At 69.3% G+C, this 55,978-nt stretch carries 55 protein-coding genes, 1 tRNA gene and 1 riboswitch (2 of these 57 cut by a window edge); of the genes, 31 read left to right on the top strand and 25 right to left on the bottom strand.

What is annotated here, in order from left to right:
* Positions 1 to 3,320, bottom strand: partial view of a Pls/PosA family non-ribosomal peptide synthetase gene (locus tag ABZY89_RS02680; RefSeq protein WP_355224406.1) — the 5' portion only. It extends 547 nt beyond the left edge of the window; 3,320 of the gene's 3,867 nt are visible here — the first part of the coding sequence; its start codon is at positions 3,318 to 3,320; its stop codon lies off the left edge, out of view.
* Between the two features lie 128 nt (positions 3,321 to 3,448).
* On the opposite strand from ABZY89_RS02680, the gene ABZY89_RS02685 reads away from it, so the two are divergent.
* The 8 genes from ABZY89_RS02685 (at position 3,449) to ABZY89_RS02720 (ending at position 10,643) form a co-directional block, all read left to right on the top strand.
* On the top strand, positions 3,449 to 3,814 hold the full coding sequence (locus tag ABZY89_RS02685) for a YciI family protein (protein ID WP_355224408.1): 366 nt from the start codon (positions 3,449 to 3,451) through the stop codon (positions 3,812 to 3,814).
* Positions 3,811 to 4,158 (top strand): YciI family protein, encoded by a 348-nt coding sequence (locus ABZY89_RS02690; RefSeq protein ID WP_355224410.1) that lies wholly within the window; start codon positions 3,811 to 3,813, stop codon positions 4,156 to 4,158. The genes ABZY89_RS02685 and ABZY89_RS02690 overlap by 4 nt, the downstream gene beginning before the upstream one ends.
* A complete protein-coding gene (locus ABZY89_RS02695; RefSeq protein WP_355224412.1) occupies positions 4,155 to 4,490 on the top strand; it encodes a YciI family protein in 336 nt (111 codons plus the stop codon). Before ABZY89_RS02690 ends, ABZY89_RS02695 begins: the two co-directional genes overlap by 4 nt.
* Before the next feature lie 14 nt (positions 4,491 to 4,504).
* Positions 4,505 to 5,740 (top strand): DUF6596 domain-containing protein, encoded by a 1,236-nt coding sequence (locus ABZY89_RS02700; RefSeq protein WP_355224414.1) that lies wholly within the window; start codon positions 4,505 to 4,507, stop codon positions 5,738 to 5,740.
* Between the two features lie 17 nt (positions 5,741 to 5,757).
* Positions 5,758 to 7,326, top strand: a complete 1,569-nt coding sequence (locus tag ABZY89_RS02705) for an AMP-binding protein (protein ID WP_355224415.1) — start codon at positions 5,758 to 5,760, stop codon at positions 7,324 to 7,326.
* An 89-nt stretch (positions 7,327 to 7,415) separates the two neighbouring features.
* Positions 7,416 to 9,023 carry an AMP-binding protein gene (locus ABZY89_RS02710; RefSeq protein ID WP_355224417.1) on the top strand — a complete coding sequence of 536 codons (1,608 nt, stop codon included), beginning with the start codon at positions 7,416 to 7,418 and terminating at the stop codon, positions 9,021 to 9,023.
* A 91-nt stretch (positions 9,024 to 9,114) separates the two neighbouring features.
* Entirely contained in the window at positions 9,115 to 9,360 is a 246-nt protein-coding gene (locus ABZY89_RS02715; protein ID WP_355224419.1) for a helix-turn-helix transcriptional regulator, read from the top strand.
* Positions 9,360 to 10,643, top strand: coding sequence for a HipA domain-containing protein (locus ABZY89_RS02720; protein WP_355224421.1), 1,284 nt, complete (start codon positions 9,360 to 9,362; stop codon positions 10,641 to 10,643). Before ABZY89_RS02715 ends, ABZY89_RS02720 begins: the two co-directional genes overlap by 1 nt.
* 20 nt (positions 10,644 to 10,663) lie before the next feature.
* On the opposite strand, the gene ABZY89_RS02725 is transcribed toward ABZY89_RS02720, so the two are convergent.
* Positions 10,664 to 11,584, bottom strand: coding sequence for an SGNH/GDSL hydrolase family protein (locus tag ABZY89_RS02725; RefSeq protein ID WP_355224423.1), 921 nt, complete (start codon positions 11,582 to 11,584; stop codon positions 10,664 to 10,666).
* A 98-nt stretch (positions 11,585 to 11,682) separates the two neighbouring features.
* On the opposite strand from ABZY89_RS02725, the gene ABZY89_RS02730 reads away from it, so the two are divergent.
* Together ABZY89_RS02730 and ABZY89_RS02735 are read left to right on the top strand one after the other, a co-directional pair.
* Positions 11,683 to 11,877 carry a hypothetical protein gene (locus ABZY89_RS02730; protein ID WP_355224425.1) on the top strand — a complete coding sequence of 65 codons (195 nt, stop codon included), beginning with the start codon at positions 11,683 to 11,685 and terminating at the stop codon, positions 11,875 to 11,877.
* A gap of 12 nt (positions 11,878 to 11,889) precedes the next feature.
* Positions 11,890 to 13,053, top strand: a complete 1,164-nt coding sequence (locus tag ABZY89_RS02735; protein WP_355224427.1) for a hypothetical protein — start codon at positions 11,890 to 11,892, stop codon at positions 13,051 to 13,053.
* Between the two features lie 97 nt (positions 13,054 to 13,150).
* Here ABZY89_RS02735 and thrC read toward each other — a convergent pair whose 3' ends face one another.
* From thrC to ABZY89_RS02770, 7 genes are all read right to left on the bottom strand, one after another.
* Positions 13,151 to 14,422, bottom strand: coding sequence for a threonine synthase (gene thrC, locus ABZY89_RS02740; protein ID WP_355224428.1), 1,272 nt, complete (start codon positions 14,420 to 14,422; stop codon positions 13,151 to 13,153).
* Between the two features lie 11 nt (positions 14,423 to 14,433).
* A riboswitch (SAM riboswitch) is annotated at positions 14,434 to 14,573 on the bottom strand.
* Between the two features lie 87 nt (positions 14,574 to 14,660).
* Positions 14,661 to 15,572 (bottom strand): DJ-1/PfpI family protein, encoded by a 912-nt coding sequence (locus ABZY89_RS02745; RefSeq protein WP_355224430.1) that lies wholly within the window; start codon positions 15,570 to 15,572, stop codon positions 14,661 to 14,663.
* Entirely contained in the window at positions 15,569 to 16,120 is a 552-nt protein-coding gene (locus tag ABZY89_RS02750; RefSeq protein WP_355224432.1) for an isochorismatase family protein, read from the bottom strand. Before ABZY89_RS02750 ends, ABZY89_RS02745 begins: the two co-directional genes overlap by 4 nt.
* Positions 16,121 to 16,188: 68 nt before the next feature.
* Entirely contained in the window at positions 16,189 to 18,513 is a 2,325-nt protein-coding gene (lon, locus tag ABZY89_RS02755) for an endopeptidase La (RefSeq protein WP_355224434.1), read from the bottom strand.
* A gap of 85 nt (positions 18,514 to 18,598) precedes the next feature.
* Positions 18,599 to 19,450 carry a trehalose-phosphatase gene (otsB, locus tag ABZY89_RS02760; RefSeq protein WP_355224436.1) on the bottom strand — a complete coding sequence of 284 codons (852 nt, stop codon included), beginning with the start codon at positions 19,448 to 19,450 and terminating at the stop codon, positions 18,599 to 18,601.
* Between the two features lie 92 nt (positions 19,451 to 19,542).
* Entirely contained in the window at positions 19,543 to 20,061 is a 519-nt protein-coding gene (locus tag ABZY89_RS02765) for a LytR C-terminal domain-containing protein (RefSeq protein ID WP_355224438.1), read from the bottom strand.
* Positions 20,062 to 20,358: a DUF3263 domain-containing protein gene (locus tag ABZY89_RS02770; RefSeq protein ID WP_091046051.1), complete on the bottom strand. Its 297-nt coding sequence runs from the start codon at positions 20,356 to 20,358 to the stop codon at positions 20,062 to 20,064. It abuts the gene before it with no gap.
* A gap of 172 nt (positions 20,359 to 20,530) precedes the next feature.
* Between ABZY89_RS02770 and ABZY89_RS02775 the strand changes: the two genes are divergently transcribed.
* Entirely contained in the window at positions 20,531 to 21,958 is a 1,428-nt protein-coding gene (locus ABZY89_RS02775) for a trehalose-6-phosphate synthase (protein ID WP_355224440.1), read from the top strand.
* Positions 21,959 to 21,985: 27 nt separating this feature from the next.
* Positions 21,986 to 23,008, top strand: coding sequence for a Gfo/Idh/MocA family oxidoreductase (locus tag ABZY89_RS02780; protein ID WP_355224442.1), 1,023 nt, complete (start codon positions 21,986 to 21,988; stop codon positions 23,006 to 23,008).
* 34 nt (positions 23,009 to 23,042) lie between these two features.
* On the opposite strand, the gene ABZY89_RS02785 is transcribed toward ABZY89_RS02780, so the two are convergent.
* Both ABZY89_RS02785 and ABZY89_RS02790 read right to left on the bottom strand, forming a co-directional pair.
* Complete coding sequence (locus ABZY89_RS02785; RefSeq protein ID WP_355224443.1) at positions 23,043 to 24,593, bottom strand: FMN-binding glutamate synthase family protein; 1,551 nt, start codon at positions 24,591 to 24,593, stop codon at positions 23,043 to 23,045.
* Positions 24,594 to 24,657: 64 nt separating this feature from the next.
* Complete coding sequence (locus tag ABZY89_RS02790) at positions 24,658 to 25,656, bottom strand: LLM class F420-dependent oxidoreductase (RefSeq protein WP_355224445.1); 999 nt, start codon at positions 25,654 to 25,656, stop codon at positions 24,658 to 24,660.
* Positions 25,657 to 25,732: 76 nt separating this feature from the next.
* Here ABZY89_RS02790 and ABZY89_RS02795 point away from each other — a divergent pair, with 76 nt between their 5' ends.
* From ABZY89_RS02795 to pdxY, 4 genes are read left to right on the top strand one after another with little or no spacing between them, the layout of a single operon-like run.
* Entirely contained in the window at positions 25,733 to 26,422 is a 690-nt protein-coding gene (locus ABZY89_RS02795) for a uracil-DNA glycosylase (protein ID WP_355224447.1), read from the top strand.
* A 58-nt stretch (positions 26,423 to 26,480) separates the two neighbouring features.
* Positions 26,481 to 27,041 carry a hypothetical protein gene (locus ABZY89_RS02800; RefSeq protein WP_355224449.1) on the top strand — a complete coding sequence of 187 codons (561 nt, stop codon included), beginning with the start codon at positions 26,481 to 26,483 and terminating at the stop codon, positions 27,039 to 27,041.
* A gap of 14 nt (positions 27,042 to 27,055) precedes the next feature.
* Positions 27,056 to 27,661: a rhomboid family intramembrane serine protease gene (locus ABZY89_RS02805; RefSeq protein ID WP_355224451.1), complete on the top strand. Its 606-nt coding sequence runs from the start codon at positions 27,056 to 27,058 to the stop codon at positions 27,659 to 27,661.
* A 23-nt stretch (positions 27,662 to 27,684) separates the two neighbouring features.
* On the top strand, positions 27,685 to 28,533 hold the full coding sequence (gene pdxY / locus ABZY89_RS02810) for a pyridoxal kinase PdxY (protein WP_355224452.1): 849 nt from the start codon (positions 27,685 to 27,687) through the stop codon (positions 28,531 to 28,533).
* A 14-nt stretch (positions 28,534 to 28,547) separates the two neighbouring features.
* Here pdxY and ABZY89_RS02815 read toward each other — a convergent pair whose 3' ends face one another.
* The 7 genes from ABZY89_RS02815 to nirD all read right to left on the bottom strand — a co-directional run bounded on the left by ABZY89_RS02815 (position 28,548) and on the right by nirD (position 33,961).
* Positions 28,548 to 28,796 carry an HNH endonuclease gene (locus ABZY89_RS02815; RefSeq protein ID WP_355224453.1) on the bottom strand — a complete coding sequence of 83 codons (249 nt, stop codon included), beginning with the start codon at positions 28,794 to 28,796 and terminating at the stop codon, positions 28,548 to 28,550.
* A gap of 191 nt (positions 28,797 to 28,987) precedes the next feature.
* Positions 28,988 to 29,063: transfer RNA gene (locus ABZY89_RS02820), tRNA-Thr, on the bottom strand.
* Positions 29,064 to 29,130: 67 nt separating this feature from the next.
* The gene (locus ABZY89_RS02825) at positions 29,131 to 30,648 is read right to left on the bottom strand and encodes a metallophosphoesterase (protein WP_355224455.1); all 1,518 of its coding nucleotides are present in this window, start codon (positions 30,646 to 30,648) and stop codon (positions 29,131 to 29,133) included.
* A 50-nt stretch (positions 30,649 to 30,698) separates the two neighbouring features.
* Positions 30,699 to 31,652 carry a 23S rRNA (guanosine(2251)-2'-O)-methyltransferase RlmB gene (gene rlmB / locus ABZY89_RS02830; protein ID WP_355224456.1) on the bottom strand — a complete coding sequence of 318 codons (954 nt, stop codon included), beginning with the start codon at positions 31,650 to 31,652 and terminating at the stop codon, positions 30,699 to 30,701.
* Positions 31,652 to 33,061, bottom strand: a complete 1,410-nt coding sequence (cysS, locus tag ABZY89_RS02835; RefSeq protein WP_355224457.1) for a cysteine--tRNA ligase — start codon at positions 33,059 to 33,061, stop codon at positions 31,652 to 31,654. The genes rlmB and cysS overlap by 1 nt, the downstream gene beginning before the upstream one ends.
* A gap of 30 nt (positions 33,062 to 33,091) precedes the next feature.
* Positions 33,092 to 33,574 (bottom strand): 2-C-methyl-D-erythritol 2,4-cyclodiphosphate synthase, encoded by a 483-nt coding sequence (gene ispF, locus ABZY89_RS02840; protein WP_355224458.1) that lies wholly within the window; start codon positions 33,572 to 33,574, stop codon positions 33,092 to 33,094.
* A gap of 24 nt (positions 33,575 to 33,598) precedes the next feature.
* The gene (gene nirD, locus ABZY89_RS02845) at positions 33,599 to 33,961 is read right to left on the bottom strand and encodes a nitrite reductase small subunit NirD (RefSeq protein ID WP_355224460.1); all 363 of its coding nucleotides are present in this window, start codon (positions 33,959 to 33,961) and stop codon (positions 33,599 to 33,601) included.
* A 169-nt stretch (positions 33,962 to 34,130) separates the two neighbouring features.
* Between nirD and ABZY89_RS02850 the strand changes: the two genes are divergently transcribed.
* Positions 34,131 to 34,832 carry a 2-C-methyl-D-erythritol 4-phosphate cytidylyltransferase gene (locus tag ABZY89_RS02850; RefSeq protein WP_355224461.1) on the top strand — a complete coding sequence of 234 codons (702 nt, stop codon included), beginning with the start codon at positions 34,131 to 34,133 and terminating at the stop codon, positions 34,830 to 34,832.
* A 23-nt stretch (positions 34,833 to 34,855) separates the two neighbouring features.
* Here the strand turns inward: ABZY89_RS02850 and ABZY89_RS02855 are convergent, their stop codons facing one another.
* Positions 34,856 to 35,464, bottom strand: coding sequence for a hypothetical protein (locus tag ABZY89_RS02855; RefSeq protein WP_355224462.1), 609 nt, complete (start codon positions 35,462 to 35,464; stop codon positions 34,856 to 34,858).
* A 102-nt stretch (positions 35,465 to 35,566) separates the two neighbouring features.
* Positions 35,567 to 36,052 (bottom strand): CarD family transcriptional regulator, encoded by a 486-nt coding sequence (locus ABZY89_RS02860; protein WP_008360791.1) that lies wholly within the window; start codon positions 36,050 to 36,052, stop codon positions 35,567 to 35,569.
* 236 nt (positions 36,053 to 36,288) lie between these two features.
* Here ABZY89_RS02860 and ABZY89_RS02865 point away from each other — a divergent pair, with 236 nt between their 5' ends.
* Genes ABZY89_RS02865 through ABZY89_RS02875 form a run of 3 tightly spaced genes read left to right on the top strand, consistent with a single transcriptional unit; the run spans position 36,289 to position 38,709 of the window.
* Complete coding sequence (locus ABZY89_RS02865; protein WP_355224464.1) at positions 36,289 to 37,134, top strand: UbiA family prenyltransferase; 846 nt, start codon at positions 36,289 to 36,291, stop codon at positions 37,132 to 37,134.
* Between the two features lie 43 nt (positions 37,135 to 37,177).
* On the top strand, positions 37,178 to 37,969 hold the full coding sequence (locus tag ABZY89_RS02870) for a hypothetical protein (protein ID WP_355224465.1): 792 nt from the start codon (positions 37,178 to 37,180) through the stop codon (positions 37,967 to 37,969).
* Complete coding sequence (locus tag ABZY89_RS02875; RefSeq protein WP_355224466.1) at positions 37,969 to 38,709, top strand: phosphoglyceromutase; 741 nt, start codon at positions 37,969 to 37,971, stop codon at positions 38,707 to 38,709. Before ABZY89_RS02870 ends, ABZY89_RS02875 begins: the two co-directional genes overlap by 1 nt.
* 81 nt (positions 38,710 to 38,790) lie before the next feature.
* On the opposite strand, the gene phoU is transcribed toward ABZY89_RS02875, so the two are convergent.
* The gene (gene phoU, locus ABZY89_RS02880; RefSeq protein ID WP_350660896.1) at positions 38,791 to 39,441 is read right to left on the bottom strand and encodes a phosphate signaling complex protein PhoU; all 651 of its coding nucleotides are present in this window, start codon (positions 39,439 to 39,441) and stop codon (positions 38,791 to 38,793) included.
* 120 nt (positions 39,442 to 39,561) lie between these two features.
* On the opposite strand from phoU, the gene ABZY89_RS02885 reads away from it, so the two are divergent.
* From ABZY89_RS02885 to ABZY89_RS02895, 3 genes are all read left to right on the top strand, one after another.
* Complete coding sequence (locus ABZY89_RS02885) at positions 39,562 to 40,719, top strand: ATP-binding protein (protein ID WP_355224467.1); 1,158 nt, start codon at positions 39,562 to 39,564, stop codon at positions 40,717 to 40,719.
* Positions 40,716 to 41,393, top strand: coding sequence for a response regulator transcription factor (locus tag ABZY89_RS02890; protein ID WP_008360778.1), 678 nt, complete (start codon positions 40,716 to 40,718; stop codon positions 41,391 to 41,393). Before ABZY89_RS02885 ends, ABZY89_RS02890 begins: the two co-directional genes overlap by 4 nt.
* Positions 41,394 to 41,553: 160 nt before the next feature.
* Positions 41,554 to 42,537 (top strand): hypothetical protein, encoded by a 984-nt coding sequence (locus tag ABZY89_RS02895; RefSeq protein WP_355224469.1) that lies wholly within the window; start codon positions 41,554 to 41,556, stop codon positions 42,535 to 42,537.
* Positions 42,538 to 42,548: 11 nt separating this feature from the next.
* Here ABZY89_RS02895 and ABZY89_RS02900 read toward each other — a convergent pair whose 3' ends face one another.
* A complete protein-coding gene (locus ABZY89_RS02900; protein WP_355224470.1) occupies positions 42,549 to 43,862 on the bottom strand; it encodes an MFS transporter in 1,314 nt (437 codons plus the stop codon).
* A gap of 71 nt (positions 43,863 to 43,933) precedes the next feature.
* On the opposite strand from ABZY89_RS02900, the gene ABZY89_RS02905 reads away from it, so the two are divergent.
* Together ABZY89_RS02905 and ABZY89_RS02910 are read left to right on the top strand one after the other, a co-directional pair.
* Positions 43,934 to 44,917: a helix-turn-helix domain-containing protein gene (locus ABZY89_RS02905; RefSeq protein WP_355224471.1), complete on the top strand. Its 984-nt coding sequence runs from the start codon at positions 43,934 to 43,936 to the stop codon at positions 44,915 to 44,917.
* A gap of 190 nt (positions 44,918 to 45,107) precedes the next feature.
* Positions 45,108 to 46,010, top strand: coding sequence for a DMT family transporter (locus tag ABZY89_RS02910; protein WP_355224473.1), 903 nt, complete (start codon positions 45,108 to 45,110; stop codon positions 46,008 to 46,010).
* On the opposite strand, the gene ABZY89_RS02915 is transcribed toward ABZY89_RS02910, so the two are convergent.
* Both ABZY89_RS02915 and mshA read right to left on the bottom strand, forming a co-directional pair.
* Entirely contained in the window at positions 46,007 to 46,531 is a 525-nt protein-coding gene (locus tag ABZY89_RS02915) for a YbjN domain-containing protein (protein WP_355224475.1), read from the bottom strand. The two genes, ABZY89_RS02910 and ABZY89_RS02915, sit on opposite strands and share 4 nt — an antisense overlap.
* Positions 46,528 to 47,784, bottom strand: coding sequence for a D-inositol-3-phosphate glycosyltransferase (gene mshA, locus ABZY89_RS02920; RefSeq protein WP_355224476.1), 1,257 nt, complete (start codon positions 47,782 to 47,784; stop codon positions 46,528 to 46,530). The genes ABZY89_RS02915 and mshA overlap by 4 nt, the downstream gene beginning before the upstream one ends.
* A 146-nt stretch (positions 47,785 to 47,930) precedes the next feature.
* Between mshA and ABZY89_RS02925 the strand changes: the two genes are divergently transcribed.
* Both ABZY89_RS02925 and ABZY89_RS02930 read left to right on the top strand, forming a co-directional pair.
* The gene (locus ABZY89_RS02925; protein WP_355224478.1) at positions 47,931 to 48,674 is read left to right on the top strand and encodes an SDR family NAD(P)-dependent oxidoreductase; all 744 of its coding nucleotides are present in this window, start codon (positions 47,931 to 47,933) and stop codon (positions 48,672 to 48,674) included.
* Between the two features lie 93 nt (positions 48,675 to 48,767).
* Positions 48,768 to 49,457 (top strand): amino acid racemase, encoded by a 690-nt coding sequence (locus ABZY89_RS02930; protein WP_355224480.1) that lies wholly within the window; start codon positions 48,768 to 48,770, stop codon positions 49,455 to 49,457.
* Here the strand turns inward: ABZY89_RS02930 and ABZY89_RS02935 are convergent.
* A complete protein-coding gene (locus ABZY89_RS02935; RefSeq protein WP_355224482.1) occupies positions 49,454 to 50,749 on the bottom strand; it encodes a M4 family metallopeptidase in 1,296 nt (431 codons plus the stop codon). The two genes, ABZY89_RS02930 and ABZY89_RS02935, sit on opposite strands and share 4 nt — an antisense overlap.
* A 99-nt stretch (positions 50,750 to 50,848) precedes the next feature.
* Here ABZY89_RS02935 and typA point away from each other — a divergent pair, with 99 nt between their 5' ends.
* The 4 genes from typA to ABZY89_RS02955 form a co-directional block, all read left to right on the top strand.
* Positions 50,849 to 52,741, top strand: a complete 1,893-nt coding sequence (gene typA, locus ABZY89_RS02940) for a translational GTPase TypA (RefSeq protein WP_355224483.1) — start codon at positions 50,849 to 50,851, stop codon at positions 52,739 to 52,741.
* Between the two features lie 76 nt (positions 52,742 to 52,817).
* A complete protein-coding gene (locus ABZY89_RS02945; RefSeq protein WP_355224484.1) occupies positions 52,818 to 53,651 on the top strand; it encodes a class II fructose-bisphosphate aldolase in 834 nt (277 codons plus the stop codon).
* 160 nt (positions 53,652 to 53,811) lie between these two features.
* Positions 53,812 to 55,104 (top strand): extracellular solute-binding protein, encoded by a 1,293-nt coding sequence (locus ABZY89_RS02950; RefSeq protein ID WP_350660921.1) that lies wholly within the window; start codon positions 53,812 to 53,814, stop codon positions 55,102 to 55,104.
* Between the two features lie 3 nt (positions 55,105 to 55,107).
* On the top strand, positions 55,108 to 55,978 hold the 5' portion of the coding sequence (locus ABZY89_RS02955; protein WP_355020901.1) for a sugar ABC transporter permease. The gene runs 122 nt beyond the window's last position; 871 of the gene's 993 nt are visible here — the first part of the coding sequence; the start codon lies at positions 55,108 to 55,110; the stop codon falls past the right edge of the window.

Here is a 55,978-nt window from a genome sequence, read left to right on the forward strand (position 1 = left end):
ACCAGGATCGCGACGAGGAGGTCGGTCGCCTCCCAGACCCGCACGAGCACGTAGCCGACGCCTGCGTAGAGCAGCACCGCGAGCGTCTGCGGCACCAGCCGGGCCAGCTCGACGAGAGCCCTTGCGATCTTGAGCCCGGCCGGCGGGTCATAGGTACGTCCCGAGTCGGCCTCGCCGGCCGCCCGACGCAGCGGCGCCGGCGGCGAGCCGAGCCAGCTCTCCCCTTTCTGCGCGCGCTTGCGGCGCGGGGCCGCGCTGAGCACGGCGACCAGGGACGCCTTCGGCACCTTGCGGCCCGGGGCCGCCATGCCGGAGTTGCCGACGAAGGCGCGCTTGCCGATCTTCACCCGCTCGACCCGCAGCCAGCCGCCGCCGAGCTCGTAGCCACCGATCAGGGTGTCGTCGGCCAGGAAGCTCTGGTCGTTGACCTGCGTCAGCCCGGGGATCATCAGTACCGTCGAGGCCTCGACGTGCTTGCCGATCTTCGCGCCCAGCGCCCGCAGCCACAGCGGCGTCAGCGTCGAGGAGTAGAGCGGGAAGAGCCAGGTGCGGGCCTCGTCGAGCACCTGCATCGTCGACCAGACCGCGACACCGGCCAGGCTGCGTACGGGATGTACGCCGGGGGCGATCGCCAGACCGGCGAGCCGCACCACCGCCCAGATCAGCGCGGCCAGGGTGGCGAAGCCGGCCGCCACCGCGACCGGGCTCCAGGCCAGCAGCGCCCCGATGTCGGTGTAAGAGGTGGGCACGCCGGCGAGGGCGACGGCGACGAGCATCCCGACGCCGACGGCGACCGCGGGAAGCAGCGCGAGGACGGCGGCCGCGATGCCGTAGAGGAGCATCCACACCTGGGCTCGCGCCTCGGGTGGCTGCCACGGCCCGCGGGCCTCTCTGGCGGCGCGTACGGCCGGCGAACCCGACCAGAACTCGCCCGCCGGCACCACACCGAAGACAGCCGAACCCGGTCCGACCTCGGCGTCATCGCCGACCCGGGAGCCGGGCAGCAGCGTCGACCGCGCCCCGACGCGGGCCCGTTCGCCCACCTCGACCTCTCCGAGATGGAGCACGTCGCCCTCGATCCAGTGACCGGAGAGGTCGACCTCCTGCTCGATCGAGCAGCCCTTGCCGAGGGTGAGCATGCCGGTGACGGGCGGAAGGCTGTGCAGGTCGACGTTCTTGCCCATCCGCACGCCGAGCAGCCGGGCGTACCAGAGCATCCACGGTGCTCCGGCGAGACCGTGGGCGCCGAGCTCGTCGACGGCGTGCGTCGCCAGCCAGAGCCGGAGATGGACCTTGCCGCCGCGGGGGTGCTCCCCCGGACGTACGCCGCTCAGGATGAGCCGCGCCGCGCCCGCGGCGAGCAGCATCCGGCCCGGTGGGGTCAGGAAGGCGAGGACGGCCGGTACGAGGATCCACCAGCTGAGCGAGGGCAGCCAGGGCGCCCACGGCTGGGCGAGCGTCGTCCCGAGCCCGATCCAGGTCAGCCAGCGCGGCGCCGCGAGGCAGCGCAGCAGGATCGTCGCGACCACCTGCGCGACCTGGGTCTTGAGGCGTACGGCCGGCACCTCGTGCTCGGAGAGCGCGGCAGAGCTGCCCATCTCGTCGATGTAGGTGGCCAGCGCGCCGAGCTTCGGCTGGTCGTAGATGTCTCCGAGCGCGACCTCGGGGAAGCGCTCGCGGATCAGGCTGACCATCTGGGCCGCAGTCAGGCTGCCGCCGCCGAGGTCGAAGAAGTCCGCCGCCGGCCCGGTGACCTCGGCGCCCAGGACGTCGTTCCACAGGCCCGCCAGCCAGGCCTCGGTGTCGCTGAGCCCCTCCCCCGAACCCGCGGCCGAGGCGAGCGGCCACGGCAGTGCGTCGCGGTCGACCTTCCCGCTCGTACGCGTCGGGAGGCTGTCGACCACGGCCAGCCGCGGCACCAGGGCCGCCGGCATGTCGGCCCTGAGCCGGGCGACGGAGGTGGCCTGGTCGAAGGTGTCGTCGACGGTGACGTAGCCGACCAGCAGGCTGTTGCCCGCGGCGCTCCTCCGCACGGCCGCCGCGGCCCCGACGACGCCGTCCAGCTGCAGCAGGGCGCTGTCGATCTCGCCGAGCTCGATGCGCCGGCCGCCGAGCTTGATCTGGTCGTCGGCGCGCCCGCCGAAGAGCAGCCCGGCGGGGTCGTTGACGACCAGGTCGCCGGAGCGGTAGGCGCGCTCCCAGCCGAGGGTGGGCATGGGGGCGTACTTCTCGGCGTCCTTGGCGGCGTCGAGATAGCGCGCCAGGCCGACGCCGCCGATGATCAGCTCGCCGGTCTCGCCCTCGGGGACCGGGAGGCCCGTGGCGGGGTCGACGACGGCGAGGTCCCAGCCGTCGAGCGGGAGGCCGATCCGTACCGGCCCTTCTGCGGTCAGCTGGGCGCCGCAGGCCACCACCGTCGCCTCGGTCGGACCGTAGGTGTTCCACACCTCGCGGCCGGACGTGACCAGTCGGGCGGCGAGCTCGGGCGGGATCGCCTCGCCGCCGGTGATCAGCAGCCGGACCCGGTCGAGCGAGGACGGCGGCCACAGCGCGACCAGCGTGGGCACCGTCGAGACGATGGTGATCTGGTTGGCGACCAGCCACGGACCGACGTCGACCCCCGAACGCACCAGCGCCCGCGGGGCCGGGACCAGGCAGGCGCCGTAGCGCCACGCCAGCCAGATCTCCTCACAGCTCGCGTCGAAGGCCACCGAGAGACCCGCCATCACCCGGTCGCCGACCCCGATCGGGGCGTCCTGGAGGAAGAGGCGCGACTCGGCGTCGACGAACGCCGCAGCGTTGCGGTGGGTGACCGCGACGCCCTTCGGGGTGCCGGTCGACCCGGAGGTGAAGATCACCCACGCGTCGTCGTCGGTCGACGGCTCCTCCGGCTCGCGCGCCTCGCGTGCCTCTCCGGGATCGGCAAGCCCGACCATCGGAATCAGTGTGACCCGCAGGTCGTTGGTCACGACCGCGGCGACCTGGGCCTCACCGAAGACCAGCCGGGCCCGCTCCTCGGGGTCGTCGGCGTCGACCGGCACGTAGGCAGCACCCGCACAGAGGATCCCGAGGATCGCGACGTACAGGTCGGTGGTGCCGCTCGCGATCCGCAGCCCGACCTTGTCCCCCGGCCCGATCCCGGCGGCGTTGAGCTCGGCGGCCAGCCCGTCGGCGGCCTCCTCGAGCTCGGCGTACGTCAGCAGCCCGTTGCCCGCGTCGACCGCCGGCTCGTCGGGCACCTGGGCCGCAGTGGCCCGGAAGATGTCGACGAGCGTCCGGGGCTCGGGCGCGAGGTCGCCTCGCAGCAGGGGGTCGGTCACACGCGGAGCCTTCCGGTGAAAGTTGAACGGATGACGTACATCTTCGTTCCTTCCCGGTGTCGATTTGGCCTTGTCCCACCCGTCATCCCCGATGACAGACTCAATACGAGCGGACGAAAGGGATCACGATGACCAGATATATGGTGCTGCTGCCGACGAACGAGGCCTTCTGGGCCGAGTCGACGCCGGAGGCGAAGGCAGCCGGATACGAGGTGCACGGCAGGTTCGCCAAGCTGCTCGCCGAACGCGGCCACAAGGTCACCGGCGGCGCCGAGCTCCACCACTCCAGCAAGGCCAAGACGCTTCGCAAGACCGGTGACGGGGTGGTGATCACCGACGGCCCGTTCGCCGAGACTGTCGAGCACGTGACCGGCTTCTACACGATCGAGACCGACGACGCCGACGACATGCTCGAGTGCTGCAAGGTGCTCGCCGAGCTCGAGACGGCGCTCGAGATCCGCGAGATCGTCGAGCACGAGGGGATGTCAGCATGAGGTATCTCCTGCTGCTCGGTGGCCCCGACCACCACGCCCGCTGGGACGCCCTGCCGGAGGAGCAGACGCAGGCCGCGTACGCAGACTTCAGCGCCTTCGCGAAGGCGGTCGCGGAGCGGGGCGAGCTGATCGACGGCGACGCCCTGCAGCCGCCCACAACCTCGCTGACCGTCCACGAGGACGGTGCCGTGACCGACGGCCCGTTCGCGGAGTCGGTCGAGCAACTGGGTGGCTACTACGTGATCGACGTGCCCACGATCGACGACGCCGTCGCCCTCGCGAAGCTCCTTCCGAAGCACTTCGCCGTCGAGATCCGCCCGACGCAGGGGGTGCAGATCCGATGACTCGCTACTACCTGCTCATCCCCAACGTCGAGGCCGAGTGGCAGGCGAAGTCGGAGGACGACAGGAACGCGTTGTTCGCCGTGCACGAGAAGTTCGCGGCACTGCTCGCCGAGCGCGGCCACACCGACCTGCGGCACGGCGCCGCGCTCGACCTTCCGTCGACGGCCGTGACCGTGCGTGCCTCGGGCGTCACCGACGGCCCCTACACCGAGGCAGCCGAGCACCTCGCCGGACTCTACGTCGTGGAGTCCGAGGACCGCGACGACCTGGTCGAGTGCTGCAAGCTGCTCGCCACGGTCGAGTCGGCGATCGAGATCCGCGCGGCGGACTAGGGCGACCCACGGCGATGCTGGAGAAGCTGCTGCGCGAGGAGTGGGGCCGATTGCTGGCACTGCTCGTCGCGCAGTTCCGCCGTCTCGACCTGGCCGAGGACGGCCTGGCCGACGCCTTCGAGGCGGCCGCCCGGCGCTGGCCCGCCGACGGCGAACCCGACAACGGACCGGCGTGGCTGCTCACCACGGCGCGGCGGCGGATCGTGGACCGGATGCGCTCAGAGGAGGTGCTGGCTCGCAAGATGCCGCTGCTCGCCGTGGATGCGGCGGTGACCCAGGAGGCGCAGCGGCTGATGGTCGATTCCGGCGAGGAGGTCACCGACGAACGGCTGCGACTGGTGCTGCTCTGCGCCCACCCGACCCTGTCCCGCGAAGCCGCCGCGGCGCTCACCCTCCGTCTGGTTCTCGGCGTCTCCACCGAGGACATCGGGCGGTTGTTCCTGCAGTCGAAGACGACGATGGCGGCGCGGCTGACCCGAGCCCGGAAGCGGCTGGCGGGCGCCTCCTTCGAGGTTCCCGCGGATCTCGCCGGCCGGGTCGGGATCGTCGCCGAGGTCGCCTATCTCGCGTTCACGGCGGGCTACGCCCCCGGCACCGGTCCGGATGTCGTACGCACCGACCTGGCGGGTGAGGCGATCCGGCTGGTCCGCGTCCTTCGGTCGGTCCTTCCCGAGCCGGACCCGGAGATCGACGCGCTCCTCGCGCTGATGCTCCTGCAGCACTCGCGCCGAGCGGCCCGGATCGGGCCGGACGGCGCTCTCGTGCTGCTCCCGGACCAGGACCGCACCCGCTGGCGGACCGACGAGATCGCCGAGGCCCTCGCGATCCTCACCCCGCTCGCCCACGCGGCCCCTGCGCCTTATCTCCTCCAGGCGCTGATCGCCGCGGAGCACGCCCTCGCGCCCAGCTCCGAGACGACCGCCTGGAAGCGCATCATCGAGCGCTACGACGAGCTGCTGGCGCTCCAGGACACCCCGGTCGTACGTCTCAACCGGGCCGTCGCGGTGGCTGAGGCGAACGGCGCCGAGGCCGGCCTCGAGGCGCTGGACTCGGTCGCTCTCCCGGGGCACCGGCTGCCTGCCGTACGCGCCCAGTTGTTGGAGCGGTCGGGGCGTCACGACGACGCGATCGAGGCGTACGCGGAGGCCATCGCGCTCTGCACGCACGGGCCCGAGCGGGCCGACCTCGCCCGGCGGCAAAGGGCCTTGGAAGGTTTTCCACCCCAATCGCTAGACGAGAACACGTTCTAGTTGCCACACTCGGTGGTGTGACCCCGATCACTCTCCCCGACATCCTCGAGGCGATGGCCGACGCCATCCCCGACCGCACCGCCGTGTTCACCATGGAACACGCCTACAGCTTCGCCGAGGTCGACGAGCGCGCGACCAGGCTGGCCAACCACCTCCTCGGGCAGGGCATCAAACCCGGCGACCACGTCGCCATCCACTCCCGCAACCGGATCGAGTGGGTCGACGCGTTCTACGGGTGCATGAAGGCGCGGGCGGTGCCGATCAACATCAACCACAAGTACCTCCACGACGAGCTCGACCACCTCTACCGCAACTCCGACGCGGTCGCCGCGATCATCGGACCGGAGCACGTCGAGGCGGTCGCCGCGCTCGGCCTGGGCATCCCGACGCTGGTGATGGGCGAGGAGTACGACGCCGCGGTCGCTGCCGCGTCCAAGGAGCGCCCCGACATCGAGCGCAGCCCCGACGACCGCTACGTCATCTACACCGGCGGCACCACCGGGATGCCGAAGGGCGTCGTGTGGCGCCAGGAGGACATCATCCGCGCCGCGATGAACGCGAGCCGGTTCGGAGCCCCCTTCGACACCGTCGAGCAGCTCGCCCAGGAGGCCGCGGCACAGGAGTCGCCGATGGTGCTGCTGGCCTGCGGTCCGATGATGCACGGCGGCAGCCAGTGGATCATGGGCAACGGCCATGTCGCCGGCTGCACGGTCTCGCTCTACACCGAGCCGGCCTGGTCGCCCGAGACGATCCTGGACCTGGTCCAGGCCGCCGGGGTCAACTCGCTCACCTTCCTGGGCGACGCGATGGGCCGCCCGGTCGCCGAGGCGATCCTGCGCGAGCCGGAGCGCTGGGACCTGAGCAGCCTGTTCGCCGTATCCAACGGCGCCGCCCCGCTCTCCGCGGGGGTCCGCACCCAGCTCCGGGAGGCGCTGCCGGGCCGCTACATCCTCGACTCCTACGGCGCCTCGGAGTCCGGGGCGGCCGGCATGCAGGTCGATGACGGCAACGAGGGCGCGCAGGCCGCGCCGAAGTTCCAGGTCGGGATGGACGTACAGGTCTTCGACACCGACATGAAGCCGTGCGCGCCGGGTGAGACCGGGATGCTCGCGCGCACCGGGTCGATCCCGCTGGGCTACTACAACGACCCGGTCAAGACCGCGGCGACGTTCAAGGAGGTCGACGGGCAGCGTTGGTCGATCCCGGGCGACTTCGCGCGGCGCGAGGAGGACGGCTCGATCACCGTCCTCGGCCGCGGGTCGGGCTGCATCAACACCGGTGGCGAGAAGGTCTTCCCCGAGGAGGTCGAGTCGGTCCTGCTGCGTCACGCGGACGTCTTCGACACGGCGGTCGTCGGCACCCCGCACGAGCGCTGGGGCCAGCAGGTCACCGCTCTCGTGCAGCTCCGCGAGGGCGCCGCGACCTCGACCGATGCGCTCCGCGAGCACTGCCGCAGCCTCATCTCCGCCTACAAGGTGCCCAAGGACATCCTGCTCGTGGAGCGAGTCCCCCGCACGCCCGTGAGCAAGGTGGACTATCGTGCGAGCGCTACGGTCGCCGCCGAGCTGCTCGAGGCGCGTACGTGACGACCGGCTGATCCGACGTACGGTTCGGTGCCGTACGGCCCTACCCCTGGCTCTATGAATTGGAAGGCACGTACGTCTCTGTGTCCGCCGTGATCCCCCTCACACTGCCCGACATCCTGGAGGCGATGGCCGATGCGATCCCCGATCGCACGGCCGTCGTCACCTCCGACCGCGCCTACTCGTACGCCGAGATCGACGAGCGTGCCACGCGCCTGGCCAACCACCTGCTGAGCGTCGGCCTCGAGCCGGGTGCCCAGGTCGCCGTCCACGCGACCAACCGGATCGAGTGGGTCGACGCCCTCTACGGGTGCCTCAAGGCCCGCACGATCCCGGTCAACATCAACCACGCCTACCGGCGCGACGAGCTCGCCCGGACGTACGCCGCCACCGACTGCGTCGCGGCCATCGTCTCCCCCGAGTTCACCGATGACCTCGACGAGCTCGACCTGAAGCTGGACCACCGGGTCGTCCTCGGTCCCGACTACGACGCCAAGGTCGCCGCGGCGTCCAAGGAGCGGCCGACGGTCGGACGTACGCCCGGCGACTGGCACATCATCTTCACCACCGGCACCACGGGCACCCCGAAGGGTGCGGTCTGGCGCCAGGAGGACCTGATCTGGGCCGCGCTGAACACGGTCCGCCGCAACGCCCCGATCCCGTCGGTCGAGGGGCTCGCCGCGGAGGCGGCCGCTCGCGACTCGGGTGTCGTCCTGCTCGCCGGCGGTCCGCTGCTGCACGGGCAGAGCCAGCTGCTGCTCCTGCGGGCGCTGGTCGCCGGTGGCACCGCGGTGCTCGACACCTCTCCCACCTTCTCCGCCGAGGCCTTCCTCGACCTCGCCGAGCAGGCCGGCGCAACCGCGATCACGCTGCTGGGCGACGCCCAGGCGCGACCGGTGGCCAAGGCCCGGCTGACCGGCAAGAAGCGCTGGCCGCTGCACTCGCTCGCCGGGGTCTCCAACACCGCGGCACCGCTCTCCGACGGCGTCCTCGGAGTCCTGCGCAACGCCTTCGCCCGCCGGGTCATCGTCGACTCCTACGGCACCCTGGAGACCGGCGTCACCGGCTCCCGCGCCGACGACGGCTCGGCGCTAGTGCCCGGCGAGGCGCGCTTCATGGTGGGCCCGGAGGTGGAGGTCTTCAACCCCGACCTCACCCCGGCGGCTCCCGGCGTCGAGGGCCTGCTGGCCCGCTCCGGCCCCTCGGCCCTCGGCTACTACAAGGACAACGCCCGCTCGGCCACCGCGATCAAGCTGATCGACAACCGGCGCTGGACCTTCCCCGGCGACCTCGCCCGCCGCGAGCATGACGGCTCGATCACCCTGCTCGGCCGGGCCGCCACCCTCGTACGCACCGGTGACCTCGAGATCCACCCCGAGACCATCGAGGGCGTGCTCCTCGCCCACGAGGACGTCGTCGACGCCGCCGTCTTCGGCATGCCCCACCCGCGCTGGGGCCAGCAGGTCGCGGCGCTGGTGCAGCTCGCCCCGTCGACCGAGACCACGGCTGCCGACCTGCGCAAGCACGCCCGCGACCGGCTCGGGGAGTCGCACGAGCCCAAGCTCGTCCTGCTGGTCGAGTCGGTGCCGCGTACACCTGCGGGGACCGTCGACTACCGCGCCGCCACCGGCCTCACCGCCGACATGCTCAGCACCGGCGGCAAGACCCCGGACGAGACGGGCACCGACGTCGACAACTAGGCGCCGCATGGGCTGATATCCGCCCGCCGCGCCTATGGGCTGATATCCTCGCATTTATCGAACGAGTCGATATCAGCCCATAGGAGGCGCCGTGGCGGACTATCAGCTCACCGCACGGTCACCTGAAGCGCTCGGTCAAGCCCTCGCACGCCTTCGGGCGAAGCGCGGCGTGACTCAGGACGAGCTCGCAGAGTCACTCGGCATCTCCCGGCGATACATCTATGAGCTCGAGGCCGGGAAGCCGAACCTGTACGCCACGCGCATCTTCGAACTGCTCCGAGAGCTCGGGGCGCACATCGAGATCCATGCCCAGGTCGACGACGAGGGCCAGCACTGATGCGCGATCCGCTCGACATCTGGGTCTATGGCACACGGATCGCCACCCTGTCCGAGGCGTATGACGGCCGACTCACCCTGTCTTGGACCGATGAGTCGCAGGAACGTTGGCCCGAAGGGACGCGCCTACTGTCGGCAAAGCTGACGATCGGCGACGTGCCGGTCCCCGCACTGGTCAAGAACTATCTCGACGGACTTCTCCCAGAGGGGAACGCCCGGACCAACCATGCGATGAGTGCGGGCGTCCCGCCGGACGACTCGTTCGCGATGATCCGGTCGTACGGTCGCGACACGACCGGCGCGGCCATCTTCGTCACCGAAGGGGCGGATGACCCCACCTCCAAAGGGCGATACGTGCCACTGACGCAGGACCAGCTCGCCGAACGAATTCAACACGCGGACGAACACTCGCCGGCGAGCGCCTTCGGGACGACGGTTGAGTCGATCAGCCTTCCGGGAATGGTCCCGAAGATCGCCGTCCACCACGAGGACGGCGGCTGGTTCGCCTGCAAGGACGGAGCGCCGTCGACCTGGATCGTCAAGCGAGGCGGCTCGACGGAGTCCGGCATCGCTGATGTCGTCGACACCGAGGTCGCCTCTCTGACTCTGGCCCGCATGGTCGGCCTGACCAGCGTCGACGCGAAGATCCTGGAGTTCGAGGACGTACGTGCCATCGCGGTCTCCCGCTACGACAGAGATCTCGACGGGCCGCATCCTCGGATCCATCAGGAGGATCTAGCTCAGGCGATCGGGCTGAACACCCTGGATCCCAACCGGAAGTTCCAGTGGGGTTCGAAGATGCCGTCCTTGCGACACGCCGCCGACGTACTCCGCCTCGACGGCGGCAACCCGGACGACCTCCTGCGGCTGGTCGCGTTCTCCCACCTCGTCGGCAACACCGACATGCACGCGAAGAACATCTCGTTCATCCGTCGGGCCGACGGGAGCGTGACCCTGAGCCCGGCGTACGACATCTCCATGCATCTCCACCATCGCCGCGACAACCGGCGGTTCGCGTTGGATGTCAACGGGAAGTTCCTCGTCGACGAGGTCACCATCGACGACGTGGTCGCGGAGGGCCGCTCATGGGGTCTACCGGAGCGGCGCGCCATCCGCGTCGTGAACCGCACTCTTTCCCAAGTCGCGGAAGCCTTCAGCGCCATCGACCGCTCCGCCCACCCTGGCGTCAGCGCCGAGGCCTGGGACCTGGTCGAGAAGCGCGTCCACGACGCACTGGTCTGGGACCTGGACCGAGTCAGCCCGAGTCGGCCCAAACTGACGTGAGAGTTCGCCGAGTCGGCGCGTTATGACGAGCCGACTCGACCGGTGTTCGTGTCAGGATCCGGCGGCTCGGTCGCCTCGGGCGGGAGCTCGGGCAGGTGGTGTCCGAACGGGACCTGCTGGACCTGGCCGAGGGCAGCGAGCACGGAGGGCAGCATCGCCTTGGCCGTGCGCTTGTAGCCCATCGCACTGGGGTGGAAGTGGTCGATGGCGAACATCTCGTCGGGGTTCGTGATGAAGAACGGGCCGACGACGTCGGAGAGCGAGACGACGTGGGCGCCGCGAGCGAGCGCCGTCTCCCGCTGGCCGTCGGCCAGCTGCTTGGCGATCCTGCGCCCGAGCGAGCGCAGCGGCTGCGGCAGGGGGCGGACCGCACCCACGTCCGGGCAGGTCCCGACCACGACCTCGGCACCACGCTCGCGCAGCGCGTCGATGACCTCCCCCAGCACCCGGGTGGAGTCCTTCTGCGGCACCCGGTGGGTGACGTCGTTGCCACCGACGATGACCACCGCCACATCGGGCCGGTAGCCCTTCGGCAGCGACTCGAGCTGCGCGGGGAGCATCGACGTCTCGGCCCCGACCACGGCAGCCGTACGCAGCCGCACCGGCCTCAGCAGAGCCTTGGCCGTGCCCTTCGCCAGCCGGGCGCCGAGGGTGCCGCTCCTGGTCTCCGCGCCCAGCCCCGCGGCGATCGAGTCCCCGAGGATGAGGAGCTCGACCGGCGTACCTCCGTAGGCCTTCTTGTAGACCTTGTCGGCGTCGATCGCCTCCTCGCCGAGAGGCTTGCCGATCACGTCACGCGCGTGCGCCGCCTGTCTCTTCAGCAACGTCACGAACCCGGCACCGGCCGCCGCCCCCACCACACCGACTGCGCCGGCGACACCGGCGGTGGCGGCGACCATGCCGAGCCACTTGGCCTCTTCACTCGTCTTCGTGGTGTTCACATTCCTTATCTGTAGCGCACGAGTGTGAACGGACGGTTCGCCCGACGTCCGGCCTGCGACACAGCGGGCAGCAAAGGCCGCATAGTGGTGCCATGGTCATGTCTCGGGCACAGGCGGTCACCGCTGCGGTCATGTTGTTCGTCGGCGTCGCCATAGTCGTATGGACGCTGGTCGGTGACCTCGGAATGCGATGGGGTGTGATCGGAAGCGTTCTGATCGGCTTCACAGCGGTCGAGGCCTACCTGATGCTGCTGGACGACGAGCAGCGCAGCCCGATCCGCGCCCGGCTCTAACTGCTGACCCCGATGCTCAGCGGCGGGATCTTCGCGGCCGCGGTGATCCAGGAACGCCCCGACCCGGTGCCTGGGACCGTGCTGACCGAGGGCGGATCGGCGATCGGGTCGTTCGACGGCGGTGCGCTCACCTGGAGCATGCTCGACGGACTCATCCTGACCGCGAACGGCCACACCCGTGCCCTCGGCAATGAGGATGACAGCTTCTTCGATCCTCCCGTGCTGGCCACCCAGGACGTCGTGATCGGCAGCCGTGGCCATGTCATAAGCGCCTATGACCCGGTGACCGGCGAGAAACGATGGTCGCGGCGGATCCCGTACGCCGATGTGTTCCGACGCTACGGCGACCTGCTCGTCTATGAGAGCGACGGCTACACCGCCGCCCTGGAGATCACCTCAGGTAAGGACCGATGGCGTCAACTCGGTGAGCCGACGCTGGCCAACGGTGGGCTGATCGTCACCGGCACCGAGTGGTGGTGGGACCTCAACTTCACCTCCGGGATGCACGGGCTGATCGATCAAGACCGCTATGTCGGGATCCGCGACGTGGAGTCCTACCGGCGCCTCACCATCGTCGCTGTCAGCAGCGGCAAGGTGGTCCGCACCGTGCCGTTCGCCTTCCAGAGGGACCCGTTCGCCATCGCCGGCGACTTCCTCTACACCGCTGACTCCGACGGTGCGCGGGCCATCTCGGTGGCCAGCGGCGGACCGCCCCGTCCGGTCGCGATGCGGCCCCACGACAACTCCGACGACTTCGAGGAACCAGACAGGCTCTTCGAGTCGAAGTATCCCGGCTTCATCGGCGCCATGCCGGACGGGTGGCAGTTCCCGGGAAAGCCCGACATCACCATCGATCGCAGTGCGACCGGCCAACCGGCCTTCCCCGTGCTCTCGGCCTCGGGTGAGCAGGCGGTCTGGTTCGCCGAGTCGTCACGCGTGGTCAGGATCGAGGATGCGTACGAGGAGATCCTCGCGTACGCCTACGACGACGACACCTACCTCCAGCTAGTCACGGATCGCGACGCCGCCGGCACTCGAGTGCGTCGTCTCGACATGGTGCGCGGGCGCACGGTCACGAACTACACCGTGATCGCCGAGAAGGAAGCCGAACCGACGCTGTCATTGCGCAACGGCCTCGCCTGCGTCGCCGGCGAGTGCCGCCGGCTCCCTGATTGATGCATCGCTATAACAGAGGGTCCGACCTTGTGAATCGCTCACAAGGCCAGACTCTCTGTCACAGTCGCGAAGGACCCAGCGTGACGCTCTGGCGACCTCAGGCCTGGGAGAGACCGGCTTCCTCGAAGGCGTCGTAGTTGGGGGCGATGGTGGCGCGGGGGCCGACGATGCCGCTGACCGCGTCGAGCGTCTTGAGGCCGTGGCCGGTGTTGATGATCACCGTCTCCAGGCTCGGGTCGAGCAGACCGTTGTCGACGAGCTTCTTGGTGACCGCGAGCGTGGTTCCGCCGGCGGTCTCGGTGAAGATGCCCTCGGTGCGGGCCAGGAGCACGATCGCGGCGCGGATCTCGTCGTCGGTGACCTCCTCGACAGCACCGCCGGAGGAACGGGTGGCGTCGAGGACATAGATGCCGTCGGCCGGGTTGCCGATGGCCAGCGACTTGGCGATCGTGTCGGGCTTGACCGGGCGGATGGCGTCGACGCCGGCCTTGAACGCGGTCGCGACCGGGTTGCAGCCGGTGGCCTGGGCGCCGAAGATCCGGTACGGCTTCTCCTCGACCAGACCGAGCTTGATCAGCTCCTTGAAGGCCTTGTCGACCTTGGTCAGCTGGGATCCGGAGGCCACCGGGATGACGATCTGGTCGGGCAGGCGCCAGCCGAGCTGCTCGGCGATCTCGAAGCCGAGCGTCTTGGAGCCCTCGGCGTAGAAGGGACGTACGTTGACGTTCACGAACGCCCAGCCCTCCTCCTCCGCGGCGATCTCCTGAGCGAGCTTATTGACGTCGTCGTAGTTGCCGTCGACGGCGATCAGGTTGTCGGTGAAGACGGCGGAGTTGACCTGCTTGGGCTGCTCGAGGTTGCTCGGGATGAAGACCGCGGTCGGGATCCCGGCGCGCGCTCCCGCCGCCGCGACAGCATTGGCCAGGTTGCCGGTGCTCGGGCAGGCGAAGACCTTGGCGTCGAGCTCGCGGGCGGCGCTCAGTGCACAGGCGACCACGCGGTCCTTGAAGGAGTTGGTCGGGTTGGTCGAGTCGTCCTTCACCCAGATCTTCTCGATGCCGAGCTCACGCGCGAGGTTCTTCGCGTCCAGCAGCCGGGTGAAGCCGGGCTCGGTGTTGGGGCTCTGCTCGATGTCGTCGGGCACCGGCAGCAGCGCCTTGTAGCGCCAGATGTTGCGGGGTCCGGCCTCGATCTCCTCGCGGGTCACGGCCGGGAAGTCATAGGCCACCTCGAGTGGCCCGAAACACTCCGGACAGGCGTAATGCGGTCCGAGCTCGATCTGGTGCCCACACTCCCGGCACGACAGCGCCGAGGCGTTGCCGAAAGCGCCCTCGCGCAGGCCCTTCGTCTCCGTGGTCGCAGCGCTCATGAGAAACCTCCTCCTCATCTTCCCCGATCACGTCTCTCGCGCCGGGCCGGAATTAGCACCTGCTCCACGCCCTACCCGATGGCCGGGAGGAGGCTCGTGGTCGGTTGCCGGAACTTCACTGGGCCGTTCCCTCAGTCCCTCTCGATGAGCAGTAGCGATCGTACGGCAGGTATCCGCTGCCAAACACACCCGGGTTCCATTCCGCGGACCAGTCGTCCATCATATGGACAATCGAGGTTCAGCGAGCGCGGAGGCGGCGCAGCATCCGGGCATCGTCGAAGCCCACCGCACGGGCGGCCGACTCCATGGTGGTGCCCGCGGTCAGCAGATGGTCGGCCCGTTCACGACGGAGAGCCTGCTGATACCGGAGCGGGGTGAGGCCGGTCGCAGCTACGAAGGCGCGGGTCAGGGTGCGTTCGCTCACCCCCGCGCCGTCCGCCAGCGCGGAGAGCGGAAGCGGCTCGGCGAACCGGGCGTCGATGACGTCCTGCACATGGTGGACGGTGTCGTCGAGATGGTTCCGGTGGCGCAGCAGGACGCTCTCCTGCGGCTGGTCTCCGTTGCGCCGCGCGTAGACGACCATGTCGCGGGCCACGCGAGCCGCCAGCGCCGGTCCGTGGCGCACCGCGAGCAGGTGCAGGCTCAGGTCGATGCCGCTGGCGATGCCTGCCGACGTCACGATCCGGTCATCGCTGGTGAAGAGCACGTCGCGCACCACCCGGGCTTTCGGGTAGCGCCGGGACAGCGCGTCCTGGAGATCGTGATGGGTGGTGCAGCGACGTCCGTCGAGGAGGCCCGCCTGCCCGAGGGCGTCGGCGCCGGCACAGACGCTGGCCACCTCACCCCCGGCAGCATGATGGGCACGCAGCCGCTCGGCGGTCTCGCGGGTGAGCCGGGGGCCGGCGACGAGGTCGTACGCCGCCCGCCAGCCCGGCACGACGAGCAGGTCACCGGGGTCGAGATCGGGCCATTCCGCGGCGGTCGTCAGAGGCAGCCCCTGTGCGGAGAGCACCTCCCCCGGCTCGGCGCCCGCGACGTACGCGAGGTCGTAGGGGTGTCCAAGGCTGCGCGCCGTGTGGAACGCCTGTGCCGGCCCGGCGAGGTCGAGCAGATGTACGCCGGGCAGCAGCACGAACACAACGGCGCTCATGCCGCAGATGCTGCCACAGCCTCCAGATCGGCGATCGTCGCGATCTCGGCAAATCGGCCGCTGAGCACGAGCTTCGTACGCTCCACGACCTCCTCGGCCGACAGCCCGCCCAGCGGCTCGGTGGTGACCGCGTCGGCGACATAAGTGATCCGGTAGCCGAGGTCGGAGCCGACCCGCGCGGTGGTCTCGACGCACTGCTCGGCGCGGATCCCGCACACCACGAGCTCGGTGACCCCGCGCTCGGTCAGCACCTGCTGCAGGTTGGTCGTGGTGAAGGCGTTGTGGGCGGTCTTGCGCAGCTCGACATCGCCCGACTCGGGGCCGCTGAGCCCGTAGAGGTAACGCACATGACCCGACTCCGGGTCGAAGACGCCGCCGCTGCCGGGTTCGGTGTGGAGCACCCAGACCACCAGGTCGCCCGCGGCGCGAGCGAGGCTCACCAGCCGGTCGGCTCGGTCGGCGATGTCGGGGTGAAGAGTCTGCTGCCAGACCTCCCGCTGCCGAAAGGACTCCTGGATGTCGATGACGAGAAGGGCTCGGTTGCTCATGTGCCCAGTGTGCGAGCTGCCCGCTCGACGCACGAGGCATCAAGCGGGCAGCATCCGGAACGATCCGGTCAGGCAGCGGCAACCGTACTCTGGGCGGCGGCCGCTCCCTCGGCAGGCGCGAGGGCGCCGCGTACGACATCCCTGACGTCGCTCACCAGGTTGATCTTCAGGGCCTGCTTCACCTCGTCGGGGACCTCGTCCAGGTCGGGCTCGTTGCGCTGGGGCACGAAGACCTCGGTCAGACCGGCTCGCTGGGCGGCGAGCAGCTTCTGCTTGAGGCCGCCGATGGGCAGCACCCGCCCCGAGAGCGAGACCTCACCGGTCATGCCGACCTCGCTGCGCACCGGGCGACCGGTCGCGAGAGACGTGAGCGCGGTGACCATCGTGATGCCGGCGCTCGGGCCGTCCTTGGGGACCGCGCCCGCGGGCACGTGGACGTGGAGCGAGCGGTCGAGCACGGCCGGGTCGACGCCCAGCTCGGCGGCGTGCGAGCGGACGAAGGAGAGCGCGATCTGCGCGGACTCCTTCATCACCTCGCCGAGCTGGCCGGTGATGTTCAGTCCAGCCTGCCCGTCGGCCGAGGACGCCTCGATGAAGAGCACGTCCCCACCGAGCCCGGTGACGGCCAGTCCGGTGGCGACCCCCGGGACAGAGGTACGCTCCGCCGACTCCGGCGTGAACCGCGGCCGTCCGACCAGGTCCTTGAGGTTGTCCAGGCCGATCTCCACGTGCTCCGCACCGGTCGCCAGCCGCGTCGCCACCTTGCGCAGCGCCTTGGCGATGAGCCGCTCGAGCTGGCGTACGCCCGCCTCACGGGTGTAGTTCGCGGCCAGCTCGCGCAGGGCGTCGTCAGTCACCGTGGCCTCCTCCGAGGTCACCGCGGCGCGCTCCAGCTGACGGGGCAGCAGGAAGTCGCGGGCGATGGCGACCTTGTCGTCCTCGGTGTAGCCGTCGATCGTGACCAGCTCCATCCGGTCCAGGAGCGCGCTCGGGATCTGCTCGACCACGTTGGCCGTGGCGATGAACAGAACGTCGGAGAGGTCCAGGTCGAGCTCGAGGTAGTGGTCGCGGAAGGTGTGGTTCTGCGCCGGGTCGAGCACCTCGAGCAGCGCGGCGGCAGGGTCACCCCGATAGTCCGAGCCGACCTTGTCGACCTCGTCCAGGAGCACGACCGGGTTCATCGAGCCGGCCTCCTTGATGGCCCGCACGATCCGGCCCGGGAGCGCGCCGACGTAGGTGCGCCGGTGGCCACGGATCTCGGCCTCGTCGCGGACACCGCCCAGCGCGACCCGGACGAACTCACGTCCGAGCGAACGCGCGACCGACTCCCCCAGCGAGGTCTTGCCGACTCCTGGCGGGCCGGCGAGCAGCACCACAGCACCGGAGCCACGGCCGCCGATGACCTGCAGGCCACGCTCGGCACGTCGGGTCCGCACCGCCAGGTACTCCACGATCCGGTCCTTGACCTCCTCGAGGCCGTGGTGGTCGGCGTCGAGCACCTCACGAGCCGCGACCAGGTCCGTCGAGTCCTCGGTCCGGACCGACCACGGCAGCTCCAGCACCGTGTCCAGCCAGGTGCGGATCCAGGCGGTCTCGGGGTTCTGCTCGGAACCACGCTCGAGCTTGTCGACCTCGCGCAGCGCGGCCTCGCGTACGGCCTCGGGGAGGTCGGCGGCCTCGACGCGGGCCCGGTAGTCGTCGGACCCCTCGGGCTCGCCCTCGCCGAGCTCCTTGCGGATCGCGGCGAGCTGCTGGCGCAGCAGGAACTCCCGCTGCGTCTTCTCCATGCCCTCGCGTACGTCCTCGGCGATCTTGTCGCTGACCTCGGACTCCGCGATGTGGTCCTTCGCCCAGGCGATCACCTTCTCGAGACGCTCGGTGACGTCCGGCGTCTCCAGCAGCTCGCGCTTGGCATCGTCGTCGAGATAGGGCGCGTAGCCGGCGGTGTCGGCGATCTCCGACGGCTCGGTGAGCCGGTTGACCTGGTCGATGACCGGCCACGCCTCGCGACGCTGGAGCACCGCGACGACCAGCCGCTTGTACTCCTCGGCCAGCTCCTTCGCGTGCTCCGTGGTCGTCTCGGTGGCGGTCTCGACCTCGACCCACAGCGCAGCACCGGGTCCGGTCACGCCGGAGCCGATCTTCGCGCGGCCGACGGCCCTCAGCACCGCCGCGGGCTCACCGCCCCGGAACCGGCCGACGCGCTCGATCGTGGCGACAGCGCCGTACGTCGCATACCGGTCCCCCAGCCGCGGCGCGACCAGCAGCCGGCTCTCCGAGCCTGCCCGGGCGGCGTCGATCGCAGCCTGCGCGGCCTCGTCGAGCTCGATGGGCACGACCATCCCCGGCAGGACCACGGCATCCGAGACGAACAGCACAGGAAGCTTGTCCATTTGCGGACCCTCCTAGAAGAGTTGAGTGATACTGGCTCAACTTCTGGGAGCAACCGGATGTTCCCTCCGGTTATCGTGTTCGCTGTCAGCGGACGCTGTCGTCGGTCAGCTCACGCAGCAGCTCCAGCACGCCATCCGGGCCCTGCACCTCGAGATCCGCGAGATCCGCGAGCGGACCCCGGTCGGGGCCGGCGTGGGAGTAGACGAGCAGCGTCGCCGACCCGGTGGTCTTTCCCCAGGCCCTGACCGCCTCGAACGCCTCGATGTCACCCAGGTCGTCGCCGCCGAACAGGATCGCGCCGGGCGAGACCTCCGAGATCAGCGTGTCGATCGCGTGACCCTTGTGCATGCCAGGAGCGCGCACCTCGATGACCTGCTTGCCGGGCTCGATCACGAGCCCGTGCTCGCCGGCCAGCTCGGTCAGCGGCGGAAGCAGACGCGCGGCGAGCCCGTCGGGGTCGGGGAACCGGCGGGTGTGCACCCCGACGGCGAGACCCTTCTCCTCGATGTAGGCGTCCTGCGCACCGTGAGCGGCCAGCACCTCCGGCAGCGCCGCCTCGAAGGCGGCCAGCCCCTCGGGCGGCGGCGGGCCGACGACGACCCGGTCGGCACCGCTCCAGCGCTCGTTGCCGTACTGCCCGAAGACGTACAGCTCCTTGCCCTCCTCCGCGAGCGCGTCGGCGATCTCGGCCAGCCCGCCGAGCTCGACGACCTGTCCGGCCGGTCGGCCGGTGACGATGGCCAGTGCCTTCACCCGGGATGCGAGCGCGATCAGGACGGAGGCCGCGTCCGGATGGATCCGAGCCGACGCCGGGTCCTCGACGATCGGGGAGAGCGTGCCGTCGAAGTCGAGACCGACGAGGGTCTCGGCGGCAGCAGCCGCGATCGCGGCGTACTTCTGCTCTCCTGCGGTGCCATCAGGCTGGAGTTCGGCCATGCCTCAACTGTGACACGGCAACCACCTCGGAGCCGACCGCGAGGGCGCCGCAGTGCGGTAGATCACACACCCTCGACAACGGCCGGAAAGGCTCAGAGAGCCCCGGTCAGAACCACCGTCAACCGGTCGCCCTTCATCGAGCCCTCGACCGACACATGGGTGCGTTTGATGCCGAGGTCATCGGCGAGCTGCTGACCCTCACGCTTCATCTCGCTCGGGTAGTAGACGGTGTTCTCCGGGATGGAGCCCACCCAGTTGTCCTCGCCGACGACGTTCCAGCCGACCGTGTTCGCCTTGGCCGCGACGTCGCCGGCCAAGCCGGCGATATTCGACTGGTTGTAGACCTCGACGCTGACCTTGGCGCGGTCGACCGGCGAAGGCTCGGCCTTGGGCGGCTTCTTCTCCTCGGCCTTGGCCGCCTTCGGTGAGGCCGACGCCGAAGCCGAGGGGCTGCCGCCCGCCTGGGCGATCTCCTTGCCCTCGTCTCCGTCGCCACCGGTGATCCAGAAGATGATCACCGCGGCGACGACGGCCACCACGCTCAGCGCGATGACGGGTGTGGGGAGCGCGACGCCACGCTCACCCTTCGAAGGACGTACGCAGCCGGTCATTCAGACCTCGAAACCGAGCCGTCTCGCCGAGCGCTGACGCTGCCGGGCCGCGCGGAGCCGCCGCAGGCGGCGTACCAGCAGAGGGTCGGCCTCGAGGGCCTCCGGCTTGTCGATGAGAGCGTTGAGCACCTGGTAGTAGCGGGTGGCGGACATGTTGAACGCCTCGCGCACAGCGGCTTCCTTGGCTCCGGCGTACTTCCACCACTGACGCTCGAAGTCGAGGATCTGCTTGTCTCGCTCGCTGAGGCTCGCGGGGTCCTCGCCTGGGCCTGTGACCTGCACGTTGACAGCGCTCATTCCTCGTCCCCCGGTGTCGTCTGCATCTGACGACACCCTAACGCGCCGAACTACACCGCTGTGGTTCACCCTCCCGGCGTGTTACTCGACAGGTATTCGGATCAGGGGGCCGGAAGTCACGGGTGGAACGACTCGGCGCCGAACCTGGCTCCGGTCCACTACAGTCGGAGATGTGCAGGCTGACCTGGTAATTGTGGCCAATCGGCTCCCCGTGGATCGTGTGGAGATGCCGGACGGAACGAAGGCGTGGCGACGCTCCCCAGGAGGCCTGGTCAGCGCCCTCGAGCCGGTCCTGCGGGCCAACGACGGCGTCTGGATCGGCTGGCCCGGGGGCATCGACGAGGACCTCGAGCCGTTCGAGGACGACGGGCTCCACCTACTGCCGATGACGATGACCGCGCAGGACATCGAGGAGCACTACGAGGGCTTCTCCAACGGCACCCTGTGGCCGCTCTACCACGATGTCGTGGCCAAGCCGGAGTTCCACCGCGAGTGGTGGGACGGCTACCAGCGCGTCAACCGGAGGTTCGCCGAAAAGTGCGCCGAGGTCGCCGCGAAGGGCGCGACCGTCTGGGTGCAGGACTACCAGCTCCAGCTGGTCCCGCAGATGCTGCGCGAGCTCCGCCCCGACCTGCGCATCGGCTTCTACCTGCACATCCCGTTCCCGCCGGCCGAGCTCTTCCAGCAGGTCCCCTGGCGCCGCCAGCTCCTCGAGGGCCTCCTCGGCGCCGACCTGGTCGGCTTCCAGCTGCCCCAGGCGGCCCAGAACTTCGTCCGCCTGGTGCGCCAGCGCGTCGGCCACAAGACCCACCGTGACCTGGTCTATCTCCCCGACGGGCGCACCGTGCACGCGGCCGCCTTCCCGATCTCGATCGACTTCGTCGGCTTCGACGAGATGGCCCACGACGAGGGCGTCAATCAGCGCGCGAAGGAGATCCGCCAGCAGCTCGGCGACCCGAAGAAGATCCTGCTCGGCGTCGACCGGCTCGACTACACCAAGGGCATCTACGCCAGGCTGCGCGCCTACGGCGAGATGCTCCGCGACACCGAGCTCGACGTCGAGGACGCGATCTTCGTCCAGGTGGCGGTGCCCTCGCGCGAGCGCGTCGAGCAGTACCGCAAGCTGCGCGACGACATCGACCGCCTCGTCGGCCGGCTCAACGGTGACCTCGGCCGCATCGGCCGTCCCGCGATCTCCTACCTCCACACCTCGCTCCCCCGCGCGGAGATGGCCGCGCTCTACCGCGCCGCCGACATCATGGTCGTCACCCCCTACCGCGACGGCATGAACCTGGTCGCGAAGGAGTACGTCGCCTGCCGCTACGACAACGACGGCGCCCTCGTGCTCTCCGAGTTCGCCGGCGCGGCCGAGGAGCTGCGCCAGGCCTGGCTCGTGAACCCCTACGACATCAACGGGATGAAAGCCGCGCTGCTCGAGGCGTACAAAGCCGAGCCGAAGGAGCTCACCCGCCGGATGCGGGCCATGCGCAAGCAGGTCGCCTCCAAGGACGTACGTTACTGGGCCGACTCCTTCCTCGAGGAGCTCGCCGCGGTGGAGGGCAGCCACACCAAGAACGTGCTCCCGCCCAACGCCCACTAGGACCGGCCAGGTGGCTAGAGTCGAGGCGTGACCACCAACTCTGACCCGATCAGGTGGGGAATTCTCGGCACCGGCCGGATCGCCCACTCCCTCGCCACCGATCTGATGCTCGTCCCCGACGGCCGGCTCGCGGCCGTCGGCTCGCGGAGCCAGGAGTCCGCGGAGACCTTCGCGAAGGAGTACGCCGCCAACGGCCCGGTCCGCGCGCACGGCTCCTATGAGGAGCTGGCCGCCGACGAGGACGTCGACGTCGTCTATGTCGCCACCCCCCACTCCCACCACCTCGAGCACGCCACCCTCATGCTCGACGCCGGCAAGCACGTGCTGTGCGAGAAGGCGCTGACGCTCAACGCCGCCGACTCCCAGAAGATGGTCGACCTGGCCACCTCCAAGAAGCTCTTCCTCATGGAAGCCATGTGGATGGCGACCAACCCGATCATCCGGCGCCTCGTCACCGACGTGAAGTCGGGCCGCTTCGGGGTCCCCCGTCACGTACACGCCGAGCTCGGCTTCGTCGCCGACCCCGAGCAGCACCAGCGCCTTCTCGACCCCGCGCTCGGCGCCAGCGCGCTGCTCGACATGGGCATCTACCCGCTCACCTTCGCCCACCTGCTCTTCGGCGAGGCCCGCGCGCTGACCGCTCAGGCCAACCTCGGCGAGGGTGCCGACGGCGCCACCTTCGACCTCGACCTGGTGATGACCGGGAAGTACGCCGGCAACGAGCTCTCCACCATGGTCTCCTCCGTCACCTCCTACTCCTCGCGCTCGGCGGCCATCGCCACCGACCAGGGCCGCATCGAGCTGACCGATTTCCACCACCCGTCCTCGGCGGTCTTCAAGCCCGCCAACGGCGACGAGCCCGTCGAGATCGTCGGCGACGAACCCGTCATCGGCGCTGCGTACGGCAACGAGATCGTCGAGGTGCAGCGCTGCCTGCGCGAAGGCCTCCTGGAGTCCCCGCTGGTGCCCCACAGCCAGACGCTCAGCCTGATGCGCCAGATGGACATGATCCGCGAGTCCATCGGCGCCCGCTACGCCACCGAGTCCTGAGAAGTCGCCCCCGTCGGCCGAGACGCCTCGGCTCTCAGGCGGTGTTCGGCTTCTCGTTGAACGTACGGTGCGGCTGCACGACGGCGAGGAGCTCGCGGGTCACATCGGGGCCGAGGGCGCCCCAGTGGTCCTTGTAGCCGTACACACCGGCGAGGGTGCGTGACTCGTAGTCGCCGTTCATGACCTCGATGTCGTGGGGCGTGATCAGGCCGGGGTGGGCGACGCCGACGGCGGCGGAGACCTTCGTCAGCTCCCGGCGCAGGGTCCTGAGGTAGCTGGCGCAGCGATCGCCCTTGTCCTGCGGGTCGAGGCCGCCGGAGAGCCACTTGCTCTGCGTCGCGACGCCGGTCGGACAGGTGTCGTCGTGGCACTTCTGAGCCTGGATGCAGCCGATCGACATCATCGCCTCGCGGCCGACATTGACCATGTCGGCACCGAGCGCGAAGGCGACGGCGGCGTTCTCCGGCAGGCCCACCTTGGCCGAACCGATGAAGGTGACCGCGTCGGTCAGGCCGAGCTCGGCGAAGGTGCCATAGACCCGCGAGAAGCCGATCCGGTACGGCATCGCGACCGCGTCGGAGAAGATCAACGGCGCGGCGCCGGTGCCACCCTCGCCGCCGTCGACGGTGATGAAGTCGACGCCCCGCTCACCCGACCGCATCTTCCCGGCGAGCTCCTGCCAGAACTCCATCTCACCGACCGCCGACTTGATGCCGACCGGCAGCCCGGTCTCGGCGGCGATCATCTCGACGAAGTCGAGCATCGAGTCGACGTCGTGGAAGGCGGAGTGGCGAGACGGCGACACGCAGTCCTTGCCGAGCTCGATGCCGCGGATCTCGGCGATCTCCGGGGTCACCTTGGCAGCCGGCAGCAGTCCACCGAGGCCGGGCTTGGCGCCCTGGGAGAGCTTGATCTCGATCGCCTTGACCGGCGCGGTGGCGACCCGCTCCTTGAGCCGATCGATCGAGAAGGTGCCGTCGGCGTTCCGGCACCCGAAGTAGGCGGTGCCGATCTGCATCACCAGATCCGCACCACCTTCGAGGTGATAGGGCGAGATGCCACCCTCACCGGTGTTGTGCATCGCCCCGGCCCGATGTGCGCCCAGGTTGAGCGCCTTGATCGCCGGCCCGGACAGCGACCCGAACGACATCGCCGAGATGTTGACGACCGACTCCGGCCGGAACGCCTTCGCGCGCCCGCGCGGACCTCCGAGCACCTTCGCCGACGGGAGCTTGGCGGCCCGGTCGTGGTCGTCAGGTAGGGAGTCAGCGAACGTACGGTGCTTGATGTGGATGTGGCCCTGGACGTGCTCGATGTCGTTGTCGGTGCCGAAGCCGAAGTAGTTGTTCTGCTCCTTGGCCGAGGCGTAGACCCAGCGCCGCTGGTCACGGCTGAAGGGCCGCTCCTCGTCGTTGTCGGCGACGATGTACTGCCGCAGCTCCGGCCCGATCTTCTCCATCAGGTACCGCGCGTGCCCGATCACCGGGAAGTTCCGCAGGATCGCGTGCTTGCGCTGGGTCAGGTCGCGCGCGGCGACCACGCCGGCGGCAACTGCCACTCCCCCGAGGAGGGTCGTCATCTTCATGTACGTCTTCCTACCCGGCGGCCACCTCGTTGTAAACGTCGGGGTCGGTGTCGCCGGGCGTCGCTCAGGCGAACTCGGGAATGACCTTCGACTCGAAGAGCTCGATGGAGGCGCGGTCGTAGGCGGCGTCGGCGAAGTAGCCGATGGCGTACGTCATCCCCAGCTCCTCGACGGCCTTCAGCTTCTCCACGGCCTGGTCCGGGGTGCCGACCAGCGAGGTCGGGCCATCGACGGCGCCGTTGACGACCTCGGCCGCCTTGGCCGCGCCCAGGTGCGGCACCAGCCGGGCCTCCCAGGCCTTGACCTTCTCGGCGACCTCGGCCTCGTTCTCCCCGAGCAGCACGTTGTAGTTCGACGAGCGGGTGATCTCCGCGAAGTCGCGCCCGAGGGTCTCGCAGTGGCCGCGCAGGATGTCGGACTTCGCCTTGAAGGTCTCCGGGTCACCGAGGAAGTTGGTGTAGTCGGCGTACTGCGCCGCGATCTTGAGCGTCACCTTCTCGCCGCCACCGGCGATCCACAGCGGGATGCCGGAACGGCCCTGCTGAAGAGGCAGCGGCTGACAGATGGCGCCGTCGACCTGGTAGTACTTCCCGTCCAGCGACGAGATGCCCTTGGTCCAGGCCTGCTGGAAGATCTGGACGCCCTCGCGGAGCATCCCGAGACGGTCGCGCGCCTCCGGGAAGCCGTAGCCGTAGGCCCGCCACTCGTGCTCGTACCAGCCCGCGCCGATGCCCATCTCGACCCGGCCGCCACTGATGTGGTCGGCGGTCGCGGCGACCTTCGCCAGGTAGGCCGGGTTGCGGTAGGACATGCACGAGCACATCTGTCCGAGGCGCACCCGCGACGTCACCGCGCCCAGGCCCGCCATCAGCGACCAGGCCTCGTGGGTCGCCTGGTCGGAGGGCTCCGGGGTGGTGTGGAAGTGGTCGTAGACCCAGATCGACTCCCAGCTCCCGGCATCGGCGTGCAGAGCCAGGTCCTTCATCGTCGTCCACTGGTCCGCCGGGTCGATCCCGACGAGGTCAAAGCGCCATCCCTGCGGGACGAAGAAACCGAACTTCATGTCTACTCCTTGATGAGTCCAACCTGGGGTGCACGGACAACTTATCCGTCGGTGCCAGCCGATACCCTCATGATTTATGAGCGCACTCGCCGGACTCGTGGACAAGGGCCTGATGGCTGCCGACTGGGCCGAGGCGCTGGCGCCGGCCGAGCCGCAGATCGAGCAGATGGGCCGCTTCCTGCGCGACGAGCTGGCGGCGAGGCGTCCCTACCTTCCCGACGGCGACCGGATCTTCAACGCCTTCCGGCGCCCGCTGCGAGAAGTACGCGTCCTGATCGTCGGCCAGGACCCCTACCCGACCATCGGGCACCCCATCGGACTCAGCTTCGCGGTCGAGAAGGACGTACGTCCGCTGCCGGCGTCGCTGCGGAACATCTATGCCGAGCTGGCCACCGACCTCGACCTGAAGATGCCCGAGCACGGTGACCTGTCGACCTGGGCCGACCGCGGGGTGATGCTGCTCAACACCTCGCTGACGGTGCGCCCCGGTGCTCCCGCCTCCCACTCGAAGAAGGGCTGGGAGGAGGTCACCGGGCGGGCGATCGACGTCCTCGGCCGACGCGGCGGACCACTGGTCGCGATCCTGTGGGGCCGGCACGCGCAGAATCTCGAGCCGAAGCTCAACGATGTGCCCGCGATCAAGTCCGTCCACCCCTCGCCGCTCTCCGCGCGCCGGGGGTTCTTCGGGTCCCGGCCGTTCTCCCGCGCCAACGCCCTCCTGGTCGAGCAGGGCGGTTCCCCGGTCGACTGGTCCCTGCCTGATTGAGCTCAGTCCGATTAGGATCGGCCCCATCGGCCCATCGGCGCGGTGAACGGGGGGTCACGTGGGCGAGAACACGACCGGACCGACGCTGTCGGTGTCACGGCGGCTCAAGATCGGCGGGACCATCGTCGTCGTTCTGATCGCGGTCTGGGCCGCCGTGCTCGGCGGACGGGCCCTCCTGGAACGGGCCGGTCCTCCGGAGTTCCCCGCGACCGACGTACGCGACTGGGCGACCTTCGCCGACCACCTCGTCCTCGGCACCGCCGGCCCCGCCGACTCGGACCGGCTCGAGGTCACCACCGTCCTGTGGAGCCGGCAGGGAGCCCACCCGATCGGTCGCGGGGTCACCCTCGACGCCGACATGACCGAGGGCGAGGCGTACGCCGTGCCGGTGGCCTGGCTCGAGGACGGCGGCGGACGCTGGGTTGCGCTGGCGGCCGACGCGGTGCTGCCCCTCGACGGCGGGCGGATCACCGGGGGTGGCCAGACCTGGGCGGCCGACCACACCGGGGAGTCGCCCCGGGGCCTCGCCACCGAGCTCTACGAGACCGGTCCGCACCCGGCCGCCGTCCCCTACCTCTATGAGAGTCTCGAGCAAAGACTCGCCGCTGTGGAGCGGTAGGTAAGATTTCAGGCGTGAGCCAGGACTCCCCCACGCGGCCCCAACGTGCCAACTGGCTTCGGGCCGGCATTTGGTCGCTCGGCTTCGTCGCCCTGCTCTGGGTGCTCGAGGCCACCGACTACATCAGCGGGCACCAGCTCGACACGCTGGGCATCCAGCCGCGCACCGACGCCGGCCTGCTCGGCATCGTGTTCGCTCCGGTGCTCCATTTCGGCTGGGCCCACCTCTACGGCAACACCCTGTTCGCGTTGGTCCTCGGCTTCCTGGTGCTCGCCTCGGGCGTCGGCCGAGGGATCGTGGCGACCCTCATCATCTGGGTGGTCGGAGGCGTCGGCGTCTGGCTGATGTCGCCCCCGGGCAGCATCACCGCCGGCACCTCGATGCTCATCTTCGGCTGGCTCGTCTACCTGATCCTGCGCGGCCTGTTCAGCCACCGCGTCGGCCAGATCGTCATCGGCGTGGTCATCTTCCTGGCCTGGGGCAGCCTGCTCCTCGGCGTACTCCCCGGGCAGACCGGTGTCTCCTGGCAGGGCCACCTCTTCGGCGCGATCGGTGGCGCGCTGGCGGCCTGGCTGCTCAACGACCCGCCCAAGAAGCAGGCCCAGAAGAACACCGTCTGAAGCTGGAGACGCAGAATACTGCCATGCAGATCCTCTCCATCCAGTCGCACGTGGCCTTCGGCTACGTCGGCAACTCGGCGGCAGTCTTCCCGATCCAGCGCCTCGGTCACGAGGTCTGGCCCGTGCTCACGGTCAACTTCTCCAACCACACCGGCTACGGCGCGTGGCGTGGACCGGTCGTGGCCGCCGACCAGGTCGCCGAGGTCATCGAGGGCATCTCCGAACGCGACGGTCTCTCCACCGTCTCCGCGGTCCTCTCCGGCTACCAGGGCGATCCGGCCGTCGGCGCGATCATCCTGGATTCCGTACGCCGCGTGAAGGCGCTCAACCCGCGGGCCCTCTACTGCTGCGACCCGGTGATGGGCGACGTAGGGCGCGGCATGTTCGTCCGTGAGGGCATCCCGGAGTTCATGCGAGACGAGGTCGTCCCCGCGGCCGACGTGATCACGCCCAACCACTTCGAGCTCAACTTCCTCGCCGGCCTCGAGTCGACCGACACGCTGCAGGAGGTGCTCGCCGCCGTCGACATCGTCCGCGAGTCCGGACCGTCCAACGTGCTGGTGACCTCGGTGATCACCAAGGACCCGACCCACCTCGACCTGGTCGCCGTCTCCGACGAGGGCGCCTGGTCGGTCACCACTCCCCTGCTCCCGATCTCGCCCAACGGCGGCGGCGACGTCACCGCGGCGGTCTACCTCTCCCACCTGCTCTCGACCGGCTCGACGCCGGCCGCCCTCGGCCGCACCGCGAACACCCTCTTCGCCATCCTCGACCGCACCCTGAAGTCCGGCCGCCGCGAGCTCGAGCTCGTCGCCTCTCAGGACGACATCGCCAACCCGCCGACGACGTACGAGGTCACTCAGCTCCGCTGATCAGTACGACTTGATCAGTACGACTTGCCGTCGGCGTAACGCTGCCGCCGCCAGGCCCTGCCGCTTCCCCGGTTCTTGGCCTTGTACGTCGGCAGCTGGCTGTCGCAGTTCGGACAGACCAGTCGCAGGTTCTCGCGTCTGTTGTTGGTGGCATCTCCGTCGATGTGGTCCAGCACAAAGGTCAGCTCGATGTCGTTCCACGTGGCTGGGCACGCGCATATCGCACATAGACCCACCTGGTCCTCCATCAAGTGGAGCTTCACGTAATGGCGCCTACTCCCGCTGAGCGTCGCCTCACCGGTCTTCAACCATCGCTCGATCTTCTCGCGACGTTCCATCGCCCGCTGGCACGCGTTGCTGCAGAACCTGAGCTGGTGGCGCTTCACAAGGGGCGCGCCACACCCCACGCAAACTCTCATGGCGGTGACACTAAATGTGACCACCGACAACTTCGTGGAGCCGGTGACAGGACTCGAACCTGCGATCTTGGTCTTACAAGGACCCTGCTGTACCAACTCAGCTACACCGGCACGCCGGCGAGGAATGCCGGCCGGACAATCGTAGCCAGTCGCGGGCCGATGTACGCAGCCGACGCGGCTAGAGCGCGGGATCGAGCGGCACGTACTCGTGGGCGGTGAGGGCGCCGTTGGTCTCCAGCTCGACGGACTGGACACCGACGGGGAGCCCGTCGGCGTAGGTGATCAGGGTGACCTCGGCGGTGCGGCGGATCTTCCCCATCGCGAAGGCGTACGCGGCGCCGCCGGTGGTGCCGTTGGTGTAGGTCCAGCCGATCTCACCGTTCTCGCCGATCACCTCGCTCGGGCCCTGGTGGACATGGCGGTGGCCGCCGACGACGAGGGTCGCGCAGCCTCGTCGCAGGGTCTCGCGGCCCAGCGACGGGTCGTGGACGAGGAGGGTCGCGACGGGCTTGCCCTCCTCCTTCGAGGCACAGGCGATGTCGGCCAGCTTCTCGCCGGCCTCCTCGAGGGTGACGCCCTTCTCGTCGATCCAGTTGCCGAGGCCGCTGGTGCGCGGGTCGGGTACGCCCAGGAGCGTCGAGCCGCCGGGTCCGTCGACGACCTCGCCGTCGAGCATGGTCCAGCCCTGCTTGTCCAGATAGTCGCCGACCGTCGGGCCGTGGTCGTGGTTGCCGGTGACCGCCCACTTGTCCAGGCCGTCGCTGGCGTCGGTGAGCGAGTCGAGGGAGAAGGTCTCCCAATCGGATCCGGTCGAGGTGTCGTCGCCGGCATCGAGGATGCCCGTGGCACCGCCCTCGTCGGCGATCGCGCGCACCACGGAGTCCATGCCGACGTTGTCATGGCGGTCGGAGACGAGGACCGACACGGTCTCGTCCTCACCGGGCTCGCGCAGCGCCAAGTCCGGGACCTTTTCCACGACCTTCTCGTAGAACGTCCGGCTGGAGTTGTACGTGTCGACGGCGCTGGCCACGAGGCGGCGGGTCTGGTTGGCGTAGGCGTCGCCGCGGACCTCCACGCCGGCCAGCTCCTCGGGCACAGGGATCGCCGCGCCGAGGAAGGCGGCCAGCGGAGTCCAGTCGCCGGCGACCGGACCGGCCTCCTTGTCCGCCGCGGGCGCTCCGGACTCGCCCCAGGGCTGCCAGACCGCGACCGCGAGCACCGACACCGTGACCACGCCGATGCCCACGGTGGTGAGACCGTGCCGCGTACGGGCCGATTCCTTGATACGTCTGCGCAGGTCGGCGCGGCGTTGGGAGCCGGGCAGCCACCACAGCAGGACTCCCCCGGCGACGATCGCCAAGGAGATCGCGGCGCCGCGGAGCACGGCCGCGACGAGCATCGACTCGACCTGCTCCACCACGACCGCCCGCTGGCCGTCTGGGGCCGAGCCGAGGACCGCGTAGCGCTCGAAGAGCTCGTCCATCGACCGCAGCTCGGTCTTGCCGAGGGTCACGTCGACACCGACCGGGCCACCGACGTCCAGACGTACGTCAGGCAGCACGGGTCCGGTGTGGATGATCGCCTTCCCCGACAGCGTCGGGCGCAGGACCGAGTCGTGACCGGCCAGGACCACCTGGCGTTCGCTGGACAGGAAGAGCCACGTGCTCAGCGCCACGGCCAGCACGAGCCACAGCACTCCGAGCCCCGCCCAGACGGCGAGGCCCCGAAACAGAGTGCGGCGAGAGATCAGCGACGCGCCTCCGCGACCGCGTAGAGCACCACCGACGCGGCGACGCCGGCATTGAGGGACTCTACGGAGTTGACCATCGGGATCGACACTATCTGGTCGCAGGTCTCCTGGACCAAGCGGGAGAGCCCGCCGCCCTCGGCACCGACGACGATCACCAGCGGACCGTCGGCAAGGCCCTCGGGAGCACCCAGCTCGGGCAGCGAGATGTCACCCTCCATGTCCAGCCCGACGACCATGCAGCCGGCCTCCTGGTAGGCCTTCAGCTGCCGGGTCAGGTTGACGGTCTGCGCGACCGGGATCCGCGCCGCGGCGCCGGCGCTCGTCTTCCACGCGGCGGCGGTCATGCCGGCCGCACGCCGCTCCGGAATCACCACGCCGTGGGCGCCGAAGGCCGCGGCCGAGCGCACGATGGCACCCAGGTTGCGCGGGTCGGTGACCTGGTCGAGCGCGACGATCAGCGCCTGCTCCCTGACCTCGGCCGCGCGGTCGAGCAGGTCGTCGGCGTGGGCGTACTCGTAGGCGGGGATCCGCGCCGCGAGCCCCTGGTGGCCGTTGAAGCCGGTGAGCCGGTCGAGCTCGACCTTGGTCACCTCGAGCAGCGAGATGCCCTTCTCGGAGGCGAGCATGAACGCCTCGCGCAGCCGCCCGTCGCGCTCGGCACCCTCGGCGACGTAGAGCCCGTTGACCGGTACGTCCTCGCGCAGTGCCTCGACCACGGAGTTGCGCCCGATGATCCACTCGGCGTCACCGGCGGCCCGCTTGCGCGGACCCTTGTTGCGCTGCTCGGCGGCCTGAGCCGCCTTGTGGGCCTTGTGGTACGGCCGGTCCTTCGCCTTCGGCGTCGGTCCCTTGCCCTCCAGACCCTTGCGCCGGTTGCCGCCGGTGCCGACCTGGGCACCCTTCTTACGTCCCTTCGCGATCGCTCCGCGACGCTGGGAGTTGCCTGCCATCAGTTAACGCTCCATTTCGGACCCTCGGGGGTGTCCTCGATCTCGATCCCGGCATCCTTGAGCCGGTCTCGCATGGCATCGGCGCGGGCCCAGTCCTTGGCGGCGCGCGCCTCGGCGCGCTCGTCCAGGACCCCGCGAACAAGTACGTCGAGCGCGCCGGTCAGCTTCTCGTCATCACCGCTCGCCGGACCCCACGCCGGGTCGGCGGGGTCCAGACCGAGCACGTCCAGCATCGCGCGGACGCTCGCGGCGACCCCGCGCAGCGCCGGGCTGTCGCCGTCGGCGAGCAACTTGTTGCCCTCGCGTACGACCTCGTGCAGGGCAGCCACCGCGGCCGGGGTGCCGAGGTCGTCGTCCATCGCGTTGACGAAGTCGGCGCAGGGCACGCCGTCGGCCGCGATCTCGCCGATCACTGACGCCGCGCGCTCCAGGAAGCCTTCGATCCGCTGGAAGCCGGCGGCCGCCTCCGCGAGCGCCTCGAAGGAGAACTCGACGTGGGACCGGTAGTGGGCCGCGACCAGGTAGTAGCGCAGCTCGATGCCGCGTACCTTCTTCAGGACCTCGGGGATGACCAGCGAGTTGCCCAGCGACTTCGACATCTTCTCGCCGGAGGTCGTGATCCAGGCGTTGTGCAGCCAGTAGCTCGCGAAGGGCCGGCCGGCAGCGCGCGACTGGGCCTGCTCGTTCTCGTGGTGCGGGAAGCGCAGGTCGAGGCCGCCGCCGTGGAAGTCGAAGGCGGGACCGAGGTATTTCCCGGCCATCGCCGAGCACTCGATGTGCCACCCGGGCCGTCCCAGACCCCAGGGCGAGGGCCAGGAGGCGGTCTCCGGCTCGGAGACCTTCCGGCCCTTCCACAGCGCGAAGTCACGTGGGTCGCGCTTGCCGCGCGGGTCGGCGTCGGCGGCGGCCTCCATGTCGTCGACCTTCTGCCCCGACAGCTCGCCGTAGGAGGGCCAGGAGCGCACGTCGAAGTAGACGTCCGCAGAGCCGTCCTCGGCGGCGTAGGCGTGCCCCTTCGCGATCAGCTCCTCGATCAGCGCGATGATCTCCGGGATGTGACCGGTGGCCAGCGGCTCGTAGGTCGGCCGGGCGACGTTGAGCGAGGCGTAGGCGGCGTCGAGCTCGCGGTGCATGGTGTAACCGAGGTTGTACCAGGGACGTCCCTGCTCGGCCGACTTCGCCAGGATCTTGTCGTCGATGTCGGTCACGTTGCGGATGAACGTGGTCTCATAGCCCGACGCCCGCAGCCACCGCTGCAGCACGTCGAAGTTCACCCCGCTCCGCACGTGCCCGACATGCGGCTCGCTCTGCACGGTCAGGCCACAGACATAGAGCGACGCCTTGCCGGGCTGCAAGGGGGTGAAGTCACGTACTTCACGGGTCGCCGAGTCGTAGAGCCTGAGTGCCATACCCCAAGTCTAGGGACGTACGCGTGTTCCCTACCTATCGCGACGCACGATGAGTGCAGTTGCGATCGCGGCGACGCCTTCGCCTCGCCCGGTGAGCCCGAGACCGTCGGAGGTCGTGGCGGTCACCGTGACGCTCGCCCCGGCTGCCGCGGTGAGCGCCTTGTTGGCCTCGTCGCGCCGCGGACCGATCTTGGGCCGGTTGCCGATCACCTGCACCGCGACGTTCCCGATCTCGAAACCGGCCTCACGGACCCGGCGCGCGGCCTCGGCCAGCAGGACGACTCCGGCTGCCCCGGCCCACTCGGGCTCGGAGGTGCCGAAGTTGGACCCCAGGTCGCCGAGCCCCGCCGCGGAGAAGAGCGCGTCGCAGCAGGCGTGGGCGGCCACGTCCCCGTCGGAGTGCCCGGCGAGACCCTGCGGCTCGTCGGGGAAGGCGAGGCCGGCCACGTGCATCGGGACGCCGTCGGCAAGGCTGTGTACGTCGGTCCCGATGCCGATCAGAGGAAGCTGCACGCTCCGCAGTCTCCCAGACAGGACTCAGGCGACCTTCCGGTGGCCGACGTGGATGAGCCCGTCGACGACCCGGACCTCGTAGGCGGGGATGGTCACGTGCGGGTCGTCCAGGCACTGTCCGGTACGCAGGTCGAACCCGTGCCGGTGAGCGGGCGAGGCCACGAACGGCACCCCCTCGCGCACCCCGACGATGCCCTTGGCAATGACCGACGCCTTGGCGAACGGGTCGTGGTTTCCCAGGGCGTAGACGACGTCGTCGGGCATCCGGAAGATGGCGATGGCCTGCCCGTGGACCAGTGCCGTGGCGCCGCGCTTCACCTCGAGCGCGTCGACCGGGCAGACGGACTGCCAGTCACCCTGGTCGTCCCGCTGGGCATGAGCACTCATGACGTCGCCGGCCCGAGCCGCTTCGTCCACATTCGTCGGGTCCTCCCTTCGGTGGATTTGAACCGTAGGACGCGTGAGGGACACCTCCTGTTTCGCTCTGTTACGCGTACGTAAACACCAGCGCCCAGCCACTCAGCCGTCTTCGCCGCCGAACGGATAGCCTCCAGGGGTGCCTGCCGTTCTCGTCCTCCTGGCCGCCGGATCCGGCACCCGCGTCGGAGCCGCCACCAACAAGGTGCTGCTCCCGCTCGACGGGTCCGACGATCCGGCCTCCTCAGCCCTCGGCCTCTCGCTCCGGACCGCCCTCGAGGTGCCCGACGTGCACCGCCTCGTCCTGGTCGTACGCAGCGGCGACGAGGAGGCGGTCGCGGCCGTCGTCCAGCCCCTGCTCGGGGAGCGTGAGGTCGTGATGGTCGCCGGCGGCGACACCCGGCACGCCTCCGAGCAAGCGGCGCTCGCCGTGCTCCGGGCCGACATCGAGGCCACCGGGGAGGACGGGATCGACGTGGTCGCGATCCACGACACCGCCCGGCCGCTGGTGTCGCCCGAGCTCTTCTCCGCGGTCATCGGCGTCGCCCGCAAGCACGGTGGCGCCATCCCCGCCGCCCCGCTCAGCCACCTCTCGACGCGTGACCTGCAGCCCGTGGCAGGTGCGCTCGTCGGCGTACAGACACCGCAGGCGTTCCGGGCGGCCGACCTCCTGGCCGCCTATGCCCAGGCCGCGGCCGACGGCTTCGACGGCACCGACACCGGCGCGACCCTGGAGCGCTACGCCTCCGGCGTACGCATCGTCGCGGTGCCCAGCTCGTCGCTGAACCTCAAGGTGACCTTCGCCGACGACCTGGGCGCGGTCACGACGCTGCTTAGCTGAAGCGAAGCCCGAAGCAGTTCAACTCAGCTGACGGCGCTGGCCGACAGAGCTTCGAGCAGGCGTACGTCATCCTCCGACGCGACGCGGCGACCGACCGGCGGCGCCTCGATCGAGACGACCGGGAACCGGCGGGCCAGCGAGCCCGCGATCTCGGCGAAGTCGCCGGCGGGCCAGTCGTCCAGGGCGGCGACGACGGCCGGGGGCAGCACGATCGGCGATGCGACCGAGACCAGCGAGGTGCGATCGATGGTCGCGCCGAGGACCGGCACCCCGTCCTCGATGTCCAGGTTCTTGACCGTGTCCGTGACCGGGCGTACGCCGACCACGACCGCCTCGCGCGCGAGCGCGGTCGAGACACAGTGAGCGATGAAGGCCGGCGGGGTCATCGGGCACAGCGAGTCGTGCAGGACCAGCGGCTCCTCGGCCGCGACCATCCCCTCCCAGGAGGTGGTGAAGTCGACGGGGGTCACCCCGGACTCCCCGAGGGACCAGGTCGCCGCGGCGACCAGCGCCTCGCCGTGGATCAACGTGAACGGCAGCGAGCCTCGGTCGTCCTCGGCGACGAACCCGAGGGCCGGGGGAACCTCGGCGGTCTCGTCGATCTCGTCGTAGTCGGCGTACGGGTCCTCCATGGGGCCACCGTATCGGCCGCGCTGAGTGCACCGCTGAGCCCCCCAAAACGCGAAACAGGCCCCGGGTTCCCCCGGAGCCTGTAACGCAGACCGAAACCAGCGTCAGCTGGCCAGCACCTCGTCGAGGAGGACTTCAGCCTTGTCTTCGTTGGTGTGCTCGCACAGCGCGAGCTCCGAGACGAGGATCTGGCGTGCCTTGGCGAGCATGCGCTTCTCCCCGGCAGAGAGGCCACGGTCACGCTCACGACGCCACAGGTCACGCACGACCTCTGCGACCTTCATGACATCGCCGCTGTGCAGCTTCTCCAGGTTTGCCTTGTAACGACGCGACCAGTTGGTCGGCTCTTCGACGTGCTCCGCACGAAGCACCTCGAAGACTCGATCAAGCCCGTCCTTGTCTACGACGTCTCGAACTCCGACGAGCTCGAGGTTGTTGGCCGGAACACGCACCACGAGGTCCTGCTGAGCGATGATGCGGAGGACCAGATACTGCCGCTCCTCGCCCTTGATGGTGCGCATCTCGATGTCTTCGATGACGGCCGCGCCATGGTTCGGGTATACGACGGTCTCGCCGACGGTGAAAGTCATATTTTTAGGTACCCCTTCCTAGGGCTATAAGTCTACCACGGATCTTAGAATTCGGATTCCGTGTTTGCGCAGGTCAGGGGCTCAATCTGGGGTTGACAGATTGACAAGTTGTGTGGTTCCGCGCGCGCAGGCCCCTCGAACGTGGCAGCATGGCCGATTTCGAAACGACGCCGAAATCTCGCCGTTAGCCAGCCTGTTGTCCTGCGCGGCTGGGCCGAGTGCCCGATACTGCCGCCATGGCGAATGCATCGCAGAGCGCCCCCAAGACCATCTTCACCGTGTCGTCGCACGCCCAGGATCAGGACCCGGAAGAGACGCAGGCCAGTGCGTCGGCCGTTCCTGATGCCCCGGCGGGCCGAGCAAGCGTCATGGACAAGGTGGGCAACTGGGCCCCGTTCCTCCTCATCCGCTCCGCCCACCCCCGTCAGGCGGTGCTGACCGCCATCGGCCTGTCGGTGGCGGCCGTCCTCGCCGGACTGACGACGCGCGAGGTGACGCTGATCGCCATCACCGTGCTCGTCGGCCAGGCGGTTCTCGGCTGGCACAACGACCTCGTCGACCAGGCCGTCGACCGTCGTCACGAGCGCGAGGGCAAGCCGATCTCGGACGGGCGTCTCGAGCCGGGCAGCGTCTGGTTCGCGCTGTGCTGCGGCGTACTGCTCGTCATTCCGCTATCGGTCACCTCGGGCACCGTCGCGGGGCTGTTCTACCTCGGCTCGCTGGTGCTCGGGATGCTCGCCAACGTACTGCTGCGCAAGGGCCTCTTCTCCTGGGTCCTGTGGGCGGCGGCCTTCGCCTGCTACCCCGGATACCTCTCGTACGCCGGCTGGGCCGGTGAGTCCGCGGGCGGACCGCCCCACTGGGTGATGGTCGCGCTCGCGGCGGCGCTCGGTGTCGGTGTGCACTTCCTGACCGCGCTGTGGGGCTTGGTCGCCGACAACGAGGACAAGTGGACGTATCTGCCACTCAAGGCCGGACTGAAGCTCGGGGCCGGCAAGCTCCTCCTCGTCACGCTCGTCTACATCGCCCTGGTGATCGCCGGAATGCTGTACGCCGCGGGCGCCGTCGGACTGCGTGCCTGACCCTTTTCCGATATCGCAGTATCGGGCGGATAGAGTGTCGCGCGTGACGACCAAGGTTATGCAGAAGCGGCTCGCAGTGACGGGCGCACTCGTGGCTCTCGCCCTTCCGGCGCTCACCGCCTGCAGCAGCTTCGACTACGCGACGGACCGGCCCAACGAGATCACCCACGGCGGGTCGACGCTCGACGGTGCCATCCGGATCAACGCCGCTCGCATCGTGACCGCGCAGGAAGGCTCCGGCGTCCTGGTCGGCACCTTCTCGCTCGACCCGGCGATCAACCCGGCGGTCGCCGGCGAGGCGCTGCCGTCGGTCACCTCGATCGCCACGGCGACCGAGGCCGAGGAGACCGTCACGCCCGAGTCGTTCACCCCGATCGAGCTGCCGAAGTCCGGCATCATCAACCTGGCCGACCCGGCCACCGGTGGCATCGCCGTCACCGGCGACTTCAAGCCGGGCGACAGCATCCCGATGACCTTCACCTTCTCCGAGGGTGAGGAGAAGACCATCTCCGTCCCGGTGGTCACCCAGTGTGGTCCGTACGCCGAGGTCGTCGCCGCCGTCGACGAGACCACGAAGCCCGCGAAGAAGGGCAAGAACGCCGAGGCCCAGGCGTCCGAGGACGCTGCCGCCGAGGGAGCTGCCGAGGGCGAGGAGGCTTCGACCCTGCCGGCCGACGAGCCCGCCGAGGGCGAGAACGCGACCGAGACCGAGGCTGAGGGCGAGCACGCCACCGAGGGCGAGGCGCACGACGAGTCCGCGGGCACCATCTCCGAGGACCCCTACTCCTGCGAGTTCCCGCCGGCGGCTCTGCCCGGTGCCGAGGAAGCTCACTGATGACCTACAAGCTCGTCCTTCTGCGTCACGGCGAGAGCGAGTGGAACGCGCTCAACCTGTCCACCGGCTGGGTCGACGTCGATCTCACCGACAAGGGCCGGGCCGAGGCCGTCAACGGCGGCAAGCTGCTGGCCGAGGCCGGGATCCTTCCCGACCTGGTCCACACGAGCCTGCTGCGGCGTGCGATCAACACCGCCAACATCGCGCTCGACACCGCCGATCGCCACTGGATCCCGGTGCGCCGCGACTGGCGCCTCAACGAGCGCCACTACGGCGCGCTCCAGGGCAAGAACAAGTCCGAGACGCTGAAGAAGTTCGGCGAGGAGCAGTTCCAGCTGTGGCGTCGTTCCTACGACGTACCGCCGCCGCCGATCGAGGCCGACTCGGAGTACTCCCAGGCCGGTGACCCGCGCTACGCCGACATCGACGTGCCCGCCACCGAGTGCCTCAAGGACGTCGTCGCCCGGATGCTCCCCTACTGGGACTCGGCCATCGTGCCCGACCTGAAGACCGGCAAGACTGTCCTGGTCACGGCCCACGGCAACAGCCTGCGCGCGCTGGTCAAGCACCTCGACAACATCTCCGAGGCTGAGATCGCCAAGCTCAACATCCCCACGGGCCAGCCGCTGGTCTACGAGCTCGACGAGTCGCTGAAGCCGGTCGTCGCCGGCGGCACCTACCTCGACCCCGAGGCCGCGGCCGCCGCCGCTGAGGCAGTCGCCAACCAAGGCAAGCAGTAGCACCAACAATCCCGCCGGGTCGGCTCGTCTTGACGAGCCGACCCGGCGGGGTTTTCGGTCAGTACGAGCCGACTCGGCGGGTCAGGAGTCGGCGGGGGTCTCGCCGGTCACGACGAAGACGACCCGGTTGGCCACCGTGACGGCGTGGTCGGCGATGCGCTCGTAGTAGCGGCCCAGGAGCGCCACGTCGACGGCGGGCTCGACGCCGTGGGTCCAGTCCTGACCCAGCAGCTCGGCGAAGGACTTGCGTCGCAGCTGGTCCATCTCGTCGTCGTCGGCGACCAGGTCCTGAGCGGCGGAGACATCGCGGGTGCGGAGGATCTCGCAGGTGCGCTCGACCATCTGCTGGGCGATCTCGGCCATCTTGGCGATGGTCGGCTGGGCCAGCTCGGGGACGGCCTTGTTCGGCGTACGCAGCCTGGCGATCTTGGCGACGTGGACGGAGAGGTCGCCCATCCGCTCGAGGTCGGAGATCATCCGCAGCGCGGCGACGACCACGCGCAGGTCGCCGGCGACCGGCGACTGGAGGCCGAGCAGCTCGAGGGCGTTCTCCTCGATGCGCTCGCGGGCGTCATCGATCTCGACGTCCTTGTCGATCACCTGCTCGGCGAGGTCGTTGCGGGCCTCGAGGAGAGCGGTGGTGGCGTCGCGTACGGCCACCGACACCAGCTCACAAACACTGGTGAGATCGGTGAAGATGGCATCGAGGTCCTCATGGAAAGCAGCGCGCATGGGCCGATCCTAGACACACGACATGTACTGATCTTCATCCCGAGTGAACCGACGGTGAACGTTCGGCGCGGAGACGTCCAGAGGTGAAGAATGGGTGTTTGATGGGCTTACCCTGATCGTGTGGACTCGACGACGCAGGCCTTTCTTGCTGCGCTCCTCGGCGCTGTCGTCGCCGGAGCGGCGGTGCTTGCGTGGGCGATGAGCGAACGTTCCCGCCGCCGGATCCCCGAGGTCGAGCCCCCGAAGGTTCCCTCGGAGGTGGCCGCGGTCCTCTCGGTCCTGCGCAGCAGCGCGGTCGTCGTCGACGAGCACGACACGGTGCTCAAGGCCAGCGCTCCGGCGTACGCCCTGGGTCTGGTGCGCGGCACCTCGCTGGTCTCGCCCGAGCTCTCCGAGCTCGTCCACGGTGTGCGCCGTGACGGCCAGATCCGGGAGACCGAGCTGGTGATCTCGCGGGCCAACGGGGCGTCGCGGCACGTCACCGCCCGGGTCGCTCCGCTCGGCACCCGCCTGGCGCTCGCCCTGGTCGAAGACCGCACCCGCGAGCGCCGCGTCGAGGCCGTACGCCGCGACTTCGTCGCCAATGTCAGCCACGAGCTCAAGACGCCGGTCGGCGCGATACGAGTGCTCGCCGACGCGGTCACCGAGGCCTCCGACGACCCCGAGGCCGTACGCCGCTTCTCCAACCGGATGATCACCGAGTCCGAGCGCCTGACCGAGCTCGTCCAGCAGATCATCGAGCTCTCCCGGCTCCAGGGTGACGAGCCCCTGGAGGCACCCATCGCGGTCGACGTCGACAAGGTCATCGCGGCCGCCGTAGACGCCTCGACGGTCGATGCCGACGCCAAGGGCATCAACGTGGTCAGCGCCGGCACCGCCGGGCTGCACGTCTTCGGCAACGACGAGCAGGTCTCGACCGCGGTCACCAACCTGGTCTCCAACGCGGTCGCCTACTCCGAACCCGGCTCGACCGTGACCGTCTCGACCCGCGCGACCGACGGCTCCGTCGAGATCTCCGTGGTCGACCAGGGCATCGGGATCCCGTCCACGGAGATCGACCGGATCTTCGAGCGCTTCTACCGCGTCGACCCGGCCCGCCACCGCTCCACCGGCGGCACCGGACTCGGCCTGTCGATCGTCAAGCACGTCGCCGCTACGCATGGTGGCGAGGTCAAGGTCTGGTCGCAGGAGGGTCAGGGTTCCACCTTCACCCTCACCCTGCCCCAGCACCTACCAACTGCCGGGAAGTCCGGCACAAGCAAGGAGGAACGCCCGTGACCCGGGTACTCGTCGTCGAAGATGAAGCCAGCTACAGCGAGGCACTGTCCTACATGCTCCGCAAGGAGGGCTTCGAGGTCGCCGTCGCCGAGGACGGCACCGACGCTCTGAAGGAGTTCGACCGCAACGGGGCAGACATCGTGCTGCTCGATCTGATGCTTCCCGGCCTCTCCGGCACCGAGGTGTGCCGGCAGATCCGGGCCACCTCGTCGGTGCCGGTCATCATGGTGACGGCCAAGGACGACGAGGTCGACAAGGTCGTCGGCCTCGAGCTCGGCGCCGACGACTACGTCACCAAGCCCTACTCCCCGCGCGAGCTCGTCGCCCGGATCCGCGCCGTCCTCCGCCGAGGCACCGAGCCCGACGCGGCTCCGGCCACCCTCGAGGCCGGGCCCGTCCGGATGGACGTGGAGCGCCACGTCGTGACCGTCGACGGCAACGAGCAGCGCCTCCCGCTCAAGGAGTTCGAGCTCCTGGAGATGTTCCTGCGCAACCCCGGCCGCGTCCTCACCCGCGGCCAGCTCATCGACCGCGTCTGGGGCTCCGACTACGTCGGCGACACCAAGACCCTCGACGTACACGTCAAGCGCCTGCGCGCCAAGCTCGAGCCGGACCCGTCCGAGCCGAAGTTCCTGGTGACGGTCCGCGGGCTGGGCTACAAGCTCGACCTGTAAGCAGCACAGATGTGGGAGTCCTGAGGTCACTGAGTGACCTCAGGACTCCCGCGTCGGGTTTTCGCATGGCCCGGACGGGCCATGTTCGACGACGATTCGCGCCGTTATCATTCCCTCGGCGGCCCGCGGCTCCGCGCGGTGCCCTACGAAAGGGTGCGCGGTGTTGCGACGACTCTCCCTCCTGGTTGCGCTTGCCGTCGCCGGAGTGCTTCTGCCGATCGGCCCGCTGACGTCCTCCGCTGACGCTGCGTGCGTACCCAGGATCAAGAGCCTCACTGCAGCCAAGACGGCGTTCGTCAGCGGCGACTCCACAAGGATGACGGTCCTCCTCACCTGCGCCCCTAGAAGGAAGAAGATCGTTTACGTCAAGGTCGATCATCGCCCCAACGTCTATACGAGCGCCTGGTTCGTGACCGTCAGGGCGCGACAACGTACGGCGACGTTCACGGTTCACACCAACTTCAGGCCGACCACGGTGCGAGTGAGGGTTCAAGCGCGCCTGGCCGGAACGTCACGCTGGGTCGCGTCGACACCGCTCGTCAAGGCCAGCCCCAGTGCCTGCAACCCCAAGGCGATCACCACGCCTCATCTCGTACTCAGTGGAGCGAAGACGACCGGGAAGCTGACTCTGACCTGTGCTCTTGACGTACCAAAGACCGTCTCGCTGGAGGCCATTTCGGCGACCGGTAGCAATCAGGTCGAATCGTTCTTCCACGTGCCCTCCAGCGTGACCGTTCCTGCCAAGCAACCGTCGGTCACCTTCCCCATCACGTTCGGCACCTCGGCGCACCCCCAGCACGCCACGGTCAGTGTCGCCGGCTCTGCACGGATCATCAGCTTCATCCAGTACTACCCTGGCCTGTCCGGGATCACCGTGACCAGCGAGACCACCGACACCGGTATGCGACGCATGCGGGTCGAGACGTATACGACCTACCCGGCCCCGGAGAACTTCGTTGTACGGCTCACGAGCAGCGACCCGCGCTTTTCACTGCCCCCAGCGACGATCCCCGAGGGAACCACCAGCGCGCAGGTCGTCTCCCTCGCCGCACCACCGCCGGAGACGAACGAACTGGTGACAGTCACCGCCTCGCCCCACGGATCCACCCAGCAGCTCACCGAAGAGGTGCTGGTGGAGCGCTGAGCTACGTTCGTTCACACCGCTGCGGACTTCGGCGCACCTCGCGGCATCACCAGGGACATCAGCGCGGCAGCGGCGCACAGGGCGCCGGCTGCGTACCAGACCAGGTCGTAGGACCCGGTGACATCGCGTACGACACCGCCGACCCAGGCGACCAGGCCGGCTCCGACCTGGTGGGAGGCGAGGACCCAGCCGAAGACGATCGGGGCGTCCTCGGGCCAGATCTCGCGGCACAGCGCGAGCGTGGGGGGCACGGTGGCGACCCAGTCGAGGCCGTAGAAGACGATGAAGAACACCATCGGCAGGTGCACCTCGGACGAGAGCAGCATCGGCAGGAAGATCAGCGAGATCCCACGCAGCGAGTAGTAGACGCCGAGCAGCACCACCGGGTTGAAGCGGTCGGTGAGCCAGCCGGAGAAGATCGTCCCGGCGACGTCGAAGATCCCGATCACGGCGAGCAGCGAGGCGGCCGCGACCGTGGCCATCCCGTGGTCGTGGGCGGCAGGTACGAAATGGGTCCTGATCAGCCCGTTCGTGGTGATCCCGCAGATCGCGAAGGCACCGGCGAGAAGCCAGAAGGCCTTGGTACGCATCGCCATCCCGAGCACGCGCACGGTCCGGAGCGCGGCACCGGTCGCGGGCGCGGGGCGCGGCACGATCTTCGAAGCGCCGTAGGGCGCCAGGCCGATATCCGCCGGGTAGTCGCGGAGCAGCAGCAGCACGAACGGGATCACCGCGGCGGCGACCAGGGCGATGGTGATGGAGGCTGCCTGCCAGCCGAACTCCCCTATCAGGATCGCCAGCACAGGCAGGAAGACCAGCTGTCCCGAGGCGCCGCCGGCGGTCAGCAGACCGCTGACCAGGCCCTGCCGCTTGTCGAACCAGCGGGTGGTGATCGTGGCGCCGAAAGCGAGCGCCATGCAGCCGCTGCCCCCGCCGACGAGGACGCCCCAGCCGAGCACGAACTGCCACGACTGGCTCATCCAGACGGTGCTGAGCGAACCGAGGGCGATCATGGTGAGCGCGACGGCAACCACCGGACGGATCCCGAAGCGGTCCATCAGGGCCGCGGCGAACGGCGCGGTCAGGCCGTAGAGCGCGAGCTGTAGCGTGATCCCGACCCCGATCGTGCCGCGCGACCAGCCGAAGGCCTCGTGCAGCGGACCGACCAGGAGACCCGGTGCCGCGGTGAAGGCGGCGGCTCCGACGATGGTCACGAAGGCGATGGCGGCCACCCACCAGGCCGGGTGGATGCGGGGGCGGCGCGCGGCTGCGCTGCCGGCAGGCGGCGTCGTCTGGGCGCTGTCCTGAGCCTGTCGAAGGGTCACGGGGATGATCCTTCCGGGTTCGCGCCGCTCCAGACAGTGGCCTGATTGACATCTATCGGTAAGATCCAGCCATGAGCGACGTCTGGGTGGCTTCTCCGCATCGGGTCGCGGTGCTGATCCAGGACGGGTTCATACCGTTCGAGATCGGCATCCCGCACCGGATCTTCGGCAGGGCCCGCGACAGCGAGGACCGGCTGCTCTATGAGGTCGTCACCTGCACGACCGGCGGTCCCGGACCGGTGCAGTCGGACTCGGACGTGGTCGTGCTCGCGCCGCACGGCCCCGAGGCGCTCGCGGACGCGGACACCGTGGTGATCCCGAAGTTCGGCCTCGACTACCCGACGGTCTCGGACGGAGTGCTGTCGGCGCCGTTGAAGGAGGCGCTCGACCTCATCCGCCCCGGCACCCGGATCATGTCGATCTGCACCGGAGCGTTCGCGCTCGCCGCCGCGGGTCTCCTCGACGGCCGTCCGGCGACCACCCACTGGTCGCACACCGACGACTTCCGGGCCCTGTTTCCGCAGGTCAAGCTGGACCCGGACGTACTCTTCGTCGACGACGGCGACATCCTCACCTCCGCCGGCGTGGCCTCCGGCCTGGACCTCTGCCTGCATGTCGTACGCAGCGACCACGGCGCCGCGGTCGCCAACCGCGTCGCCCGCGTGACGGTCGTACCTCCCCACCGCGACGGCGGGCAGGCGCAGTTCATCCGGCATCACGCACCCACCCCCGGCGATACCGGCATCTCGGCGGCGACCGCCTGGGCCCTCGCCCATCTCGACCAGCCGCTCAGCCTGGAGGCGATGGCGTCCCGGGTCTCGATGTCCGTACGCACCTTCACCAGGCGGTTCCGCGACGAGACCGGCGACTCCCCCGGCCGCTGGCTGCAGCGCCAGCGCATCGAGCTCGCCCGCACCCTCCTGGAGACCACCGACCTCTCGATGGAGCAGGTCGCCGCCCGCTGCGGCCTCAACACCGCCCAGTCCCTCCGCCTCCACTTCCACGCCGCCCTCGGCATCACCCCCACCGCGTACCGCCGCACCTTCCGCGGCTGACGCCCAGCCGAATCCGCACCTTTGGCGGCCGAGTCTGTAGTTGTGGGCGACAAAAGTAGAGATTCGTCGCCCACAACCACAGACTCGCGCGACAGAACTACAGATTCGGCTGGGGCTGGATGGCGGGATGTCGAACATCGATGGCTGTTATCCGCTCGCGCGCCGGGGCGCGGATCTTTACGCTTTTATCGTGACGACGACGATTAGCCCCGCTCCCGCCGAGACCACGCCGATCTGGAAGCCACTCATCGCTTGTGGGATCACGCTGGTTCTGTGGGCATCGGCGTTCGTCGGGATCCGTCACCTGGGCGACACCGTTCCCCCGGGAAGCCTGTCGCTGGGACGGCTCGTCGTGATGGTGGCGGCGCTCGGCGCCTACCTCGCACTGAAGGGCGGGTTCCGGCTGCCGACCCGGAAGGAATGGCCGCTGATCGCACTGGGCGGTGCGTCGTGGCTGGGCGTCTACAACCTGGCGCTCAACGAGTCCGAGCGTCGGATCGACGCGGCGACGGCGGCGCTGATCGTGCAGGTCGGCCCGATCGTGGTGGCGCTGCTGGCGGGCCTGGTGCTCAAGGAGACCATCCACCGGTGGATCCTGATCGGCACCGGCGTCGGGTTCGCAGGGGTCGTCGTCATCGGCCGCGCCTCGGCCAACGGTGACACCGGCGACTGGATCGGCGTCGCCCTCTCCGTCGTCGCGGCACTCACCTTCGCGGTCGGCGTCCTCACCCAGAAGAAGCTGCTGCCGACGATGAGCGCGCTGCTGCTGACGTTCTGGTACGCCATCGCCGGCCTCGTCATCTGTCTGCCCTGGTCGTTCGAGCTGGCCACGACGCTCCCCGACATCAGCGTGGGCAACATCGGCTGGATCGTCTACCTCGGCCTCTTCCCGAGCGCCCTGGCGTTCGTGACCTGGGCTTACGCCCTCTCCCACTCCGATGCCGGCAAGTTCGCACAGTCGACGTTCCTGGTCCCGTTCATCACCGCGCTGATGGCGTGGCTAGTGCTCGACGAGGTGCCGCCCGCGCTCGCCTTCATCGGTGGCGCGATGTGCATCGCGGGTGTGCTGATCACCCGGCGCCAGCCGCGTTAGTCCTTCGGGTCTTCGTCCCGCTCGAGCCAGCCCCGGAAGGCTTCGAGGTTGGCGGTCGACTCACCCCGAAGCTTGCGCCACTCCCACTCCTTGCGGATCGAGGAGGCGAAGCCGAGCTCGAGGATGGTGTTGAAGGACTCGTCCGCGTACGTCAAGACCGAGCCGAGCAACCGGTCGAGCTCGCCCGGTTCGACCATCGCGAGCGGCAGCCGGCCGTCGAGGTAGATGTCGCCGAGCCGGTCCAGACCGAAGGAGACCCCGTAGAGCCGCAGGTTGCGCTCGAGCAGCCAGCGGTAGACGGTCTCGTGGTTCTCGTCGGGACGGCGGCAGACGAAGGCATGGACACCGAGGGCGTGCTGCCCCAGGTCGAGCCGGACCGGCGTCTGCAGCTTGCGCTCGCCCGGGAGCGAGAACGAGAAGACCACCTCGCCACCCGGCTGGGACGTCTCGTCCCAGGTCAGGTCGTTGGACTTCAGCCAGCCGCGTACGACCTCTTCATGGTCGGTCCGCGCATCAGTCATGCCGTCAGCTCCTCACGCATCAGCATCTTGGCCTCTTCATAGACCTCGAGCGTATTGCGTGCGGTGAGATCCCAGGAGAAGTCCTGGGCGTGTTCGCGGGCGCCGTCAGCCAGAGCCGACCAGCGCGAGTGGGAGGCGATGGCGTTGGTGAGCGCGTCGGCCCACTGCGCCGGGTCGTGCCCGTCGACCAGGAGACCGCTGCGGCCGTGGTGCACGGCGGTGGTCAGGCCGCCGACCGCGGCTGCGACGACGGGGGTGCCGCAGGCCTGGGCCTCGACGGCGACCAGGCCGAACGACTCGTTGTAGGAGGGGACGGCGACGACGGAGGCGGCGGAGTACCAGAGCGCAAGCTGGTCCTGGCGTACCGGCGGGACGAACCGGACCACGTCGGATATCCCCAGCTCAGCGGCGAGATCGACCAGCACGGTCGGGTGCTCCAGACCGGAGCCGGAGGGACCGCCGACGATCGGGACGACGAGGTTGCGGCGCAGCGACGGGTCACGCGCGAGCATGACCGCGGCCGCCCGCAGGAGTACGTCGGGAGCCTTGAGCGGCTGGATGCGACCGGCGAAGAGGAGCACGTGAGCGCGGGCCGGGAGCCCGAGCGCCTCACGCGCCGCGGCCCGCCCGCGCGGACGGAAGACCCGCAGGTCGACCCCGGGATGGACGACGGCGACACGGCCCGGCTCCGCGTCGTACATGTTGATCAGCTGCTTGGCCTCGAGGTCGGTGTTGGCGATCAGCATGTCGGCGGCGTCGACGACCTGCTCCTCCCCGATCACGCGGGCCTCGGGCTCGGGACAGTCGCCCTCGGCGAGCGCCTCGTTCTTGACCTTGGCCATCGTGTGCATCGAGTGCACCAGCGGCACGCCCCAGCGATCGCGGGAGAGCGCCCCTACCTGGCCCGAGAGCCAGTAGTGGGAGTGCACGGCGTCGAAGTAGCCCGGCGGGTTGGACGCCTCCGCGCGGAGCACCTCACGCGCGAACGTGCACAGCTGCCCCGGAAGATCACCCTTGGCCAGCCCCTCGAACGGACCGGCGTGGACGTGGTGGACGGCGACCCCGTCGTACGCCTCCACGACCTGCGGCAGGCGCGAGGAGGTCGCGCGCGTGAAGATGTCGACCGCGATGCCCTGGGTGGCCAGCCGCCGGGAGAGCTCGAGCACGTAGACGTTCATGCCGCCGGCGTCGCCGGTGCCGGGCTGGTCGAGCGGAGAGGTGTGCAGACTGACCATCGCTACGCGGTGGATCATTCCTGCCCCTTTGTGTATACGCCTGTGGTCCCGTCTCTCAACACGCGGATCCCGCTCATCATTCCCGGCCGCTTGAACCAGCGTGAATCGTCTTCGATCGTGGGACCCGGTGGGCAAAGTCGAGCGAGCGACGAGAGAATGGCGCCATGTCGTCCAAGAATGCTGTCGTCACCGGCGCCTCGAGCGGGATCGGTGCCGCCACCGCCCGCCAGCTCGCCAAGGAGGGCTACCACGTCTTCCTCGCCGCTCGCCGGGCCGACCGGATCGAAGCGCTGGCCGAGGAGATCGGTGGCACCGCGATCGCGACCGACGTCACCTCCGATGACTCCGTCGCCGCGCTCGTCGAGGCGGTCGGCGACCGCCTCGACCTGCTGGTCAACAACGCCGGCGGCGCCTTCGGCGTGGACAAGGTGGCCGAGGCCGACCTGACCAAATGGCAGGCGATGTTCGAGGTCAACGTGATCGGCCTGACCCGCGTGACCAAGGCGCTGCTGCCCGCGCTGGTCGCCTCCGGAGCGGGCGCGGTCATCAACGTCGGCTCGATCGCCGGCCGGCGCGCCTACGAGGGCGGCGCGGGCTACAACGCGGCCAAGTTCGGCACCCGTGCGGTCACCGAGGCGCTGCGCCTGGAGATCGTCGACAAGCCGGTGCGGATCATGGAGATCGCCCCGGGCATGGTCCAGACCGAGGAGTTCTCGCTCGTACGGCTCGGGGGCGACCAGGCGGCGGCCGACGCGGTCTACCAGGGCGTCGCCGACCCGCTGGTGGCCGAGGACATCGCCGACGCCATCGTGTGGATGGCGACTCGTCCGGCTCACGTCAACATCGACGAGCTCGTCATCAAGCCGCGCGCCCAGGCCGCCCCGCACAAGGTGCACCGAGAGGGCTGACCGCCACGATCCGGCCTCTGACCTGGTCTAGTCCAGGTCAGAGCGACGCCGAGGATTCAGTACGCGACAGCCGACGGTGTCACACTCGATGGTGTGCAGACGATCGGACTCATCGGCGGCATGAGCTGGGAAAGCACCGCCGCCTACTACGAGGGCCTCAACAAGGGTGTCCAGGAGCGGCTCGGCGGTCTCCACTCCGCCAAGATCGTGCTGGCCTCCGTCGACCTGGCCGAGCTGACGGCACTGCAGGAGAAGGAGTCCTGGGACCAGGTCGCCGAGATCCTGGTGGCCGCGGCCCGCAGCGTGGTTGCCGGCGGCGCCGACTTCATCCTGCTGTGCACCACCACCTTCCACAAGGTCTACGACGAGGTGGCGGCCGCCGTCGACGTACCCGTGCTGCACCTGGCCGACGAGCTCGCCGCGAAGGCCAAGGAGCTCGGCATCACCAAGGCCGGCTTCCTCGCCTCCCGCTACACCGTGGAGAACGACTTCTTCGCCCAGCGGATCTCCGACCACGGCGTCGACGTGAACCTGCCCGACACCCTCCACGTGGAGATGCTCGACTCGATCATCTACGAGGAGCTCGTCCACCGGAACGTCGTCGCGGGCTCGCGCAAGCGGGTCCTCGAGGTCGTCCACGAGCTGTGGGACGCGGGCTCCGACGGTGTGATCCTCGGCGCCTCCGAGCTCAGCCTCCTGGTGCGTCCGAGCGACGTCGACGTACCCATCCTCGACGCCATCACCGTGCACGTCGAGGCCGCGCTCGACCGAGCCCTCCCCTAGCTCTCGAGCAGCTCGTTGGCGACGGCGCGCAGCTCGGGGCTCATGTCGCCCTCGTGCACGACGACGGTCCGCCCGTCGACCTCGAACTCGTAGATGTAGCGGTCGGCGCCCTTCGGCTTCGAAGGAGCGGCCCCGCCGGCGACCAGGTTGCGCAGGGCGGCCACGTGGGCGGCCGACGGCGCGAGCTCCGCGACCCCCTCCTTGGTACGTCCCAAGAACCCGCCGCTGCGGCGTACCTTCACCACGGTCGGCCCCTCACCGTCGGACGAGGGGGTCCCTGACGCCGGGGTGACTCCGACCTCGGACCAGGCGGTGGTGACCGCCTCGGCCTGGTCGCCGGCCTCGGCGATGGTGGCCGCGGCGAACCCGGCGAAGTCGGTGTCGGTGGTGACGGCACCGTTGGTCAGCGCGGCGTACCAGATCTTGCCGGCACCGTCCCAGGAGTTGCCGCCGATCGCCTTCGCGGCGAGCGCGAAGGCGCGGTTGGGGATGCCGGAGTTGATATGGACGCCACCGTTGTCGTCGGTGCCGTCGTAGATGTCGTCCATGTGGGACGGCTGCGGGTCCTTGCCCAGGGTGGGGTCGTCGTAGGCGGTGCCGGGCTCGAGCATGTGCCGCAGCCCGACGCCCTGGACCGACGCGGTGAAGAGGCCCTCCCCGATGATCCAGTCGGCCTCGTCGGCGCTCTGGCCGAGGAGGCGCTGCTTGAGACAGGAGCCGAACACGTCAGACATCGACTCGTTGAGCGCGCCGGGCTGGCCCTGGTAGACGAGCCCGGCGGTGTGCTCGGTGACCGCGTGGGAGAGCTCGTGACCGATCACGTCGACGGCCTTGGTGAACCGCTGGAAGATCTCACCGTCGCCGTCGCCGAAGACCAGCTGGGTGCCGTCCCAGAAGGCGTTGGCGTAGTCGCGGTCGTAGTGGACGGTCATCACGACCTCGATGCCCTGGCCGTCGTAGGAGTCGCGGCCGTAGACCTCCTCGAAGAGCGCCAGCGAGCCGGTGATGCCGGTCGCCGCCTCGTCGACGCTCTCGTCGCCCGACTCCGGCTCACCCGCGGCTCGGACCTTCTCGCCGGGCAGGTCGGTGCCGTTGTTCGCGGTGTAGACCGTCCAGTCCCCGGCCTCGGCGGTCGTCTCGCCGGCTTCGGGGGCGGGGCGCTGGGCGAGAACCCTGGTCAGGTGCTCGGCCCGAGCGGCTCGAAACGCGTTGTCCTGGTCGAGGCGGCCGGCGTCGAGCCGCTGCATGAGATACGGGGGCACGATCTGGCAGACGTGTTTCCGAGAAGTCATGGGCCTCAGCCAACCGTCATCTCCGGATGCAGGTCAAGGAGGTCACGGCGGATAAGATCAGATGTCCCGTCCCGCGCCAGAAATCGAGCCGCTTCGCACATGTCCGAGACCCTCAAGGCCAATCTCCGCAACGTCGCCATCGTTGCGCACGTCGACCACGGCAAGACCACGCTGGTCGACGCCATGCTGCGTCAGGCAGGCACCTTCACCGAGCACGAGGCCGAATCGGTCGCCGACCGGGTCATGGACTCCGGTGAGCTCGAGCGCGAGAAGGGCATCACCATCCTCGCGAAGAACACCGCCATCCACTACTCCGGGCCGAGCGCGCCCGAGGGGATGACGATCAACATCATCGACACCCCCGGCCACGCCGACTTCGGTGGTGAGGTCGAGCGCGGCCTGTCGATGGTCGACGGGATCGTGCTGCTGGTGGACGCCTCCGAGGGCCCGCTCCCCCAGACCCGGTTCGTGCTGCGCAAGGCGCTCAACGCCGACATGCCGGTCGTGCTGGTGGTCAACAAGGTCGACCGCCCCGACGCCCGCATCGAGGAGGTCGTCGACGAGACGTACGAGCTCTTCATGGACCTGCTCGACGACTCCCACAGCCAGGACGCGCTCGACTTCCCGGTGGTCTACGCCTCCGGCAAGGCCGGCGTCGCTGCGCTCGAGCAGCCCGGCAACGGCGAGCTGCCCGACTCCAAGGACCTCGAGCCGCTGTTCCAGACGATCATGGACACCATCCCGGCTCCGACCTACGTCGAGGGCGCGCCGCTCCAGGCCCACGTCACCAACCTCGACGCGAGCCCGTTCCTCGGCCGTCTCGCGCTGGTCCGCATCCACCAGGGCACCCTGAAGAAGGGCCAGAACGTCGCCTGGATGCGGCGTGACGGTGAGGTCAAGAACGTACGCATCACCGAGCTGCTCATCACCGAGGGCCTCGAGCGCAAGCCGGGCGAGATCGCCGGCCCCGGTGACATCGTCGCCATCGCCGGCATCCCGGAGATCACCATCGGTGAGACGCTCGCCGACCCGGAGAACCCGGTCGCGCTGCCGCTGATCCACGTCGACGAGCCCGCCATCTCGATGACCATCGGCACCAACACCTCGCCGCTGGTCGGCAAGGTGAAGGGTTCGAAGGTCACCGCGCGTCTGGTCAAGGACCGCCTTGACCAGGAGCTCATCGGCAACGTGTCGCTGAAGATCCTCAACACCGAGCGTCCCGACGCCTGGGAGGTCCAGGGCCGCGGTGAGCTGGCGCTGGCGATCCTGGTCGAGCAGATGCGCCGCGAGGGCTATGAGCTGACCGTCGGCAAGCCGCAGGTGGTCACCAAGGAGGTCGACGGCAAGGTCCACGAGCCGTACGAGCGCCTGACCATCGACGCTCCGGAGGAGCACCTCGGCTCCATCACCGAGCTGCTCGCGAACCGCAAGGGCCGCATGGAGGGCATGACCAACCACGGCACCGGCTGGGTGCGCATGGAGTTCATCGTGCCCGCCCGTGGCCTGATCGGCTTCCGCACCGAGTTCCTCACCGAGACCCGCGGCACCGGCATCGCCCACCACATCTCCGAGGGCTACGACCGCTGGGCCGGCGAGATCCGCTCGCGCAACAACGGCTCGCTCGTCGCCGACCGGTCCGGTGCGGCAACGGCGTACGCGATGACCTCGCTGCAGGAGCGCGGCGTCATGTTCGTCGAGCCGGCCACCGAGGTCTACGAGGGCATGATCGTCGGCGAGAACTCCCGCGCCGACGACATGGACGTCAACATCACCAAGGAGAAGCAGCAGACCAACGTCCGCTCCGCCACCTCCGACAACTTCGAGAAGCTCATCCCGCCGAAGAAGCTCTCGCTCGAGCAGTGCCTGGAGTTCTGCCGCGAGGACGAGTGCGTCGAGGTCACCCCCGACATGGTCCGCATCCGCAAGGTCGTCCTCGACCAGAACGACCGCGCCAAGATCGCGAGCCGAGCGCGCAAGGCCAACAAGTCCTGACCGGCTTTCGTGACGGCCGCCGACCCTCGTGGGTCGGCGGCCGTTCTCGTCGTCGGCTGCCTGCGACACTTCGACCATGACCCTCACGACCACCGCTTCGCTGATCGGCTCGGCCTATGCGGAAGGCCGCGGCGTCGCCGCCTTCAACGCGATCAACCTGGAGACAGTCGAGGCGATCGCCACCGGAGCCGAGAGCGCGAACCGGCCGGTGATCGTGCAGATCAGCGAGAACGCGGTGCGCTACCACGGCGGTCTGGCACCGCTGGCCCATGCCGCGATCGCGGTCGCGTCCGGCTCGACGATGCCGATCTCGCTCCACCTTGACCACGCGACCGACGAGCGCCTGGTCGGGATCGCGGTCGACCTCGGCTTCTCGTCGGTGATGTACGACGCCTCCCAGCTCCCCTACGAGGACAACCTCACCCGCACCGCCGCCGTCGTGCGCCGCTGCCACGACCGCGGCGCCCACGTCGAGGCCGAGCTCGGCGAGGTCGGCGGGAAGAACGGCGCCCACGCTCCCGGCGTACGCACCGACCCGGCCGAGGCGGCCGCATTCGTCGCCAGCACCGGCGTCGACGCGCTAGCCGTCGCTGTCGGCTCGAGCCACAAGATGACCACCCGCGACGCGGCGCTGGACGAGGCGCTGATCGCAGCGATCCGCCGCGCCGTCGACGTCCCGCTGGTACTGCACGGCTCCTCCGGCGTGAGCGACGACGGGCTCCGGGCCGCCATCGCCGCCGGGATGACGAAGATCAACGTCGCCACCCAGCTCAACAAGGCCTTCACGGGCGCTGTCCGCGAGACCCTCGAAGCCGACTCGGCCCTGGTCGACCAGCGCCGCTACCTCGGTGCCGGCCGGGACGCGATGGCCGCCGAGACCGCACGGCTGCTCACCGTCATCTCGGGCTGATCGACGCCCCCGTTTCCCCAGTTTGGTGGAAGCGCTCCCACGCCACACGAAATCGTTACCTCCGCGCCTCTTGACACAGCCGTGTGAGCACACTCACACTCTCCGTAGTCCCGAGAGTGGAAGCGCTCTCACTCCCCACACAGACGTGCAGGAGCACCCCGTGTCCAAGATCTCCAAGTCCTGGCGCCGCGGCCTAGCCGCCGGCGCGGTCGCCACTCTCGTCGCTGGCCTCGTCGGGGCCTGCGGCGGCAGCGACGACACCGGCGAGCAGGCCAAGCTCGGCAAGGACGACACCCTGACCATCACGACCTTCAGCGAGTTCGGCTACGGCGACCTCATCGAGCAGTGGAACGCCGACCCTGATCGCCCCTTCAAGGTCAAGCAGACCGTCGTTGCCGAGTGGGACACCTGGAAGCAGAGCCTCACCACCGGCCTGCAGTCCGGCGAGGGCCTCACCGACATCGTCGGCATCGAGGGCGACATGATGCCCGCGCTCGTCGCCGAGGGCGCCTCCGAGCAGTTCGTCGACCTCACCGACAAGGAGCTCGACAGCCGCTGGATGGAGTCGAAGTACCTCGAGGGCCAGACCGCCGACGGCAAGCAGATCGGCTATCCGACCGACGCCGGCCCCGAGGCGTTCTGCTACCGCGCCGACCTCTTCGAGAAGGCCGGCCTCCCGAGCGACCGCGAGGCCGTGAAGGAGCTCTTCAAGGACTGGGACACCTACTTCGCCACCGGCGAGCAGTTCAAGAAGAAGATGCCGAAGACGGCCTGGTACGACTCCAGCGGCGCGATCGCCCAGGCGATGCTCAACCAGGTCGAGTACCCCTTCCAGACCAAGGACCAGAAGATCGACGTCGACAACCCGGAGCTCCGGGAGGTCTACGACACGGTCGCGCAGTACGCCCCCACCCAGTCGACGAAGGTCGAGCAGTGGGGCGAGGATTGGACGGCCAACTTCACCAACGACGGCTTCGCCACCATCCCCTGCCCCGGCTGGATGTTCGCCAACATCAAGGACTCCGCGCCCGAGGTGAAGGGCTGGGACATCGTCGACGCCTTCCCGGGCGGCGGCGGCAACTGGGGTGGCTCCTACCTCGCCGTCCCGGCGCAGTCGGAGCACCAGGACGAGGCCAAGGAGTTCGCCAACTACCTGACCACCGCCGAGTCCCAGGTGGCCGCGTCCAAGGTGGCCGGCAACTTCCCGGCCAACCTGGAGGCGCAGACGGTCCTGGCCGACGAGAACGCCACCGACCCGTACTTCAACAACGCCCCCACCTCGCAGATCCTCGCCAGCCGCGCGGAGGCCGTGCCGGCGGGTGTCCCGTTCAAGGGTGACAAGTACTCCGACATCCTGGGCCTCTTCCAGCAGGCGATCCGACGTGTGGACGAGGGCACCGACCCCGAGAAGTCGTGGGCGACCTTCGTCGAGGGCGTCGAAGGAATGTCCTGATCCATGCCGACCACCACCTCTGCCCCGGTCGAGAACGCCACTCCGGCGCCCTCGACCGGGGCAGCACCCCGCCGCCAGGCGTGGCGTAACCGGCTCTCCCGGTGGGACTTCAAGTTCTCGCCCTACCTGTACGTCGCGCCGTTCTTCCTGGTGTTCCTGCTCATCGGGCTCTACCCGATGCTCTACACCGGCTACCTGTCCTTCTTCTCCTGGCCCGCCTACGGCTCCGAGGTCGGCCCGTGGGTCGGCTGGGACAACTACGCCCACGTCCTCGGTGACTCCGTCTTCCGCAAGGCCTTCTGGAACACCATCGGGATCTTCCTGCTCTCCTCGGTGCCGCAGATCATGGTGGCGACGATCCTCGCCGCTCTGCTCGACACCCGGCTCCGGGGCCGCACCCTGTGGCGGATGAGCATCCTGCTGCCCTTCGTGGTCGCTCCTGCGGCGTCCGCGATGATCTTCGGCGCGATCTTCGCCGACGGCACGGGCCTGATCAACCAGACGCTCGACGGCTTCGGCTTCGACAAGGTGCCGTGGCACGCCGACCGGTTCGCGAGCTGGACCGCGATCGCGACCATGGTCAACTGGCGCTGGACGGGCTACAACGCGCTCATCATCCTCGCCGCCATGCAGGCGATCCCGCGGGATCTCTACGAGGCGGCCGAGATCGACGGCGCCTCCAAGGTGAAGCAGTTCTTCCACGTCACGCTGCCCTCGATCCGGCCGACGATGATCTTCGTCATCGTCACCTCGACCATCGGTGGCCTGCAGATCTTCACCGAGCCCCGGATCTTCGACACCAACCTGCGCTTCCAGGGTGGATCCGACTTCCAGTACACGACCTTGACGATGTACGTCTTCAACACCGCCCAGA

Source organism: Nocardioides sp. NPDC006303, assembly GCF_040613175.1.
Lineage (GTDB): Bacteria > Actinomycetota > Actinomycetes > Propionibacteriales > Nocardioidaceae > Nocardioides.

What these genes read in the sequence shown, in the direction of transcription:
- ABZY89_RS02770 (WP_091046051.1), bottom strand. Translation starts at nt 20,358, where the DNA reads ATGAGCGCTGTCAACGTGCAGGTCACAGGCCCAGGCGAGGACCCCGCG.
- ABZY89_RS02790 (WP_355224445.1), bottom strand. Translation starts at nt 25,656, where the DNA reads ATGAAGTTCGGTTTCTTCGTCCCGCAGGGATGGCGCTTTGACCTCGTC.
- ABZY89_RS02795 (WP_355224447.1), top strand. Translation starts at nt 25,733, where the DNA reads ATGAGCGCACTCGCCGGACTCGTGGACAAGGGCCTGATGGCTGCCGAC.
- ABZY89_RS02685 (WP_355224408.1), top strand. Translation starts at nt 3,449, where the DNA reads ATGACCAGATATATGGTGCTGCTGCCGACGAACGAGGCCTTCTGGGCC.
- ABZY89_RS02695 (WP_355224412.1), top strand. Translation starts at nt 4,155, where the DNA reads ATGACTCGCTACTACCTGCTCATCCCCAACGTCGAGGCCGAGTGGCAG.
- ABZY89_RS02690 (WP_355224410.1), top strand. Translation starts at nt 3,811, where the DNA reads ATGAGGTATCTCCTGCTGCTCGGTGGCCCCGACCACCACGCCCGCTGG.
- nirD (WP_355224460.1), bottom strand. Translation starts at nt 33,961, where the DNA reads ATGAGTGCTCATGCCCAGCGGGACGACCAGGGTGACTGGCAGTCCGTC.
- rlmB (WP_355224456.1), bottom strand. Translation starts at nt 31,652, where the DNA reads ATGGCAGGCAACTCCCAGCGTCGCGGAGCGATCGCGAAGGGACGTAAG.
- ABZY89_RS02720 (WP_355224421.1), top strand. Translation starts at nt 9,360, where the DNA reads ATGCGCGATCCGCTCGACATCTGGGTCTATGGCACACGGATCGCCACC.
- otsB (WP_355224436.1), bottom strand. Translation starts at nt 19,450, where the DNA reads ATGGCCGAACTCCAGCCTGATGGCACCGCAGGAGAGCAGAAGTACGCC.
- mshA (WP_355224476.1), bottom strand. Translation starts at nt 47,784, where the DNA reads ATGATCCACCGCGTAGCGATGGTCAGTCTGCACACCTCTCCGCTCGAC.
- ABZY89_RS02925 (WP_355224478.1), top strand. Translation starts at nt 47,931, where the DNA reads ATGTCGTCCAAGAATGCTGTCGTCACCGGCGCCTCGAGCGGGATCGGT.
- typA (WP_355224483.1), top strand. Translation starts at nt 50,849, where the DNA reads ATGTCCGAGACCCTCAAGGCCAATCTCCGCAACGTCGCCATCGTTGCG.
- ABZY89_RS02860 (WP_008360791.1), bottom strand. Translation starts at nt 36,052, where the DNA reads ATGACTTTCACCGTCGGCGAGACCGTCGTATACCCGAACCATGGCGCG.
- ABZY89_RS02735 (WP_355224427.1), top strand. Translation starts at nt 11,890, where the DNA reads ATGCTCAGCGGCGGGATCTTCGCGGCCGCGGTGATCCAGGAACGCCCC.
- ABZY89_RS02785 (WP_355224443.1), bottom strand. Translation starts at nt 24,593, where the DNA reads ATGAAGATGACGACCCTCCTCGGGGGAGTGGCAGTTGCCGCCGGCGTG.
- thrC (WP_355224428.1), bottom strand. Translation starts at nt 14,422, where the DNA reads ATGAGCGCTGCGACCACGGAGACGAAGGGCCTGCGCGAGGGCGCTTTC.
- ABZY89_RS02700 (WP_355224414.1), top strand. Translation starts at nt 4,505, where the DNA reads ATGCTGGAGAAGCTGCTGCGCGAGGAGTGGGGCCGATTGCTGGCACTG.
- ABZY89_RS02750 (WP_355224432.1), bottom strand. Translation starts at nt 16,120, where the DNA reads ATGAGCAACCGAGCCCTTCTCGTCATCGACATCCAGGAGTCCTTTCGG.
- ABZY89_RS02915 (WP_355224475.1), bottom strand. Translation starts at nt 46,531, where the DNA reads ATGACTGATGCGCGGACCGACCATGAAGAGGTCGTACGCGGCTGGCTG.
- ABZY89_RS02935 (WP_355224482.1), bottom strand. Translation starts at nt 50,749, where the DNA reads ATGACTTCTCGGAAACACGTCTGCCAGATCGTGCCCCCGTATCTCATG.
- ABZY89_RS02945 (WP_355224484.1), top strand. Translation starts at nt 52,818, where the DNA reads ATGACCCTCACGACCACCGCTTCGCTGATCGGCTCGGCCTATGCGGAA.
- ABZY89_RS02905 (WP_355224471.1), top strand. Translation starts at nt 43,934, where the DNA reads ATGAGCGACGTCTGGGTGGCTTCTCCGCATCGGGTCGCGGTGCTGATC.
- ABZY89_RS02855 (WP_355224462.1), bottom strand. Translation starts at nt 35,464, where the DNA reads ATGGAGGACCCGTACGCCGACTACGACGAGATCGACGAGACCGCCGAG.
- ABZY89_RS02875 (WP_355224466.1), top strand. Translation starts at nt 37,969, where the DNA reads ATGACCTACAAGCTCGTCCTTCTGCGTCACGGCGAGAGCGAGTGGAAC.
- pdxY (WP_355224452.1), top strand. Translation starts at nt 27,685, where the DNA reads ATGCAGATCCTCTCCATCCAGTCGCACGTGGCCTTCGGCTACGTCGGC.
- phoU (WP_350660896.1), bottom strand. Translation starts at nt 39,441, where the DNA reads ATGCGCGCTGCTTTCCATGAGGACCTCGATGCCATCTTCACCGATCTC.
- ABZY89_RS02730 (WP_355224425.1), top strand. Translation starts at nt 11,683, where the DNA reads ATGTCTCGGGCACAGGCGGTCACCGCTGCGGTCATGTTGTTCGTCGGC.
- ABZY89_RS02745 (WP_355224430.1), bottom strand. Translation starts at nt 15,572, where the DNA reads ATGAGCGCCGTTGTGTTCGTGCTGCTGCCCGGCGTACATCTGCTCGAC.
- cysS (WP_355224457.1), bottom strand. Translation starts at nt 33,061, where the DNA reads ATGGCACTCAGGCTCTACGACTCGGCGACCCGTGAAGTACGTGACTTC.
- ABZY89_RS02865 (WP_355224464.1), top strand. Translation starts at nt 36,289, where the DNA reads ATGGCGAATGCATCGCAGAGCGCCCCCAAGACCATCTTCACCGTGTCG.
- ABZY89_RS02765 (WP_355224438.1), bottom strand. Translation starts at nt 20,061, where the DNA reads ATGACCGGCTGCGTACGTCCTTCGAAGGGTGAGCGTGGCGTCGCGCTC.
- lon (WP_355224434.1), bottom strand. Translation starts at nt 18,513, where the DNA reads ATGGACAAGCTTCCTGTGCTGTTCGTCTCGGATGCCGTGGTCCTGCCG.